This window comes from Pseudomonas sp. 10C3 (assembly GCF_036346185.1).
Lineage (GTDB): Bacteria > Pseudomonadota > Gammaproteobacteria > Pseudomonadales > Pseudomonadaceae > Aquipseudomonas.
Genome location: NZ_JASJVE010000002.1, coordinates 228308 through 284202, shown reverse-complemented (window position 1 = coordinate 284202; position 55895 = coordinate 228308). Strand labels below are relative to the sequence as shown.

The 55895-nt window shown below is 57.1% G+C and carries 61 protein-coding genes (2 of these 61 running past the window's edge); 55 read left to right on the top strand and 6 right to left on the bottom strand.

Going from position 1 to position 55895, the window contains the following annotated elements; genetic code table 11:
* The 45 genes from pseI to QN399_RS02920 form a co-directional block, all read left to right on the top strand.
* Positions 1-277, top strand: partial view of a pseudaminic acid synthase gene (pseI, locus tag QN399_RS03140; RefSeq protein WP_322180054.1) — the 3' end only. The gene continues 776 nt to the left of window position 1, outside the view; only the last 277 of its 1053 coding nucleotides appear in the window; its start codon lies beyond the left edge, outside the window; it ends in the stop codon at positions 275-277.
* A gap of 228 nt (positions 278-505) precedes the next feature.
* Positions 506-1432 carry a ketoacyl-ACP synthase III gene (locus QN399_RS03135; protein WP_322180052.1) on the top strand — a complete coding sequence of 309 codons (927 nt, stop codon included), beginning with the start codon at positions 506-508 and terminating at the stop codon, positions 1430-1432.
* Positions 1433-1513: 81 nt separating this feature from the next.
* Positions 1514-2806 carry a 6-hydroxymethylpterin diphosphokinase MptE-like protein gene (locus QN399_RS03130; protein WP_322215469.1) on the top strand — a complete coding sequence of 431 codons (1293 nt, stop codon included), beginning with the start codon at positions 1514-1516 and terminating at the stop codon, positions 2804-2806.
* Complete coding sequence (locus QN399_RS03125) at positions 2803-3063, top strand: hypothetical protein (protein ID WP_322180048.1); 261 nt, start codon at positions 2803-2805, stop codon at positions 3061-3063. The genes QN399_RS03130 and QN399_RS03125 overlap by 4 nt, the downstream gene beginning before the upstream one ends.
* Positions 3064-3451: 388 nt before the next feature.
* A complete protein-coding gene (locus QN399_RS03120; RefSeq protein ID WP_322180046.1) occupies positions 3452-4609 on the top strand; it encodes a flagellin in 1158 nt (385 codons plus the stop codon).
* 288 nt (positions 4610-4897) lie between these two features.
* On the top strand, positions 4898-5746 hold the full coding sequence (locus QN399_RS03115) for a flagellin domain-containing protein (protein ID WP_322180044.1): 849 nt from the start codon (positions 4898-4900) through the stop codon (positions 5744-5746).
* Positions 5747-5819: 73 nt separating this feature from the next.
* Positions 5820-6170, top strand: coding sequence for a flagellar protein FlaG (locus QN399_RS03110; RefSeq protein WP_322180042.1), 351 nt, complete (start codon positions 5820-5822; stop codon positions 6168-6170).
* Positions 6171-6251: 81 nt separating this feature from the next.
* Positions 6252-7667 (top strand): flagellar filament capping protein FliD, encoded by a 1416-nt coding sequence (fliD, locus tag QN399_RS03105; RefSeq protein ID WP_330200538.1) that lies wholly within the window; start codon positions 6252-6254, stop codon positions 7665-7667.
* A gap of 128 nt (positions 7668-7795) precedes the next feature.
* Positions 7796-8179, top strand: coding sequence for a flagellar export chaperone FliS (gene fliS, locus QN399_RS03100; protein ID WP_322180038.1), 384 nt, complete (start codon positions 7796-7798; stop codon positions 8177-8179).
* Positions 8180-8202: 23 nt separating this feature from the next.
* Positions 8203-8499: a flagellar protein FliT gene (locus QN399_RS03095; RefSeq protein WP_322180036.1), complete on the top strand. Its 297-nt coding sequence runs from the start codon at positions 8203-8205 to the stop codon at positions 8497-8499.
* Positions 8500-8671: 172 nt separating this feature from the next.
* Entirely contained in the window at positions 8672-10147 is a 1476-nt protein-coding gene (gene fleQ / locus QN399_RS03090) for a transcriptional regulator FleQ (protein WP_322180034.1), read from the top strand.
* A 139-nt stretch (positions 10148-10286) separates the two neighbouring features.
* Positions 10287-11483 carry an ATP-binding protein gene (locus QN399_RS03085; protein WP_322180032.1) on the top strand — a complete coding sequence of 399 codons (1197 nt, stop codon included), beginning with the start codon at positions 10287-10289 and terminating at the stop codon, positions 11481-11483.
* A complete protein-coding gene (locus QN399_RS03080; protein WP_322215477.1) occupies positions 11483-12928 on the top strand; it encodes a sigma-54 dependent transcriptional regulator in 1446 nt (481 codons plus the stop codon). Before QN399_RS03085 ends, QN399_RS03080 begins: the two co-directional genes overlap by 1 nt.
* Before the next feature lie 188 nt (positions 12929-13116).
* Positions 13117-13443 (top strand): flagellar hook-basal body complex protein FliE, encoded by a 327-nt coding sequence (gene fliE, locus QN399_RS03075; protein WP_322180027.1) that lies wholly within the window; start codon positions 13117-13119, stop codon positions 13441-13443.
* Positions 13444-13457: 14 nt separating this feature from the next.
* Positions 13458-15242: a flagellar basal-body MS-ring/collar protein FliF gene (fliF, locus tag QN399_RS03070; RefSeq protein ID WP_322180025.1), complete on the top strand. Its 1785-nt coding sequence runs from the start codon at positions 13458-13460 to the stop codon at positions 15240-15242.
* The gene (gene fliG, locus QN399_RS03065; protein WP_322180023.1) at positions 15235-16254 is read left to right on the top strand and encodes a flagellar motor switch protein FliG; all 1020 of its coding nucleotides are present in this window, start codon (positions 15235-15237) and stop codon (positions 16252-16254) included. Before fliF ends, fliG begins: the two co-directional genes overlap by 8 nt.
* Before the next feature lie 10 nt (positions 16255-16264).
* Positions 16265-17101 carry a flagellar assembly protein FliH gene (gene fliH, locus QN399_RS03060; RefSeq protein ID WP_322180020.1) on the top strand — a complete coding sequence of 279 codons (837 nt, stop codon included), beginning with the start codon at positions 16265-16267 and terminating at the stop codon, positions 17099-17101.
* The gene (gene fliI / locus QN399_RS03055) at positions 17091-18449 is read left to right on the top strand and encodes a flagellar protein export ATPase FliI (protein WP_322182752.1); all 1359 of its coding nucleotides are present in this window, start codon (positions 17091-17093) and stop codon (positions 18447-18449) included. The genes fliH and fliI overlap by 11 nt, the downstream gene beginning before the upstream one ends.
* Positions 18450-18455: 6 nt before the next feature.
* Positions 18456-18905 carry a flagellar export protein FliJ gene (fliJ, locus tag QN399_RS03050; protein WP_322180018.1) on the top strand — a complete coding sequence of 150 codons (450 nt, stop codon included), beginning with the start codon at positions 18456-18458 and terminating at the stop codon, positions 18903-18905.
* 91 nt (positions 18906-18996) lie between these two features.
* Positions 18997-19302: an STAS domain-containing protein gene (locus QN399_RS03045; protein ID WP_330200537.1), complete on the top strand. Its 306-nt coding sequence runs from the start codon at positions 18997-18999 to the stop codon at positions 19300-19302.
* Positions 19303-19305: 3 nt separating this feature from the next.
* Positions 19306-21012: a fused response regulator/phosphatase gene (locus QN399_RS03040; protein ID WP_322180014.1), complete on the top strand. Its 1707-nt coding sequence runs from the start codon at positions 19306-19308 to the stop codon at positions 21010-21012.
* A 30-nt stretch (positions 21013-21042) separates the two neighbouring features.
* Entirely contained in the window at positions 21043-21408 is a 366-nt protein-coding gene (locus tag QN399_RS03035) for an Hpt domain-containing protein (RefSeq protein ID WP_330200536.1), read from the top strand.
* Positions 21409-21473: 65 nt separating this feature from the next.
* The gene (locus QN399_RS03030) at positions 21474-22889 is read left to right on the top strand and encodes a flagellar hook-length control protein FliK (RefSeq protein ID WP_330200535.1); all 1416 of its coding nucleotides are present in this window, start codon (positions 21474-21476) and stop codon (positions 22887-22889) included.
* 210 nt (positions 22890-23099) lie between these two features.
* Positions 23100-23594 (top strand): flagellar basal body-associated protein FliL, encoded by a 495-nt coding sequence (fliL, locus tag QN399_RS03025; RefSeq protein WP_219060448.1) that lies wholly within the window; start codon positions 23100-23102, stop codon positions 23592-23594.
* A gap of 9 nt (positions 23595-23603) precedes the next feature.
* Complete coding sequence (gene fliM / locus QN399_RS03020; RefSeq protein WP_322180006.1) at positions 23604-24572, top strand: flagellar motor switch protein FliM; 969 nt, start codon at positions 23604-23606, stop codon at positions 24570-24572.
* 63 nt (positions 24573-24635) lie between these two features.
* On the top strand, positions 24636-25100 hold the full coding sequence (fliN, locus tag QN399_RS03015; RefSeq protein WP_322180004.1) for a flagellar motor switch protein FliN: 465 nt from the start codon (positions 24636-24638) through the stop codon (positions 25098-25100).
* Entirely contained in the window at positions 25101-25544 is a 444-nt protein-coding gene (fliO, locus tag QN399_RS03010; protein WP_322180002.1) for a flagellar biosynthetic protein FliO, read from the top strand.
* Complete coding sequence (gene fliP / locus QN399_RS03005) at positions 25544-26302, top strand: flagellar type III secretion system pore protein FliP (RefSeq protein ID WP_322180000.1); 759 nt, start codon at positions 25544-25546, stop codon at positions 26300-26302. The genes fliO and fliP overlap by 1 nt, the downstream gene beginning before the upstream one ends.
* Positions 26303-26321: 19 nt before the next feature.
* On the top strand, positions 26322-26591 hold the full coding sequence (fliQ, locus tag QN399_RS03000) for a flagellar biosynthesis protein FliQ (RefSeq protein WP_219060453.1): 270 nt from the start codon (positions 26322-26324) through the stop codon (positions 26589-26591).
* A gap of 61 nt (positions 26592-26652) precedes the next feature.
* On the top strand, positions 26653-27381 hold the full coding sequence (fliR, locus tag QN399_RS02995) for a flagellar biosynthetic protein FliR (protein WP_322182750.1): 729 nt from the start codon (positions 26653-26655) through the stop codon (positions 27379-27381).
* Position 27382: 1 nt separating this feature from the next.
* The gene (gene flhB / locus QN399_RS02990) at positions 27383-28519 is read left to right on the top strand and encodes a flagellar biosynthesis protein FlhB (protein WP_322179998.1); all 1137 of its coding nucleotides are present in this window, start codon (positions 27383-27385) and stop codon (positions 28517-28519) included.
* A 112-nt stretch (positions 28520-28631) separates the two neighbouring features.
* Positions 28632-30761 (top strand): flagellar biosynthesis protein FlhA, encoded by a 2130-nt coding sequence (flhA, locus tag QN399_RS02985; protein ID WP_322179996.1) that lies wholly within the window; start codon positions 28632-28634, stop codon positions 30759-30761.
* Positions 30762-30772: 11 nt separating this feature from the next.
* A complete protein-coding gene (flhF, locus tag QN399_RS02980) occupies positions 30773-32095 on the top strand; it encodes a flagellar biosynthesis protein FlhF (protein WP_322179994.1) in 1323 nt (440 codons plus the stop codon).
* Between the two features lie 111 nt (positions 32096-32206).
* Positions 32207-33040, top strand: a complete 834-nt coding sequence (fleN, locus tag QN399_RS02975; protein WP_322179992.1) for a flagellar synthesis regulator FleN — start codon at positions 32207-32209, stop codon at positions 33038-33040.
* A complete protein-coding gene (gene fliA, locus QN399_RS02970; RefSeq protein WP_322179990.1) occupies positions 33037-33777 on the top strand; it encodes an RNA polymerase sigma factor FliA in 741 nt (246 codons plus the stop codon). The genes fleN and fliA overlap by 4 nt, the downstream gene beginning before the upstream one ends.
* Positions 33778-34040: 263 nt before the next feature.
* Positions 34041-34415 (top strand): chemotaxis response regulator CheY, encoded by a 375-nt coding sequence (locus QN399_RS02965; protein ID WP_322179988.1) that lies wholly within the window; start codon positions 34041-34043, stop codon positions 34413-34415.
* A gap of 19 nt (positions 34416-34434) precedes the next feature.
* Positions 34435-35223 (top strand): protein phosphatase CheZ, encoded by a 789-nt coding sequence (locus QN399_RS02960; RefSeq protein WP_322179986.1) that lies wholly within the window; start codon positions 34435-34437, stop codon positions 35221-35223.
* 33 nt (positions 35224-35256) lie between these two features.
* Entirely contained in the window at positions 35257-37473 is a 2217-nt protein-coding gene (locus QN399_RS02955; RefSeq protein ID WP_322215491.1) for a chemotaxis protein CheA, read from the top strand.
* Positions 37474-37524: 51 nt separating this feature from the next.
* Positions 37525-38667 (top strand): chemotaxis response regulator protein-glutamate methylesterase, encoded by a 1143-nt coding sequence (locus QN399_RS02950; RefSeq protein WP_322179982.1) that lies wholly within the window; start codon positions 37525-37527, stop codon positions 38665-38667.
* Positions 38667-39407 carry a flagellar motor protein gene (locus QN399_RS02945; protein WP_322179980.1) on the top strand — a complete coding sequence of 247 codons (741 nt, stop codon included), beginning with the start codon at positions 38667-38669 and terminating at the stop codon, positions 39405-39407. Before QN399_RS02950 ends, QN399_RS02945 begins: the two co-directional genes overlap by 1 nt.
* A 10-nt stretch (positions 39408-39417) precedes the next feature.
* On the top strand, positions 39418-40305 hold the full coding sequence (motD, locus tag QN399_RS02940; protein ID WP_322179978.1) for a flagellar motor protein MotD: 888 nt from the start codon (positions 39418-39420) through the stop codon (positions 40303-40305).
* A gap of 44 nt (positions 40306-40349) precedes the next feature.
* Positions 40350-41138 carry a ParA family protein gene (locus QN399_RS02935; protein ID WP_219060466.1) on the top strand — a complete coding sequence of 263 codons (789 nt, stop codon included), beginning with the start codon at positions 40350-40352 and terminating at the stop codon, positions 41136-41138.
* Positions 41139-41243: 105 nt separating this feature from the next.
* Positions 41244-42062, top strand: a complete 819-nt coding sequence (locus tag QN399_RS02930; protein WP_330200534.1) for a CheW domain-containing protein — start codon at positions 41244-41246, stop codon at positions 42060-42062.
* A gap of 54 nt (positions 42063-42116) precedes the next feature.
* Positions 42117-42596, top strand: a complete 480-nt coding sequence (locus QN399_RS02925) for a chemotaxis protein CheW (RefSeq protein WP_322179973.1) — start codon at positions 42117-42119, stop codon at positions 42594-42596.
* Complete coding sequence (locus tag QN399_RS02920; protein ID WP_322179971.1) at positions 42597-43025, top strand: DUF2802 domain-containing protein; 429 nt, start codon at positions 42597-42599, stop codon at positions 43023-43025.
* Positions 43026-43042: 17 nt separating this feature from the next.
* On the opposite strand, the gene QN399_RS02915 is transcribed toward QN399_RS02920, so the two are convergent.
* The gene (locus QN399_RS02915; protein WP_322215497.1) at positions 43043-43366 is read right to left on the bottom strand and encodes an EscU/YscU/HrcU family type III secretion system export apparatus switch protein; all 324 of its coding nucleotides are present in this window, start codon (positions 43364-43366) and stop codon (positions 43043-43045) included.
* Positions 43366-44943, bottom strand: a complete 1578-nt coding sequence (locus tag QN399_RS02910) for a flagellar hook-length control protein FliK (protein ID WP_330200533.1) — start codon at positions 44941-44943, stop codon at positions 43366-43368. Before QN399_RS02910 ends, QN399_RS02915 begins: the two co-directional genes overlap by 1 nt.
* A gap of 197 nt (positions 44944-45140) precedes the next feature.
* On the opposite strand from QN399_RS02910, the gene ccmA reads away from it, so the two are divergent.
* From ccmA to QN399_RS02860, 10 genes are all read left to right on the top strand, one after another.
* Positions 45141-45776, top strand: a complete 636-nt coding sequence (gene ccmA / locus QN399_RS02905) for a cytochrome c biogenesis heme-transporting ATPase CcmA (protein WP_322179965.1) — start codon at positions 45141-45143, stop codon at positions 45774-45776.
* Complete coding sequence (gene ccmB / locus QN399_RS02900) at positions 45773-46444, top strand: heme exporter protein CcmB (protein ID WP_219060472.1); 672 nt, start codon at positions 45773-45775, stop codon at positions 46442-46444. The genes ccmA and ccmB overlap by 4 nt, the downstream gene beginning before the upstream one ends.
* A 79-nt stretch (positions 46445-46523) precedes the next feature.
* The gene (locus QN399_RS02895; RefSeq protein ID WP_322182748.1) at positions 46524-47309 is read left to right on the top strand and encodes a heme ABC transporter permease; all 786 of its coding nucleotides are present in this window, start codon (positions 46524-46526) and stop codon (positions 47307-47309) included.
* On the top strand, positions 47306-47482 hold the full coding sequence (gene ccmD / locus QN399_RS02890) for a heme exporter protein CcmD (RefSeq protein ID WP_322179963.1): 177 nt from the start codon (positions 47306-47308) through the stop codon (positions 47480-47482). Before QN399_RS02895 ends, ccmD begins: the two co-directional genes overlap by 4 nt.
* Positions 47479-47946, top strand: a complete 468-nt coding sequence (ccmE, locus tag QN399_RS02885) for a cytochrome c maturation protein CcmE (protein ID WP_330200532.1) — start codon at positions 47479-47481, stop codon at positions 47944-47946. The genes ccmD and ccmE overlap by 4 nt, the downstream gene beginning before the upstream one ends.
* A gap of 4 nt (positions 47947-47950) precedes the next feature.
* On the top strand, positions 47951-49924 hold the full coding sequence (locus QN399_RS02880) for a heme lyase CcmF/NrfE family subunit (protein WP_322179960.1): 1974 nt from the start codon (positions 47951-47953) through the stop codon (positions 49922-49924).
* The gene (locus QN399_RS02875; protein ID WP_322179958.1) at positions 49921-50457 is read left to right on the top strand and encodes a DsbE family thiol:disulfide interchange protein; all 537 of its coding nucleotides are present in this window, start codon (positions 49921-49923) and stop codon (positions 50455-50457) included. Before QN399_RS02880 ends, QN399_RS02875 begins: the two co-directional genes overlap by 4 nt.
* Positions 50454-50924, top strand: coding sequence for a cytochrome c-type biogenesis protein (locus tag QN399_RS02870; RefSeq protein WP_322179956.1), 471 nt, complete (start codon positions 50454-50456; stop codon positions 50922-50924). Before QN399_RS02875 ends, QN399_RS02870 begins: the two co-directional genes overlap by 4 nt.
* Positions 50921-52162, top strand: coding sequence for a c-type cytochrome biogenesis protein CcmI (gene ccmI / locus QN399_RS02865; RefSeq protein ID WP_322179954.1), 1242 nt, complete (start codon positions 50921-50923; stop codon positions 52160-52162). The genes QN399_RS02870 and ccmI overlap by 4 nt, the downstream gene beginning before the upstream one ends.
* 12 nt (positions 52163-52174) lie before the next feature.
* Positions 52175-52582, top strand: coding sequence for a hypothetical protein (locus tag QN399_RS02860; protein ID WP_322179952.1), 408 nt, complete (start codon positions 52175-52177; stop codon positions 52580-52582).
* A 56-nt stretch (positions 52583-52638) separates the two neighbouring features.
* Here QN399_RS02860 and QN399_RS02855 read toward each other — a convergent pair whose 3' ends face one another.
* The 4 genes from QN399_RS02855 to QN399_RS02840 form a co-directional block, all read right to left on the bottom strand.
* On the bottom strand, positions 52639-53637 hold the full coding sequence (locus tag QN399_RS02855) for a sulfate ABC transporter substrate-binding protein (protein ID WP_322179950.1): 999 nt from the start codon (positions 53635-53637) through the stop codon (positions 52639-52641).
* Between the two features lie 111 nt (positions 53638-53748).
* Entirely contained in the window at positions 53749-54582 is an 834-nt protein-coding gene (locus tag QN399_RS02850) for an ion transporter (protein WP_322179948.1), read from the bottom strand.
* Positions 54583-54807: 225 nt separating this feature from the next.
* A complete protein-coding gene (locus QN399_RS02845; RefSeq protein ID WP_322179945.1) occupies positions 54808-55416 on the bottom strand; it encodes a TetR/AcrR family transcriptional regulator in 609 nt (202 codons plus the stop codon).
* A 246-nt stretch (positions 55417-55662) separates the two neighbouring features.
* Positions 55663-55895 carry the final stretch of a urate hydroxylase PuuD gene (locus QN399_RS02840; RefSeq protein WP_330200531.1) on the bottom strand. 961 nt of this gene lie beyond the right edge of the window, so 233 of the gene's 1194 nt are visible here — the last part of the coding sequence; the start codon falls outside the window, past its right edge; it ends in the stop codon at positions 55663-55665.

The window sequence follows — 55895 nt, the reverse complement described above, 5'->3', positions numbered from 1 at the left end:
AATGGCTAGCCTGGTCATTGAAACCGAACGTGCCTGGCAGGCCATGGGGCACGTGCATTATGGCGTCACAGAGGCCGAGCGCGCGTCACTGGTCTATCGTCGATCACTGTATGTGACTCAGGATATGGTCGCCGGTGAAGTCTTCAGTGCTGACAACCTGAGAGCAATCCGTCCGGGCTTTGGATTGGCCCCAAAACACCGCGATGCGCTCATCGGGCGACGTGCGGGACAGGCCTTGAAACGGGGTACACCCCTGGACTGGTCATTGGTCGAATAACAGCTTCTGTGGCTGATTCGGCAAAATAGCGTGACCTGCGAGTCATAACGCGCATCTTCACTGTATTGTATTAATAGGGAATGATGGCGCTTGGCTCTTTATTGGCCTGGCGATAGCCACTTATTCCCTTCGCTGTCGCTCCTTGTGGACGACAGGAAATCTCTGTTGGCCAGCGCTCTCGATTGCAGAGAACGGTGATATTCAGCTGTTTATTATTGGGAAGCCATAATGATTGGCATAAAAAGCATAGCGAGTTACGTGCCCGTAGCCGGCGTCGATAACTACGCACAAGGTGCTAAGTTCGCCAAGGATGAAGAGTTCATTCTGGGCAAGATCGGTTCTGCTTTCCTGCCGCGCAAAGACGCCGGGCAAGAAACGTCTGACCTGTGCGTCGAGGCCGTCAATGCCTTGTTCGCCAAGAATCCCGACCTCAAGCGCGAATCCATCGACGTGCTGATCGTCGTCACCCAGAACGGCGACGAAGAGGCCTTGCCCCACACCTCCGCCATCGTTCAGGACAAGCTCGGCCTGTCGACCCATGTGGCCGCGTTCGATATCTCCCTTGGGTGCTCGGGCTACGTCTACGGCCTGTATGCGCTCAAGGGCTTCATGGACGCCGCAGGGCTGAAGAACGGCCTGCTGGTGACCTGCGACCCGTACTCGAAAATTGTCGACCCCGAAGATCGCAATACCACGATGCTGTTTGGCGATGCTGCGACAGCCACGTGGATGGGCGAGGGGGCTGACTGGCAGCTGGGCAAGGCCAAATTTGGCACTGACGGTTCCGGCGCACCGCACCTGAAGGTCAGTAACGGCGTGTTTTTCATGAATGGCCGTCAGGTCTTCAACTTCGCGCTGCTCAAAGTGCCCGCGCACCTGCACGAGTTGCTGGATGAGTCTGGCTTGCATTCGGACGATATCGACGCCTTCTGTATTCACCAGGGCAGTGCTGCGATTGTCGATGCTGTAGCCCGGCGTTTTGAAGGTGATCCGGAGAAGTTTCTCAAGGACATGCTGGAAACCGGTAATACCGTTTCTTCGAGCATTCCTTTGTTGCTGGAAAAACACGTGCTCGACAGCGATTGGAATCGGGTTGCGTTGAGTGGCTTTGGTGTTGGCTTGTCCTGGGGCTCGGCGATCATTCATCGCTCGTGATTGCATAAGCTTCTAAAAATAGCGCTTCAGGTGAGTTAACCTTGAGCGCTATTTTTTTGCGCACGTTTTGAGTGAGGCAGCATGAGCGAGAGCTTTCAGCAAAATGCCGAGGTGCTACAGGCGCGCTGGCCGGAGGTGTTCTCCCGGTTGTTGGCCGAAGATAGCGAATCATTGCAGGTCGAACTGGTGGAAGGGTTGGGTTCAACCCTGAGGATTGCCGGCATTCAGTTGACCAGTCGCCATGACCGCACTGCTGAAGCCCGCCTGCAAGCCGCCACTCTGCCACCTGAGAGTCCGATGCTGCATGTGTACGGTACGGGGCTGGGCGATTTGCAGCAGGTCTTGCTGGAAAATCCCGAGCTACGACGGTTGCAGGTGCACATTCTCAACGGTGGGTTGTTTGCTTTGGTCCTCAGCCTCCTTGACCAAACGCCCTGGCTCAGTGATCCACGGGTCGAACTGAGTTATGCCGCCGATTGCCGCGAGATCCAGTTACCGTTCTTTGCGCTGCCGTCCGAGTTGGAATTAGCGGATGAGTTTAATGCCAGGATTCGTGATCGACTGGTCAGCGAAGTGCACCTGAGCTTCAATAATCGCGAGTTCGATCCGCAATCTCCGCAGATTCTCCAGCGCTTGCAGGACAGCCTCGAGCTGTTGCGCAGTGACCGTGATATCGCTGAGCTGTTCGGCTCGCAGGCGGGGCAGGAAGTCTATGTGATTGGTACGGGGCCGAGCCTGGAGCAGCACTTCGAAAAGCTTCTGGCTATTCGTGAGCAGGTGCAGCGGCCTCTGTTTATCAGTGTCGATACGGCTTACCGGCCGTTAATTGAGCACGGCATCAAACCGGACTTGGTGGTGAGCATCGATAAGGGGATCACGGCTCGGCACTTGCCGCCGTCGGACTCCGACAGTATCCCCTTGGTGTATATGCCAATGAGTGATCCGCAGGTGCTCGTGGCCTGGAAGGGCCTGCGCTATGCCGGCTATTCCGCCAGCCCGATCTATGCCGCGCTGCGCCAGCAAATTGCCAAAGCGCAGTTGTACGTCGGCGGCAGCGTGCTTCATCCGGCGGTAGACTTGGCGGTGAAAATGGGCGCAGCGAGAATCACCTTGTTCGGCGCTGATTTTGCTTTCCCGATGAACAAGACCCACGCGGGCTGGAATGACGGTGATCTAGGGCCTGGCGTTAACCTCGCCAGGCACTGGGTGCTTGATGGTCATGGACAACGAGTCAAGACGCAGCTCAATTTTCGTCGCTATCTGGGCGAGCTGGAACGTTACATTGCCGGGCATCCAGAGGTGCGCTTTCTTAACAGTAGTCGGGCAGGTGCGATGATCGCCGGTACGGCCTTTAACCTGGAGTTTGTGCAATGAGCCCCCGTGCACAGTGTGTCATCGACTGTCGGCAGTGTGCCGGGCTGTTTCGTCTTGGGCGTAATGTCGAGGCGGCCTTGACTATGGTCGATGTGTTCGATCACGCGCAGAGTCTGTTAAGTCGGGGCTCGCCAGCAGCGCAACAACAATGGTTGCAGCTACTGCCGCCGATGCTGGCCTGCCAGGAAGGGCTGGACTGGTTGGGGTTGGCTGACTATCTAGAGTATGAGTTGGTGGCGTTACTCGAGCGCGAATAGTAGTTCGAGCGCGTTCAGGTTGCCCCGCCGACGCTTCTGCATGGATGTGTTCCTTTCTCGACTCCCCGTCACGACCCCGTTCTAGATACGTCACGAATTTTTCTCTTATCCCCGCTCGGAAAATGTGTGAGGAGGAGGCTTTTCGATTTTTTTTTCATCTTTTTTTGCAAAAAAATCCGTAAAAAATTAAACCTTTAAAAATCCACGCTTATAACCAAAATACCCTACAAATGTCGGGTATTTAATAGTTGTAATTCCCAAACAGTCTTAAAAAGCCAGTTAAAGCCACTTGTAATTTTTCCGATAAACATTTTGTAGGTTTTCAGGGCGTGCCGGATGCAGCCCGTTTTTGGAAGCCAGCAATCTTTTTTTTGTGAGGAATTTCACGATGGCTTTAACCGTAAATACCAATGTCGCTTCGTTGTCGGTTCAGCGAAATCTGAACCGCTCTTCCGATGCCGTCAGCACATCAATGGCGCGTTTGTCTTCAGGCTTAAGGATTAACAGCGCCAAGGACGATGCCGCCGGCATGCAAATCGCGAGTCGCCTGACGACCCAGATTAAAGGGATGACGGTTGCGGCCAGAAATGCGGGCAATGCAATTTCCATTGCGCAAACTGCGGAGGGGGCATTGCAGGAATCGACCAACAACCTGCAGCGGATGCGAGAACTGGCGATTCAATCAAAAAACGGCGACAACAGTCAAAAGGAGCGGGATGCACTCAATTCCGAATTCAATCAGTCGGTTCAAGAACTGACCCGTCTTTCGAAGAGCACCACGTTTGGTGGTGGTTTGAAGCTGCTGGATGGCAGCGCCGGGACGATGACGTTTCATGTGGGCGCCAACGTAGGGAGAACCGAGGAGATCAGCCTGTCGCTCTCGGACGATTTCTCTGCCGAATCGTTGTTTGTAGCGGCTAAAAGCGCTGCGGCTGTACCGGGCGACGATAAGACAACCGGCTCCGTAGCGGTTGTGAAGGGCGAGTACACGGCGCTTGCGATTGATGGGAGCGGAAGTCGAAATCTATTGCCTGTCAATGTGACGGAAAAGATGACCGATGATGCTCTACAGAAAAATACAGCACTGGCTGCTGCTGAAGCTGCGCTGGGTGCGATTGATGCGGTTACTGATCCTGCTGCCTACACGGCTCAACAAGCCGTTGTGGCTACCGCAAAAACGGAAGCCGATGGTGCGACGACAGTTTTAAAGGACGCAACCGAACTGGATAAAAAGAGCAAACCGCTCAACGATCAAGCCATTGCCGACAACATCGAGGCAACTATTGTATCCATCGACAAGGCTCTGGAAACCATTGATGCCGCTCGTTCCAATCTGGGCGCCAAGCAAAACCGCTTCGCCAGCACCATTTCCAACCTCAACAACATGGTAAAGAACACCACGGCTGCGCGCGGCCAAATCGAAGACGTCGATTTCGCCTCGGAAACAGCCGAGCTGACCAAGCAGCAAACGCTGCAACAAGCGTCGACGGCCGTCTTGGCTCAAGCCAACCAGCTACCGGCCGCAGTTCTTAAACTTCTGCAATAAAGAATGCCTTCGGGCGCATGTCGAATCCTGGTATCCGGTCAAGGATGCCAGGCCTCAAAACGGTTGGAGATGTCGGGGTGGTGTGAGGTTGTAGGTCGTTGAATAGAGTGAGTGAGATGCTCTGCAGCCCCCGACAGCTGTAGGGATGTCAGAGTAGTGGCAATATTTTTTTAAAAAGCCCTCAAGCTCCTTGCTATCTCGACGATAACTATTACGAAGGTTCTCTAGGCCACACCCGGCGGTTGCCAGGGCCGGAAGCCGCAGTACCCAACCATTGAGGAACTCATCATGACTTTAGGCGTAAACACCAACGTTACATCCCTGGCTGTTCAGAAAAACTTGAACAACGCAGCGAGTTCTCTTTCTCAATCCATGACTCGCCTGTCTTCCGGCCTGAAAATCAACAGCGCTAAAGACGACGCTGCCGGCCTGCAGATTGCTACCCGTATGAGCAGCCAGATTCGTGGTCAGACCGTGGCAGTGAAAAACGCCAACGACGGTATCTCGATGGCTCAGACTGCTGAAGGCGCGCTGCAAGAATCTACCAACATTCTGCAACGTATGCGTGAACTGGCTGTTCAGGCACGTAACGGCACCAACGGTACCGCTGACCAGACCGCAACTAACTCAGAATTCGCTCAGATGTCTGACGAACTGACTCGTATCTCTGCCAGCACCAACTTGAACGGCAAGAACCTGCTCGACGGTTCTGCCGGTACCATGACCCTGCAAGTGGGTTCCAACACCGGTACTGCTAACCACATCGACCTGGTTCTGAGCAGCAAGTTCGACGCCGCCAGCCTTTCCGTAGCCAGCGCTACTGTTGCGCTGACCGGTACCAGCGCCACTGTTGGTACCAACATCGATAACGCAATCACTGCAATTGATGCTGCCATCGCTCAAATCGGCGCAACTCGCGCAAACCTGGGTGCTTCGCAGAACCGTCTGACCAGCACCATTTCCAACTTGCAGAACATCACTGAAAACGTCACGGCTGCACAAGGTCGCGTACAAGATACCGACTTCGCTGCTGAAACTGCTCAGTTGACCAAGAGCCAAACCCTGCAACAAGCTTCGACCGCTGTTTTGGCTCAGGCCAACCAGCTGCCTTCCGCTGTACTGAAACTGCTTCAGTAATTTTGGAATGAGTTTTGGCGGGAGGGTGCGCGTGTCGTGCTCTCCCGCTTTTTTACTTTAGGAGGTGATGGACATGGATATGAGCGTCAAGCTGAACTTGTCTTACCCGGCGGTGACACCGCTGAGCGGTGCTGCTAATAAGTCGGCTGGGACGCCTCTGGTCGATAGCGTGGCAGAAGTGACCGCGAGTAAAGACTCTGATTCGAAAAAGTTGAAAGCGGCAGTGCAGGAGATTGAAAAATTCGTTCAATCGGTCAAGCGCAATCTGGAGTTTTCGATTGACGAAACGTCCGGCAAGGTTGTGGTAAAAGTAATCGCCAGTGAAACGGGTGAGGTGGTCAGGCAGATTCCCTCGGAGGAGGCGCTGAAATTGGCAGATAACTTAAGTAATGCAAGCAGCGTGTTGTTCAACGCAAAAGCTTGATGCTGGCATGAATAGTGTCTGTATGTTCTTTTATTCGTTGTAGTGGTCAAAAGACCGACGAAAAACTGAAAGGAGATGCACATGGCAAGTCCAATTGTCCCCAGTACAGGCCTTGGCTCTGGCCTTGATATCGGTTCTATCGTCACCGCATTGGTCAATGCCGACAAGTCGGCCAAGCAGACGCAGATCAACAGTCAGACGACCCTCGCGACGTCCAAGATTTCTGGAGTGGGTTCGCTGAAAAGCGCTCTGACTGCCTATCAGACGGCGTTGACCAATCTTGGCAGCGCCACAAACCCGGCTTTTTCGGGTTTTGCGGCGACTTCGTCTACCCCGGCAACCCTTGCTGCGACCTCGGACAATACGGCGGTCAATGGCAGTTACAATATTGTTGTTCAGAATCTGGCCACCAGCTCCAAAGTTGCGACTGCCTCTTTCTCTGGAGGGGCTACCAGTGCTATTCCGAGTGGTACTTTGACTATCACTCAAAATACCACTGCGACCAGCTTCACTATCCCGGCGAACTCGACGCTGCAGTCGGTTCGTGATTTGGTCAACACCCAGACAGCCACCAGTGGCGTCAGCGCCAACATCGTGACGGACAGCACGGGGGCCTCGCGTCTGGTATTTGGTTCTACAACCACCGGTGCTGGCTCGGATATCACCACCACCAGTAGCGTTGCGGGGTTGGTTATACCCGCGAATACTGCGCTCAATTCAGCAACTCCTGGTAGTGCTGGCTATATAGGCAGTCAGGCATTGGATGCAAATCTCACCATTGATGGGCTGGCGGTCAAGAGCTCGTCCAACACGGTGAGCAAGGCAATCAGTGGTTTGAGCATGACATTGGTTGCCGCTGGCAGCTCGACGGTGACGGTTGCAACCAATACCGATGGCTTGAAAACCTCGTTGCAGACCTTTGTTGATGCCTACAACACAGTGGTCAAGACCATTACCTCCTTGACTAAGGCCACCGCAGACAGCAAGGGTAATCTCACGGTAGCGGCTGCTATGACCGGTGATTCTCTGCCAAGGACATTGCTGGCGTCTTTGCGTGACCAATTGGTTACGCCTGGTCCTGGCAGTCAGTTGTCGGTGCTTTCACAGTTGGGTATCCAGACGGACCAGAAGGCCGGTACGCTGACCTTTGATAGCACCAAGTTCACGACAGCGATGACCAGCAAGAGTCTGGGCGGGCAGGTTCAGCAGTTGTTCAGCGGTACCACGAGTACCAACGGATTGCTGGCGCGGATGGGTGCGGTCCTTACGCCTTATACTCAGACGGGTGGTATTCTTGATACGCGTTCGAGCAGTTTGACCACGCAGAAGAATGCCCTCACCACCCAGCAGGCCGCACTGGATCTGCGGGTGACCAATATGACCGCCGCGTTGACAGCCAAATACAACGCGATGGACCTTTTGGTGGGGCAGATGAAGGCGACTTCGACCAGTATCACGTCATACTTCACTTCGTTGAGCGCATCGAAGACGGGCTAATTACTGTCTCGGCACCGAAAGCCCGGCTGCGTTTAACGCAGTCGGGCTTTTGGCATCTGGCCTAAAGTTTTGTGACGTTGTGTCGATACCTTGGGTATACGAACTCTTGAGTTTTGATGAGGTAGAACATGAATCCGATGTTAGCTCTTCGGCAGTATCAGAAGATTGGTGCGCAAGCCCAGACTTCCGAAGCCAGTCCCCACCGCCTCGTGCAAATGCTGATGGAAGGCGGTCTGGACCGCATTGCTCAAGCCAGGGGTGCGATGGAGCGTAAGGACATTCCTAACAAGGGCATCCTGATCGGCAAGGCCATTGGCATCGTGGGTGGTCTGCGCGAAGGTCTTGACCTGGAGAAATCGGCAGCTGCTCTGGGGAATCTAGACAATCTCTACGTTTACATGATGAAGCGTCTGGCGGAAGCCAACATCAAGAGCGACCCGAAAATCCTCGACGAAGTCAGCGATTTGCTGCGTACGGTCAAGGATGGCTGGGATGGCATCGCGACCCTATAGCCTGCTGTTTCGAGGAGATCACCATGAGTGCTGTATTGCAGCGTATCGAAGAAACCCGTGAAGCGTTGGTCGGTGCATTGGCTGAGCGTGACTGGGAAGCTATTGGGCAGCTGGATCTAGCTTGCCGCGCTTGTGTTGACGATGTGATCAGCGAGGCTCCGCTAAACGAAACCGAAGTGAGAAGCAATCTTGAACGCCTGTTAGGGGTGTATCGACAGCTGATTGAGGTCGCTACTGATGAGCGCCAAGCAATAGTCGACGAGATGACGCAGATCCGGCAAGCGAAAAACGCGGCAAAGGTTTACCATCTGTTCGGTTGACACTCAGTTGATCGAAAAAAAGAAATTCGCCATAAATTTGACTGTGCGCGGATTTTTGACTTAACTAGTGCGGTTTACTATTTTCTGACGTCTAAATCGCCAAATGGGTCGTAGACGCCAAGCTTGCCCCCATTTCATGGGCATTGAGTTTGACTAGGGAAGTTGCTATTGCATGTGGCGTGAAATCAAGATTTTGCTGATTGATGACGATAGCCTGCGCCGCCGGGATATGGCGGTCATTTTAAATTTTCTTGGCGAAGAAAATTTGTCCTGCTCAAGCCTTGATTGGCAGCAGGTCGTCGGTTCTCTGACCTCTACCCGAGAAGTGCTTTGCGTGCTGGTGGGCGAAGTGAGCGCTCCAGGTACTCTTCAAGGACTGCTTAAGACCATCGCCGCCTGGGATGAGTTCCTTCCCGTCATGTTAATGGGAGAATTTTCTTCCACTGACCTGCCAGAGGACTTGCGCCGTCGTGTGCTCTCGTCTCTGGAAATGCCGCCCAGCTACAGCAAACTGCTCGATTCCCTGCACCGTGCTCAGGTTTATCGTGAAATGTACGATCATGCCCGTGAGCGTGGTCGTCATCGTGAGCCGAACCTGTTTCGCAGTCTGGTGGGTACCAGTCGCGCGATTCAGCATGTTCGGCAAATGATGCAGCAGGTTGCCGACACCGATGCCAGTGTGCTGATCCTCGGTGAGTCCGGTACTGGCAAGGAAGTGGTTGCGCGCAATCTGCACTATCACTCCAAGCGTCGTGATGCGCCGTTCGTACCTGTCAACTGTGGAGCCATACCTGCCGAGTTGCTGGAAAGCGAACTGTTCGGTCATGAGAAGGGCGCGTTTACCGGGGCGATCACCAGTCGTGCCGGGCGCTTTGAGCTGGCCAATGGCGGCACCTTGTTCCTCGACGAAATCGGCGACATGCCGCTGCCTATGCAGGTTAAGCTGTTGCGTGTGCTGCAGGAGCGCACCTTCGAGCGGGTCGGCAGCAACAAAACCCAGAGCGTCGATGTGCGAATCATTGCAGCGACGCACAAGAATCTCGAGCACATGATCGAGATCGGTACGTTCCGTGAAGACCTGTATTACCGTTTGAATGTATTCCCGATCGAGATGGCCCCGCTGCGCGAGCGTGTCGAAGACATTCCGTTGCTGATGAACGAATTGATTTCGCGCATGGAGCACGAAAAACGTGGCTCGATCCGTTTCAACTCGGCGGCCATCATGTCGCTTTGTCGTCACGCCTGGCCGGGCAATGTTCGCGAACTGGCCAATCTGGTCGAGCGCATGGCGATCATGCATCCCTACGGGGTGATCGGCGTCATCGAGTTGCCGAAAAAATTCCGTTACGTTGACGATGAAGACGAGCAACTGGTTGATAGCTTTCGCACTGACCTGGAAGAGCGGGTCGCTATTAATGGACATACGCCCAACTTCGCTTCCGGCGCCTTGTTGCCACCTGAAGGTCTTGACCTCAAGGACTATCTGGGAGGGTTGGAGCAGGGCCTGATTCAGCAGGCATTGGACGATGCAGGCGGCATTGTGGCGCGCGCGGCTGAGCGTCTGCGTATTCGTCGTACAACCCTGGTGGAAAAAATGCGTAAATACGGCATGAGCCGTCGTGATGGGGAAGAACAGGCGGAGGATTGACGCTTCTTCTCTTCTCGAATAATCAAACCCCTGATAAGTCAGGGGTTTTTTTTCGGCACGGGTATTGCTATGTCTCTTGCTACATACCGTTTAATGACGGTTCGCCATGCGAGAGACCACTATGCCCCAGGCTGCCCAGATGTCTTCTGCCCTTTCTTACGAAGCGCAGCCGTCCCTCGAGCCGGAAAGCCGGACGGGGCTTGAGCAGGCGTTCTCGCGGTTCGATCAGATGTCGAGTCAGTTGAGTGACTCCTACAGCTTGCTCGAAGCGCGGGTGACGGAGCTCAAGGGGGAGTTGGCGGTCGTCAGTGCTCAGCGAATGCAGGAATTGGCGGAAAAAGAGCGTCTGGCTAATCGCCTGCAAAACTTGCTCATGCTGTTGCCCGGCGGCGTCATTGTCATGGACGGTCAGGGCGTGGTGCGTGAGGCCAACCCTGCAGCATGCGACCTGTTAGGTGAGCCACTGCTGGGCATGCTTTGGCGACAAGTGATCAGTCGGTGTTTCGCGCCGCGCGAAGATGATGGTCACGAAGTGTCTCTCAAGGATGGACGACGTCTGTCCATCGCAACGCGTTCACTGGACGCGGAGCCGGGTCAGCTAGTGCTGCTTAACGACTTGACCGAAACCCGTCATCTGCAGGGGCAGCTAGCCCGTCACGAGCGTCTATCCTCCCTGGGGAGAATGGTCACCTCGCTGGCTCATCAGATTCGTACGCCGCTGTCCGCAGCCTTGATCTATGCCAGCCATTTGGCTGAGCAGGAGCTGCCGGTGGCGACTCAGCAACGTTTTGCCGGACGCTTGAAAGAGCGTTTGCACGAGCTCGAACATCAGGTGCGCGACATGCTGGTCTTCGCACGTGGCGAGTTGCCGATGACCGATCGTATTGCGCCCGATCTGTTGTTTCAGGCCTTGCAGGCGGCGGCGCAAACCCACGTGCAGGGTCTATCGGTACGTTGGCAGTGCGACAGTCGCGAAGGCGCGTTGCTGTGCAATAGAGACACGCTGGTGGGGGCGCTGCTTAATTTGATTGAAAACGCGGTGCAGGCCAGCGCTGGAAAAACGCGCTTGAAAATCCATCTCTACAGTCGCGATAACACGCTGCGCTTATGCATCAGTGACAACGGCAGCGGGATCGACGCCTCGGCACTGGCGCGCATCGGCGAGCCTTTCTTTACCACCAAGTCCACCGGCACCGGGTTGGGGTTGGCGGTGGTCGGCGCAGTCACCCGTGCACACCAGGGGCAGCTGCAATTTCGTTCTCGTCCGGGTCGCGGCACGTGCGCGATTGTCACTCTGCCTTTGATTCCGGAAGCTTGTGACGCGGGAGTGAACTGATGGCGATCAAGGTGTTGCTGGTCGAGGATGATCCTTCACTGCGCGAGGCGCTGGGTGAGACCTTGATGTTGGCCGGGCACGACTTCCGTGCCGTCGGTTCGGCTGAAGAGGCGCTTGAGGCCGTGGCTGAAGAGTCCTTCGGTCTGGTGGTGAGTGACGTCAACATGCCGGGCATGGATGGTCATCAATTGTTGAGCGTGTTGCGCAGCCGTTATGCGCAATTACCTGTACTGTTGATGACTGCGCACGGCGCGGTCGAGCGTGCGGTAGATGCGATGCGTCAGGGCGCGGCGGATTATCTGGTCAAGCCTTTCGAGCCCAAAGCATTTATGGAGTTGGTAGCGCGGCACGCACTGGGTCGTCCCGGACCTGCTGACAGTGAGGGGCCGGTAGCCTTCGAGCCGGCCAGCGCACAATTGCTGGATTTGGCCGGTCGAGTGGCCAGGAGTGATTCGACGGTGCTGATTTCCGGTGAGTCCGGTACGGGCAAGGAAGTGTTGGCGCGTTTTATTCACCAGCAGTCTACTCGGGCTAACAAGCCGTTTATTGCGATCAATTGCGCGGCGATCCCGGACAACATGCTTGAAGCGACGTTGTTCGGTCATGAGAAAGGATCGTTCACCGGCGCCATCGCGGCGCAGGCGGGCAAGTTTGAGCAGGCAGATGGCGGCACCATTCTGCTGGATGAGATTTCTGAAATGCCCCTCGGTCTGCAAGCCAAATTGCTGCGCGTGCTTCAGGAAAGGGAAGTGGAGCGTGTGGGTGGGCGTAAACCCATCATCTTGGATATTCGTGTGCTGGCAACCACCAACCGCGATCTGGCCGCAGAAGTAGCTGCAGGACGTTTTCGCGAAGATCTTTATTACCGGATTTCGGTGTTTCCGTTGGCTTGGCGACCACTGCGTGAGCGAACTGCCGATATTCTGCCGCTGGCCGAACGGTTGCTGTCCAAACACGTCAATAAAATGAAGCATGCCGCCGTACGATTGTCGGCGGACGCGCAAGCCTGTCTGATCGGCTACCCATGGCCAGGCAATGTTCGCGAGCTGGATAACGCGATTCAGCGGGCATTGATCCTGCAGCAGGGAGGGGTGATTCAGGCTCAGGACTTCTGTTTGTCTGGCCCGGTAGCGGCTTCGCCAGTGCCGGCGTTAGGTGTTCCGACGCAGCCGCAGGTTGTTGCTTCAACACCGATGCCTTCAGTGTCAGTGCCTTCAGCCGATGGTGCGGCATCACATAATCAGGTCGGAGAGTCCGCCGGGGCCTTGGGTGATGACTTGCGGCGTCGTGAGTTTCAGATAATCATCGACACCCTACGCGCTGAGCGCGGCCGTCGCAAAGAAGCGGCGGAACGCTTGGGTATCAGCCCCCGGACCTTGCGTTACAAGCTGGCGCAGATGCGCGATGCGGGGATGGATGTTGAAGCGTCTCTATTCGCTACTTGATGCCGTGTGGTGTATAAGGCGCACCGCATCAAACTATTCGCAGGCTGGCGCGTGTTCCTGCAGACTTCATACCATTTGAATGCAAGTTGCGGCTAAAGGCCATCACTTGGCTGGCACTGTTGTTGCTTTGCCATGTGTAGCCGCTTAACGAGTGTCAAAAATCTGCGGCCTTTAGTGAGAGAGACGTCATGAGCCAAGGTGTTGAATTTAATCGCTTGATGTTGGACATGCGCTCCATGCAAATGGACGCCATGGCTACGCCAAAAGCAATAAGCACCCCGGAAATCGGCGCCAGCAGCTTTGCCGATATGCTTGGCCAGGCCGTCAACAAGGTCAACGATACCCAGCAGGCCTCTAATCAATTGTCGAATGCGTTTGAAATCGGCAAAAGCGGTGTGGACCTCACTGACGTGATGATCTCCTCGCAAAAAGCGAGCGTTTCGTTCCAGGCGTTGACCCAGGTCCGCAATAAACTGGTTCAAGCGTATCAAGACATCATGCAGATGCCGGTTTAAGGACGTATTGAGTCATGGCTGAAGCAGTCACCGATAACGTGCCGGCCAAATCGGGTGCCCCTCAAGGTAAGCCGCCGCTGTTTGGTTTGTCCTTTCTGGAAAATCTCTCCGAGATGACCATGTTGCGTCAGGTTGGCCTTATGGTCGGTCTGGCAGCGAGTGTTGCTATTGGTTTTGCCGTGGTGCTCTGGTCCCAGCAGCCTGATTATCGGCCGCTGTACGGCAGTCTGGCCGGTATGGACGCCAAACAGGTCATGGATACGTTGGCGGCCGCGGACATCCCTTATACCGTCGAACCAAATTCTGGCGCGTTGCTGGTCAAGGCTGATGATTTGCAGCGTGCGCGGATCAAATTGGCGGGCGCGGGTGTAGCGCCAGGCGACGGCAACATCGGCTTCGAAATTCTCGACAAGGACCAGGGCCTGGGTACCAGCCAGTTCATGGAAGCCACGCGCTATCGTCGCGGGCTTGAAGGCGAGCTTGCCCGGACCATCTCCAGCCTCAATAACGTCAAGGGTGCACGTGTGCATCTGGCGATCCCGAAAAGTTCGGTGTTCGTGCGTGACGAGCGTAAACCGAGCGCTTCGGTACTGATCGAATTGTACGCTGGCCGCTCATTGGAGCCGGGTCAGGTCATGGCGATTATCAACCTGGTGGCAACGGCTGTTCCCGAACTGAGCAAGTCGCAGATTACCGTGGTCGACCAGAAGGGCACGCTGTTGTCCGATCAGAGTGAAAACTCCGAATTGACCATGGCTGGCAAGCAGTTTGACTACAGTCGCCGTATGGAAAACATGCTCACTCAGCGTGTACAGAACATCCTGCAACCGATTCTGGGCAATGATCGCTACAAGGCCGAAGTCTCGGCCGATGTGGACTTCAGCGCCGTTGAGTCGACAGCGGAAAGCTTCAACCCCGATCAACCTGCGTTGCGCAGCGAGCAGTCGGTCGACGAACAGCGTTCCTCCGGTGGCGGTCCGCAGGGCGTTCCGGGTGCGTTGAGTAATCAGCCGCCCGGTCCAGCCAGTGCGCCTCAGCAGGCGGGCGCGGGTGCAGCTGCCTCAGGTTCCATACAGCCAGGTCAACCGCTGCTCGACGCAAATGGTCAGCAGATCATGGACCCAGCGACCGGTCAGCCGATGCTGGCACCTTATCCAGCGGACAAGCGTAAGCAGTCGACCAAGAACTTTGAGCTGGACCGTTCCATCAGTCACACCAAGCAGCAGCAGGGTCGGGTGAATCGCTTGTCTGTGGCGGTGGTCGTGGATGATCGGGTCAAAGTCGATCCCAAGACAGGCGAGACCAGCCTTACGCCATGGAATGCCGACGAATTGGCGCGCTTTACCCGGCTGGTGCAGGACGCTGTTGGTTTCAACGCCAGTCGCGGCGACAGCGTCAGTGTGGTAAACGTGCCATTCTCCACCGATCGTGGCGAAGTGATCCCTGATATTCCGTTCTATTCCCATCCGTGGTTCTGGGACATCGTCAAACAAGTGCTGGGTGTGTTGTTCATCCTGGTACTGGTATTTGGTGTTCTGCGGCCGGTACTCAACAACATCACCAGTGGCAAGAACCGGCAGCTGGTTGGCGTCGACGGCGATGCCGAGCTCGGTGGCATGGGTGGTCTGGGTGGTGAACTGTCCAATGACCGCGTCAGCCTTGGCGGTCCGCAAAGTATTTTGCTGCCTAGCCCGAGCGAGGGTTATGACGCACAGTTGAATGCAATCAAGAGCCTGGTGGCTGAAGACCCAGGTCGTGTGGCTCAGGTCGTGAAAGAGTGGATTAACGCAGATGAGTGACAATCGAGCGCTTACCGCCAAGATGACCAAGGTCGACAAGGCTGCAATTCTCTTGCTCTCCCTCGGTGAAACCGATGCCGCTCAGGTGCTTCGGCACATGGGGCCTAAAGAGGTTCAGCGGGTCGGTGTCGCCATGGCGCAAATGCGCAATGTGCACCGTGAGGAAGTCGAGCAGGTGATGAGTGAGTTCGTCGAGATCGTCGGCGACCAGACCAGTCTCGGCGTCGGCTCCGACGGTTATATCCGCAAAATGCTGACCCAGGCCTTGGGCGAAGACAAGGCCAACGGCCTCATCGACCGGATCTTGCTGGGGGGCAATACCAGTGGTCTGGACAGCCTGAAATGGATGGAGCCTCGTGCGGTTGCTGACGTGATCCGCTATGAGCACCCGCAAATTCAGGCCATCGTTGTGGCTTATCTGGACCCGGATCAGGCTGGCGAAGTGCTCGGTCATTTCGATCACAAGGTACGTCTGGATATCATTCTGCGTGTCTCCTCGCTCAACACCGTGCAGCCGGCGGCATTGAAAGAGCTGAACCAGATTCTGGAAAAGCAGTTCTCCGGCAACTCCAATACAGCGCGCACCACCTTGGGCGGCATCAAGCGTGCGGCCGATATCATGAACTTCCTCGACAGCTCCATCGAAGGCCAGTTGATGGACTCGATCCGCGAAGTCGACGGGGACCTGTCCGGTCAGATCGAAGACCTCATGTTCGTTTTCAACAACCTTTCCGATGTCGACGACCGGGGTATCCAGGCGTTGCTGCGCGAAGTGTCTTCTGATGTGCTGGTGTTGGCGCTTAAAGGCTCCGACGAAGCAATCAAGGAGAAAATCTTCAAGAACATGTCCAAACGTGCTGCCGAATTGTTGCGCGACGATCTCGAGGCCAAAGGCCCGGTGCGCGTCAGCGATGTGGAAACCGCGCAGAAAGAAATCCTCACTATTGCTCGCCGTATGGCCGAAGCCGGAGAAATCGTTCTCGGTGGCAAGGGCGGCGAAGAGATGATCTGAGGATCACTACATGTTTAGCTCCAACAAAGAGCCGCCCAGTGATCTGATCCGGGCCAAGGATGTCGGCGGCTTTGATGTCTGGTCGTTGCCTAGTTTCGACCCGCACAGTGAAGCGCTGTTAGAGCCAGAGCCTGAACCGGTTGAGGTCGAGCCGGCGGAGATGGAAGAAGTACCTCTGGACGAAGTCCAGCCGCTGACCCTTGAAGAGCTGGAAGGCATTCGTCAGGAAGCCTACAACGAAGGTTTTGCCACGGGTGAGAAAGAGGGTTTTCACAGCACTCAGCTCAAGGTCCGGCAAGAGGCTGACGTAGCCTTGAGCGCCAAGCTTGCGAGCCTTGAGCAATTGATGGTCCATCTGTTCGAGCCTATCGCCGAGCAGGACACGCAGATTGAAAAATCGCTGGTCGAACTGGTAGGGCACATTACCCGGCAAGTCATTCAGCGCGAGTTGACCACTGACTCTAGTCGTATCGGTCAGGTATTGCGTGACGCTTTGAAGTTGTTGCCTATGGGCGCGCAGAATGTACGCATCTTCATCAACCCTCAGGACTTCGCTCAGGTCAAAGCCCTGCGTGAACGCCATGAAGAAACCTGGCGCATCGTCGAAGACGATACCCTTCAGGCGGGTGGTTGCCGGGTCGAAACCGAGCACAGTCGAATCGATGCGACCATCGAAACTCGAATTTCTCAAGCATTGGCGAAAATGTTCGATCAGTTGCACGATCAGGCTCTGCACCCTGCGCCTGCGGACATGAGCCTCGATCTGGGTACAGTCGTCGACGCCCCGGTCATTGCAGATGACGCAGATGACGCCTCTCCTGAAAAAGCAGGCCCCGATGCGCCTTGACCGGACCAGCTTCGGCAAGCGTCTGGGTTCCTACGTCGACGCCATCGAGCTGGCAGGCCAGCCGGTGGTGGAAGGTCGTTTGTTGCGTATGGTCGGTTTGACCCTGGAAGCCGAAGGCTTGCGGGCTGCGATGGGCAGTCGGTGTCTGGTGATCAACGATGATAGCTATCACCCGATGCAAGTCGAAGCCGAGGTGATGGGGTTTTCCGGGTCCAAGATATTCCTGATGCCGGTGGGCAGTGTTGCCGGTATCGCACCGGGTGCTCGGGTTGTGCCGCTGGCCGATACCGGTCGCTTGCCGATGGGTATGGGAATGCTGGGTCGGGTCCTCGATGGCGCCGGACGCGCGCTCGATGGCAAAGGTGGAATGAAAGCCGAAGACTGGGTGCCAATGGATGGCCCGACGATCAACCCGCTCAAGCGCAATCCGATCAGCCAGCCTCTGGATGTGGGTATTCGCAGTATCAATGGGCTATTGACCGTTGGCCGTGGTCAGCGTCTCGGTCTGTTCGCCGGTACCGGTGTGGGCAAGAGCGTGCTGCTCGGGATGATGACGCGCTTCACCGAAGCCGACATTATCGTGGTTGGCCTGATCGGCGAACGGGGGCGAGAGGTCAAGGAATTCATCGAGCATATCCTCGGCGAAGAGGGGCTGAAACGCTCGGTGGTGGTGGCTTCACCCGCCGATGATGCGCCCTTGATGCGGATGCGGGCGGCCATGTATTGCACGCGCATTGCCGAATACTTTCGCGACAAGGGTAAAAACGTCCTGTTGCTCATGGATTCGTTGACTCGATTTGCTCAGGCTCAGCGGGAAATCGCTTTGGCCATTGGCGAGCCGCCCGCCACCAAGGGGTATCCACCGTCAGTGTTTGCCAAGTTGCCCAAACTGGTGGAGCGCGCCGGTAACGCCGAGGCCGGGGGCGGCTCGATTACTGCGTTCTATACCGTGCTTTCTGAAGGCGACGATCAGCAGGACCCGATTGCCGATGCCGCGCGGGGTGTGCTCGATGGGCATATCGTGTTGTCCCGGCGTCTGGCCGAAGAGGGACATTACCCGGCTATCGATATCGAAGCGTCCATCAGTCGGGTCATGCCTTCGGTGGTCAGTCCTGAACACATGGGGCAGGCTCAGCATTTCAAACAATTGTGGTCGCGCTACCAGCAGAGTCGCGACTTGATCAGCGTTGGTGCTTACGTGGCCGGTGGTGATCGGGAAACCGACATGGCGATCGCCTTGCAGCCGACATTGGTGCGCTACCTGCGCCAAGGGCTCAATGACAACGAGAGCCTGCAGGAGAGTAAGGCGCGCCTCGCCGCAGTGTTCAATCCCGCAGCAGGCGGCTGATAAGCCATGGCCTCAAGTCGAGCGGTACGCCTGGCGCCGGTGGTGGACATGGCCGAAAAGGCAGAGCGCGCAGCGGCTCAGCGCCTGGGGCACTTCCAGGGACAGGTCAGTCTGGCTGAGACCAAGCTGGCCGAACTCGAGCGTTTTCGCCATGAGTATCAGTTGCAGTGGATCGACAAAGGCGGTCGCGGGGTGTCGGGGCAGTGGCTGATAAATTATCAAAGCTTTCTCAATCAGCTGGAAACTGCTGTGGCCCAGCAACAGAAGAGCCTTGCCTGGCATCAGGAAAATCTCGACAAGGCTCGGGGTGCCTGGCAGCAGTGTTATGCGCGGGTCGAGGGTCTGCGCAAGCTGGTTCAGCGCTACATTGATGAAGCGCGGCAGCTTGAAGACAAGCGCGAACAAAAGCTTCTCGACGAACTTTCCCAGCGCTTACCCCGCCACGATCAATTTTAATGCAGGTAATTGAATTCATTCGGGTTGCTGTTGGCGCAGCAGAATGCTAAATCTTTCACACCGTGTCTGTGTTAACCCAAGGAAGCCTCCAATGTCCGTAAACACCGAGTTCTCCCACGACGGGCAAGAACTGACCATTTTCATCGAAGGGCGTTTTGATTTCGCCGCGCATCAAGATTTTCGCGGTGCCTACGAGAACGCTGCCGGCACTCCTCGGCGCTTCGTTGTCGATCTAAAGGGCACGAGTTATCTGGACAGTTCCGCGCTTGGCATGCTGTTACTGCTGCGTGACCATGCCGGCGGTGACGATGCGAAGATCCATCTGATCAACTGCAACGCCGACGTGAACACCATCCTGACCATCTCCAATTTCTCAAAACTGTTTCAGATCGGCTGACGTGTGCTAACCCTGCCCGAAAGCCTGTGCGTGCTTATTGCTGACGACAATGCCAGTGATCGCTTGCTACTCACGACCATCGTCCGTCGCCAGGGCCATACAGTGCTCAGCGCCAGCAATGGCCTGGAAGCGTTGGCGTTGTTTGAAAAAGAGCGTCCGCAGTTGGTGCTGATGGATGCTTTGATGCCGGTGATGGACGGTTTTGAGGCCGCGCGCCGAATCAAACAGGTGGCAGGCGAAGCGCTGGTGCCCATCATTTTTCTCACCTCTCTGAGCGAAAGCGAGGCGTTGGTTCGATGCCTTGACGCAGGGGGCGACGATTTTCTCGCCAAGCCCTACAGCGAGGCGATCCTCACCGCGAAGATCAATGCCATGGAGCGCTTGCGACGGTTGCAGGAAACGGTCTTGGAACAACGTGACCAAATCGCCAGGCATCATGGCTATTTGCTTAATGAACAGCGGGTAGCCAAAGCAGTATTTGATCAGGTGGCGCATTCCGGCTGCCTGAGTGCGCCGAACATTCGCTACCTGCAATCGCCCTATGCCTTATTCAACGGCGATCTATTGTTGGCTGCGTACACGCCTGCCGGCAACATGCACGTTTTATTGGGTGACTTTACCGGCCATGGTTTGCCTGCGGCTGTAGGGGCGATGCCCTTGGCTGAAGTGTTTTACGGCATGACCGCCAAGGGGTACGGCCTGACCCAAACCTTGCGGGAAATGAATGCGAAGCTCAAACGCATTTTGCCCGTGGACATGTTTTGCTGCGCGACTTTGCTGAGCGTGAACTTCAGCTTGCAGCAAGTGGAAGTGTGGAACGGTGGTCTGCCTGATGGTTATCTGCATCACGTTGCCAGTGGGGAGCGAACGCCGCTGGTGTCGCGGCATTTGCCATTGGGTGTGCTCGACCCGGCTCGCTTCGATTACAAGACCGAAGTGCACCCGCTGGCCTTGGGTGACCGGATTTTCCTGTTGTCCGACGGCGTACTCGACACCAGTGACAACGATGATCAATTGTTTGGTGTCGAGCGATTACAGGCGGTGTTCGCCGCCAATCGCCAGCCGGACGAACTGATCAATGAGATTCAGCGTGCCCTGGACGGCTTTCGAGGGCAGGCGCGGGATGATGTAAGCATGGTCGAAATCAGCCTGATCGCCCCGGCCCTGCTGGGGTCTCCGTCGGTGACATATTCGGACAGTGGTGAGTCCAGCCCGCTGGACTGGTCGGCGAGCTTCGAGTATCGCGCCACGACGCTCAAGCGTTTCAATCCTTTGCCTTACTTGTTGCAGCTGCTGATGGAGGTGCATGGTCTGCGCAGTCTGAGCGGGCCGTTGTACAGCGTGCTCTCCGAGCTGTACACCAACGCCCTGGAGCATGGCGTGCTGGGTCTCGACTCGGAACTAAAGCGCGATGCTCTTGGTTTTGCCCAGTACTACCGGGAGCGCAATGAGCACTTGGCGAGTCTTGAAGAGGGTTATGTGCGCCTGCATTTGCAGATTGTGCCGCGCGGGCAGGGTGGTCATTTGACGATACGCGTTGAAGACAGTGGTGCTGGATTCGACGTCGATCGTGTTCTGGCGCTGTCGGCGCAGACTCATGAGTTATCAGGGCGAGGCCTCAACTTGATACGTGAATTGAGTGAGCATTCCTATTGGTCGCAGGACGGACGTACCGCGTGCGTGGAATTTTCCTGGGGGGCTCTGGCATAATCCAATGATTCTTGATCAAGGAGCGAACAAGTGTCAGTGACTCATTTGGATTACCGTGTGCTGGGCGGCTTGCAAGAAGTGATGGAGGCAGAATACCCCATCTTGCTCGACACGTTTCTTAAAGACTCCGAACAGCGCCTGGTGCAGTTGCACCATGCCCTTGCTGCGCAGGCATCTGGTTTGCCGGCGCTGGGCATGGCTGCTCATAGTCTCAAGGGCAGCAGTGGCAACATGGGGGCTACTCGGTTGGCTGAGCTGTGCCGGCAGCTCGAAGAGCGTGCTCAGTGCAATGAGCTGACCGGAGTCGATGAGTTGCTCAGGAAAATCGACGTTGAATTCATCACGGTCCGGCGTTTGTTCAGCGTTGAACGTCAGCGTTTTATCGGTCAAGGCTGAGATAAGCCGAAGCTGGCCCGTCCCTTGCTTGGTGACTTGGCAATTGTGCCCGTACGGAGACTGACATGCCCCTTGCCACTCACCCGCTTCTCCAGGCTGCCGCCGTAGCCAAATCCCAGCCAGCTGTCGCCAGTAGTGCGGCAAAACCTGCTGAGACGGGCAAGGAAGACACTTCCAGCTTTGCTCGAGTGTTTGCCAAACATGCCCAGCCCAAGCCTGTGGTGAGCAATGACACCCGTACAAAAGCGGTCCACGACAAGCCCGATGCAGGTAACGGCAAGCAAGCGGTGAGCGATAAATCTGCCGCTTCCACCTCGGCGGTTGCCGATAGCGGCAAATCCTTGCCTGCCGATAGCGTCAGCGGAAAAGCGGATGCTACGGGTAAGGATATGCCGAAGGATAAGACGACCGACCCGGCGCTAAGCGACGTTGCCCCCGTTGATCCGACCCTGGATCCGGCGGCCTTGCAGGCGCTGGTCGTCCAGCCGGCTGCCGAGTCTGTGGTGCCGGTCGCTCCGGCCGTTGAACCTCAGGTCGTGCCGGTAGCCGTGAGTGCAGCGGTAGCCACGCAGCAGTCGGCTGTTCCTGTTCCTGTTGGCACTGGCACTGGCACTGGTGCTGGTTTCGACCCTGCGACTGACCCTCTGGCAGGGTTGCCTGCCGTGCAAATGGCGCTGGAGCAGAGCGCCAAGGCGTCAGGCTCAGTGCCAGTGCCCACCGCGTCTACCTCTGCTCCGAGTGTCGCGAAAGCATCTCCCGCTCAAGCCGATGCGGACCCCTTGCAGGCCATTGCCAATAACCTGACGGTCATCACGGATCAACCGTCCGCGGGTGGCGCAGGTACTGAGGGGGGCGATAAGGCTTTTAAAGGTCTTATTGAAGACGGTTTGAGCAATGTCAAAGCTCCGGCCAGTGACACTCGGGTCGATGATTTTGCCAATCGCCTAGCCGCCCTGAGTCAGGCAGTACAGCCCAAGGCGGCGGAAGCAGCTTCGCCTTTGTCGTTGGCCCAGCCATTGGCCATGCATCAGAGCGGTTGGAGTGAGGGGGTCGTGGATCGCGTCATGTATATGTCGAGTCAGAACTTGAAGTCAGCAGATATTCAGCTGGAGCCGGCGGAGCTGGGTCGCCTGAATATCCGCGTCAACATGGCACCTGACCAGCAAACCCAGGTTACGTTCATGAGTGCCCATGTCGGTGTGCGCGATGCGCTGGAGGCGCAGATGTCCAAGCTGCGCGATTCGTTTACTCAGCAGGGACTGGGCCAGGTTGACGTCAATGTGTCTGACCAGTCCCGTGGCTGGAATGGGCAGGGGCAGGACCAGCAGCAGGCTAGCCAGGGGCAGCGAAGTGGCGGCGCGAGGAGTGGTGGCACTGATCCAGTCAATGGCCTCGATGACGGGTCCATTCATGATGTGGTGCAGGCTGCCAGTCAGCCTATGCAAATCATCGGCTCCAGCGAAGTGGATTACTACGCTTGATGCTGTAACACGCTATTGGTAGGCGCGGGCTTGCGACCGTGCGTTCAGCCGTGATGGCGGTGTGCCCGACACGCCGCCTCAAGCCCTTCGTGAGTGAGATCGCGCCTACAGAATAACCCCCCTCCGCCGATCCGGTCACACATCTGGCATAACACTTGCTCTGCCTCTGTCACGCATTGGTGAACCCCCGAATAGTGACGGATTATTGGCATGGCGAAGACCGAAGCAGTAAAAGACCCCGCAGCGAAAGGCAAACTCAAGCTCATTATCATTATCGTCGTGGCATTGTTGCTTGCGATCGGCTTGTCGGTTGGCGCCACTTGGTTCTTTTTGCACTCGTCCCAAAGTAAACCTGAGCCAGCCGTAGCGGCCAGCAACGTCAAGGCTCCTGCGATTTTCGAGCCTATGACACCGGCCTTTGTGGTCAATTTCAACCAGAACGGTCGTCAGCGTTATATGCAGGTCAGTATCACCCTGCTGGCACGTAATCAGGGTGATCTGGATGCGCTGAAAGTTCATATGCCGGTTATCCGCAACAACCTGGTCATGCTCTTCTCTGGGCAGACTTTCGACTCTTTGGCAACGCCAATCGGTCAGGAAATGCTGCGTCAGAAGGCCACCGCCAGCGTTCAGGAAGTGGCGCAGAAAGAGGTTGGCAAGGTGGTGGTTGAACAATTGCTTTTTACTAACTTCGTATTGCAGTAGGACCACGACATGGCCGTGCAAGACCTGCTGTCCCAGGATGAGATCGATGCCCTGTTGCACGGTGTCGACGATGGTCTGGTCCAGACCGAAAGCGTTGCCGAACCCGGCAGCGTCAAAAGTTATGACCTGACCAGTCAGGATCGCATCGTCCGAGGGCGGATGCCGACCCTGGAGATGATCAACGAGCGTTTCGCCCGGTATACCCGTATCAGTATGTTCAACATGTTGCGCCGTTCTGCGGATGTGGCGGTGGGCGGTGTGCAGGTCATGAAATTTGGTGAGTACGTGCACTCACTGTACGTACCGACCAGTCTCAATCTGGTCAAGATGAAGCCGTTGCGCGGCACTGCGTTGTTCATTCTGGACGCCAAGCTGGTGTTCAAGCTGGTGGACAACTTTTTCGGTGGTGACGGGCGGCACGCCAAGATCGAGGGTCGTGAGTTCACGCCAACCGAATTGCGCGTGGTGCGCATGGTGCTCGAGCAAGCATTCATCGATTTGAAAGAAGCCTGGCAGGCGATCATGGAAGTGAGCTTCGAGTACATCAACTCTGAAGTGAACCCGGCCATGGCCAACATCGTCGGCCCCAGCGAAGCGGTTGTAGTCTCGACGTTCCATATCGAGCTCGACGGCGGTGGCGGCGACCTGCACGTGACCATGCCTTACTCGATGATTGAGCCGGTACGCGAAATGCTCGATGCCGGTTTCCAGTCCGACCTGGATGACCAGGATGAGCGTTGGAGCAAAGCCTTGCGCGAGGACCTGCTGGATGTCGCTGTGCCACTGAGTGCCGTCGTCGCTCGCCGTCAATTGCGCCTGCGCGACATTCTGCACATGCAGCCGGGTGACGTGATTCCAGTGGAATTGCCTGAAGAGCTGATCATGCGTGCCAATGGCGTGCCGTCGTTCAAGGTCAAGCTGGGCTCCCACAAGGGGCATCTGGCGCTGCAAGTTATCGAACCAATTGAACGTCGCTGACCTTTGCCGTCAGCGTGAATAAATGTGATGTGTTAACGAATCAATGCCCGCCGAGGACAACTGATGGCTGATGAAAACGAAATAACGTCTGCTGAAGATCAGGCATTGGCCGATGAATGGGCAGCCGCGCTGGGTGAATCCGGCGATGCCAGCCAGGATGACATCGACGCTCTGCTTTCAGCCGATACCGGTAACTCCTCTGCCAGTCGCTTGCAAATGGAAGAGTTTGGCAGCGTGCCGAAGAACAATGCGGCCGTGACCCTGGAGGGTCCAAACCTGGATGTGATTCTGGATATTCCGGTATCGATTTCCATGGAAGTGGGCAGTACTGATATCAATATTCGCAACCTGTTACAGCTTAACCAGGGTTCGGTGATCGAACTCGACCGGTTGGCTGGAGAACCGCTGGACGTGCTGGTCAACGGCACGCTGATTGCTCACGGTGAAGTGGTTGTGGTCAACGAAAAGTTCGGCATTCGTCTGACTGACGTTATCAGCCCAAGTGAACGCATCAAGAAGTTGCGTTGAATGAATAGGCTCCTCGGTGTGATGCTCGTCTTGCCTTTAAGCGCGATGGCTGCGGAGCCTGCCGTGCAGGCTGCTGCGCCGCAAGTCAGCAGTGCGCTGGGCGGTGGGGTGGGCGGTCAATTGATGCAATTGGTATTGGGTCTGTTGCTGGTGATTGGCCTGATCTTCGGGTTGGCCTGGCTGCTACGCCGAGCGCAGGGTGCCGGTCCGCGCAACGGCCAACTCATCGAGCTGCTGGGTTCGCGCGCACTGGGTCCGCGAGACCGGCTGGTGCTGGTGCAAGTGGGTAGCGAGCAGATTTTGCTCGGGATTACGCCGGGACGCATCACGCCCTTGCATGTGCTCAAAGAGCCGCTACAAGTGCCCGCCGCTTCGCAGGCAACACCGGAGTTTGCCCAGCGTCTGATGGAGCTGCTGGGCAAGGATTATAAGGATAAGAAGTAATGGGTGCGTTGCGCATAATCTTGACGTTGCTGCTGGTGCTGGCGGCGCCCTTGGTATTCGCGGCTGATCCACTGTCGATACCTGCGATCACATTGTCCAGCGGTGCCAACGGTCAACAGGAATATTCGGTCAGCCTGCAGATCCTGTTGATCATGACGGCGCTGAGTTTCATCCCTGCATTCGTCATGCTGATGACCAGCTTCACCCGGATCATCATCGTTTTTTCGATTTTGCGTCAGGCCCTGGGTTTGCAGCAGACGCCGTCGAACCAGATACTCACCGGCATGGCGCTGTTCTTGACGATGTTCATTATGGCGCCCGTGTTTGACCGGGTGAACCAGGATGCATTGCAGCCCTATCTGAGTGAAAAACTTACCGCGCAGGACGCAGTGCTCAAGGCTGAGGTGCCCATCAAGGACTTTATGCTGGCGCAGACTCGACAGAGCGATCTGGATTTGTTCATGCGACTCTCCAAACGCACCGATATTTCCAGTCCTGATCAGGCGCCGCTGACGATCCTGGTTCCGGCATTCGTGACCTCGGAACTTAAAACCGCGTTCCAGATCGGGTTCATGATCTTCATCCCGTTCCTGATTATCGATCTGGTGGTTGCCAGTGTATTGATGGCGATGGGCATGATGATGCTGTCGCCGCTGATTATCTCTCTGCCGTTCAAGATCATGCTGTTTGTACTGGTGGACGGTTGGGCCCTGATCATCGGCACCCTGGCGAGCAGCTTTGGCGGGGTCTCGCCATGACTGGCGGGGAGCGTGCGCAATGACGCCTGAAGTCGCTGTCGACCTGTTTCGCGAGGCGTTATGGTTGACCACGATGATGGTCGCCATACTGGTGGTGCCCAGTCTGATCGTGGGGTTGTTGGTCGCCATGTTTCAGGCTGCGACGCAGATTAACGAGCAGACGTTGAGCTTTCTGCCCCGTCTATTGGTGATGCTGATCACCCTGATCGTCGTGGGGCCCTGGCTGGTTCGGGTGTTCATGGAGTACATCCTGTCGCTGTACGGCAGTATTCCGCAGTTGATCGGTTAGCAACGTGCCCTCCGTGCTTGCCCTGACTGACGCGCAGATCGGGACGTGGGTAGCGAGTTTCATGCTGCCGTTGTTCCGGGTCGCGGCGGTCCTGATGACCATGCCGATCTTTGGCACGACGCTGGTGCCAAAGCGTGTGCGTCTGTATTTCTCGGTGGCGATTACCGTCGTGATTGCCCCCGGTCTTCCGCCGATTCCCGAGGTCCATGCGCTGGATTTGAGCGCGCTACTGCTGATTGGTGAGCAGATCATCATCGGTGCAATGCTGGGCTTGTCCCTGCAATTGTTTTTTCAGGCGTTCGTTATCGCCGGGCAGATTGTTGCGACGCAAATGGGCATGAGCTTCGCGTCGATGGTTGACCCGACCAACGGTGTATCAGTGGCGGTGGTCGGGCAGTTTTTTACCATGCTGGTGACCTTGCTGTTTCTGTCCATGAATGGCCATTTGGTGGTCTTCGAAGTACTGGTGGAGAGCTTTACCACGTTGCCTGTCGGCAGTGGGCTGGATCTCACGCACATTTGGGAACTGGTTGGTCGTATGGGCTGGGTATTGGGCGCCGGCTTGCTGCTGGTCTTGCCGGCCGTTACTGCGTTGCTGGTGGTGAACGTTGCATTTGGGGTCATGACGCGTGCTGCGCCGCAGTTGAATATCTTCTCAATTGGCTTTCCGCTTACGTTGGTGCTGGGCATGGTGATTCTGTGGATCACTCTCGGCGATATTCTCAATCAGTATCAACCGCTGGCGGTGGAAGCCTTGCAGTTGCTACGCAGTCTGGTCAGGGCCCGCTGAGATGGCTGAGAACGAGAATGGCCAGGACAAAACAGAAGACCCCACGTCCAAACGGCTCAAGGAATCGCGTGACAAGGGTGAGACGGCCCGCTCCAAAGAACTGAATACACTGGTCATCATGATGGCGGGTGCAGGCGGATTGCTGGCGTTTGGTGGCCAGCTGGCGGAAATGATGCTCGGGTTGATGCGGGTCAATTTCACGCTTTCGCGTGAAGTGATCATGGATGACCATTATATGGGCCTGTATTTTCTCAACGCCGGCAAAGCGGCGCTGGTTGCCATCCAGCCGCTGATGCTGATCATGGTTCTGGCGGCGCTCATCGGCCCCATCTCGCTGGGAGGCTGGCTGTTTTCTACTGACACGATGGTGCCCAAGTTCAGTCGAATGAATCCGCTTTCCGGGATCAAGCGCATGTTTTCCGTTCAGGCATTGGTCGAGCTGGTCAAAGCGTTTGCCAAGTTTTTCATCATCCTGATGGTGGCGTTGGTGGTGCTGTCCAAGGACCGGGGGGATCTGGTCTCCATCGCCCATGAGCCATTGGAGTTGGCGATCGTCCACAGTGTGCAGGTGGTGGGCTGGAGTGCGTTATGGATGGCGTGTGGGTTGATCATTATCGCTGCGGTGGATGTACCGTTTCAGCTCTGGGAAAGCCATAAAAAGCTGTTGATGACGAAGCAGGAGGTGCGTGACGAGCACCGAGACAGTGATGGGCGGCCAGAGGTCAAACAGCGGATTCGTCAGTTGCAGCGTGAAATGTCCCAGCGACGAATGATGGCGAAGATCCCTGATGCCGACGTGATCATCACCAACCCGACGCACTTTGCCGTGGCGCTCAAATATGATCCAGAGCAAGGTGGGGCACCGATGTTGCTGGCCAAGGGCAGTGATTTTCTGGCGTTGAAGATTCGGGAAATCGGCGCCGAGCACAACATACTCCTCCTTGAATCACCGGCTTTGGCGCGTTCGATTTATTACTCCACCGATCTGGATCAGGAAATTCCTGCTGGCCTGTACCTCGCAGTAGCGCAGGTATTGGCATACGTCTATCAAATCCGCCAGCATCGCGCAGGCAAGGGCAAGCGCCCGGACCCATTGGGCGATATGCCTATCCCGGGCGATTTGCGACGTGATTCATGAGCCTGCGTACAAGTTTGCGCAACAAACCCATAGTTGGAAAGCTTCTTGCACTGACCTTGCTACGTCGCTTGATGGCGTCAAAAGTTTGATTTAGCAGGCAGGAAAAGAATTGGTGGATCGCTCTCAATTAATCAACGCTGCACGCAGCAACCTGCTGGGCCTGGGTCGTGGGCAGCTGGGTGTACCGTTGCTGCTGTTGGTCATGTTGGCAATGATGATGTTGCCGATGCCGCCATTCCTGCTCGATGTGTTTTTCACGTTCAACATCGCGCTGTCGATCGTCGTCCTGCTGGTTTGCGTGTACGCCCTGCGGCCACTGGACTTCTCTGTATTCCCCACCATTTTGCTGGTTGCCACGTTGTTGCGGCTGGCGCTGAACGTGGCGTCGACCCGGGTGGTCATGCTTCACGGTCAAGACGGTCACGCTGCCGCCGGTAAGGTGATCCAGGCCTTTGGTGAGGTGGTGATCGGCGGTAATTACGTGGTGGGTATCGTAGTTTTCGCGATTTTGATGATCATCAACTTTGTTGTTGTGACCAAGGGTGCCGGGCGGATTTCCGAAGTAAGTGCCCGCTTTACCCTCGACGCGATGCCCGGCAAGCAGATGGCTATCGACGCAGACCTCAACGCAGGCCTGATCGATCAGCCCCAGGCAAAACATCGTCGACTGGAAGTCGCCCAGGAAGCCGAGTTCTACGGTTCGATGGACGGCGCCAGTAAATTCGTGCGCGGCGATGCGATTGCCGGGCTGCTGATTTTGTTCATCAACCTGATTGGCGGCGTGGCTGTCGGTATTTTCCAGCACAACATGTCCTTTGCCGATGCCGGCAAGGTTTACGCGCTGTTGACCATTGGTGACGGTTTGGTGGCGCAATTGCCATCACTGCTGCTGTCCACCGCCGCGGCAATCATGGTGACCCGTGCGTCCGGCTCGGAAGAGATGGGCAAACAGATCAATCGGCAGATGTTCGCCTCGCCCAAGGCGCTGGCGGTGGCCGCGGGCTTGATGATAGTCATGGGGTTAGTGCCGGGCATGCCCCACTTGTCCTTTATCAGTCTGGGGCTGGTGGCCGCTGGAGTTGCTTATCTGCTTTGGAAAAAGCAGAGCATGGTCAAGGTCAATGCGTTGCAAGAGGTCCAGCGCCAGCAGGATCTCTTGCCTTCGCCAACGCGAGCTCAGGACTCGAAAGAACTGGGTTGGGATGATGTCACAGCCATCGACATGATCGGCCTGGAAGTAGGCTACCGCTTGATTCCGTTGGTGGATCGCAATCAAGGCGGTCAGCTCCTGGCACGGATCAAGGGCGTGCGTAAAAAGCTTTCCCAAGAGTTGGGCTTTTTGATGCCGACCGTGCATATCCGCGACAACCTTGATCTGGCGCCCAGCGCCTATCGTCTGACACTGATGGGCGTCACCCTGGCTGAGGCCGAGATTTACCCTGATCGCGAACTGGCGATCAATCCGGGTCAGGTCTTTGGTACGCTCAACGGGATCACCGCCAAGGACCCAGCGTTCGGTCTGGAGGCAGTGTGGATCGAAGTCAGCCTGCGCAGTCAGGCGCAATCGCTCGGTTACACCGTGGTGGATGCCAGCACAGTGGTGGCGACTCACCTCAATCAGATTCTGTACAAGCATTCTCATGAGCTGATTGGCCATGAAGAAGTGCAGCAATTGATGCAGTTATTGGCCAAAAGCTCGCCCAAACTGGCCGAAGAGCTGGTACCAGGTGTTCTTTCGCTCTCGGCATTGCTCAAGGTGTTGCAGGCGTTGCTGGCTGAACACGTCCCTGTCAGGGATATCCGCAGCATTGCCGAAGCCATCGCTAACGCTGCACCTCGGAGTCAAGATACTGCCGCGCTGGTCGCAGCGGTGCGCGTCGGACTGTGTCGCGCTATCGTCCAAAGCATTGTAGGGGCTGAGCCGGAGCTGCCTGTCATTACCCTTGAGCCAAGATTGGAACAAATATTGCTAAATAGTCTTCAGAAGGCTGGTCAGGGTCAGGAAGAGGGCGTTCTTCTCGAGCCGAGCATGGCTGAAAAGCTCCAGCGTTCGTTGATTGATGCTGCTCAGCGCCAGGAAATGCAGGGGCAGCCAGTGATTTTGTTAGTCGCAGGCCCGGTTCGCGCCATGCTGTCACGATTTGGACGGTTGGCTGTACCGAACATGCATGTTCTGGCGTATCAGGAAATTCCTGACAATAAGCAAGTCACAATCGTCGCGACTGTCGGGCCCAACGGCTGAGGTAGTGAGTCATGCAAGTTAAGCGTTTTTTCGCCGCCGACATGCGTCAAGCCATGAAATTGGTCCGTGATGAATTGGGCGCTGATGCCGCCATCATTGGCAACCGGCGGATTGCCGGTGGTGTAGAGCTGACTGCTGCCCTGGATTACAAACTTTCCGCGCTGGCACCGCGTGTGCCGAACATTGAACTCGAAGACGAACTGCGCAAAACCCAATCTCGCATCGTCTCTGCTCAGGCTGAACTCGGCACCCGTGGCGATAGCGATTCATCGATCAATCGCCAGCTTTATTCCGGCCTGCCGTTGACCGCTGGCGACTCGCACATTGAGCCGACCTTCAGCGAGCCGCCGCGTCCAGCCGCTCCGGCCACTGCCGTTGAGCCCGTCGCTGGGCAGCATGCTTATGAGTCCATGCGTTTTGAGTTGAACGGTCTGCGCGAACTGCTCGAAGTGCAACTCGGTTCGTTGGCCTGGAATCAACTGCAAGGCAGCCGTCCGCAGCAAGCCAACCTGTGGCGTCGCCTGCAACGCATTGGTCTGTCGGGTCCGTTGTCGCGGGACCTGTTGGCGATGATCACCGATATTGAAGAACCCCGTCAGGCGTGGCGCATGTTACTGGCCCACTTGGCGCGGATGATCGTGACGCCCGACGTCGAACCTCTGGAGGAGGGCGGCGTGATCGCCATGGTCGGTCCGGCAGGGATGGGCAAGACCACGACGCTGGCGAAACTGGCAGCACGGTATGTCTTGAAATATGGTCCACAAAATATTGCACTGGTGAGCATGGATAGCTATCGGATTGGCGCCCAGGAACAGCTGAAAACCCTGGGCCGTATTCTCAATGTGCCGGTCACTCATATCGACCCGGGCCAGTCGCTTGGTCAGGCGTTGGAGCCATTGGTACGCAAGCGCGTGGTCTTGATCGACACCGCCGGCCTGCAGGCAAGCGATCCAGCACTGCGCCTGCAACTGGAAAGCCTCGCAGGTCGTGGTATCAAGGCGCGTAATTATCTGGTGCTGGCAACAACCAGCCAGAAACAGGTTCTGACCGCGGCATACCACAGCTACAAACGTTGCGGTCTAGCCGGCTGCATTCTCACCAAACTGGATGAAACCGCCAGCTTGGGTGAAGTGTTAAGCCTGGCAATCAGTCATGAATTACCGGTGGCCTATCTGACGGATGGGCCACGGATACCGGATGATTTGCACTTGCCGCGCCGGCACCAATTGGTGAGTCGAGCGGTCAGTGTGCAAATGCAGGAAGAGCCGAGCGAGGAAGCTATGGCGGATATGTTCGCGGATCTTTATCACAGCCCGAACAAAAGGGTTGGGTAAAGCAAGACACTGGAATGTACCTACATCATGGTCTGCCTTGCTTTGTTCTCTCAACGAACTTGCAGTCAGTAATGTGGCCTCGGTCTAAGCAACACAAGGTAAAGAAATAACATGGGCAGCATGCATCCCGTACAGGTTATCGCGGTGACCGGTGGCAAAGGTGGCGTCGGCAAGACCAACGTGTCAGTGAACTTATCACTGGCTCTGGCTGAGCTCGGTCGGCGCGTCATGCTGCTGGATGCCGACCTGGGTCTGGCTAATGTCGATGTGTTACTCGGCTTGACCCCCAAACGCACCCTCGCCGACGTTATCGAAGGACGCTGCGAGCTTCGCGATGTGCTGCTTCAGGGGCCGGGCGGGATTCGTATCGTGCCGGCTGCGTCCGGCACCCAAAGCATGGTTCACCTGACGGCAGCACAACATGCCGGTCTGATCCAGGCCTTCAGCGACATCGGCGATAACCTCGATGTACTGGTGATCGACACGGCTGCGGGCATTGGTGAATCGGTCGTCAGCTTCGTGCGCGCGGCCCAGGAAGTATTGCTGGTGGTGTGTGATGAGCCGACCTCGATCACCGATGCTTACGCGCTGATCAAACTGCTCAACCGCGATTACGGGATGAACCGCTTCCGGGTGCTTGCCAACATGGCACAAAGCCCTCAGGAAGGCCGCAATCTGTTCGCCAAGTTGACCAAGGTCACTGACCGCTTCCTGGATGTCGCCCTACAATACGTCGGCGCCGTGCCTTATGACGAATGCGTACGTAAAGCCGTGCAGAAGCAGCGCGCCGTATATGAAGCGTTCCCGCGTTCCAAGTGCTCCCTGGCGTTCAAAGCTATCGCACAGAAAGTTGACACTTGGCCGTTGCCGGCCAACCCGCGCGGGCATCTGGAATTTTTCGTTGAGCGGCTCGTACATCCAGCGAGTGCAGGACCGGTGCTATGACAGCCAGCGGCTATCGCATGTACAGCAAGGTGTCAAAAGACTCCCAGTACGAGCTGATCGAGCGTTATGCGCCGCTGGTTAAACGCATTGCTTATCACCTGCTGGCGCGGTTGCCAGCCAGTGTGCAGGTCGAAGACCTGATCCAGGCTGGCATGATTGGTTTGTTGGAAGTCTCGACTAAATACGACGCCACCAAGGGTGCGAGTTTCGAGACCTATGCCGGGATTCGTATTCGTGGCGCCATGCTCGATGAGGTGCGCAAGGGTGATTGGGCCCCGCGTTCTGTGCATCGCAATACACGCATGGTCAGTGACGCAATTCGGGCAATTGAAGCTAAAACCGGTCGTGACGCTAAAGATCACGAGGTTGCGGCCGAACTCCAATTGAGTCTCGATGATTATTACGGGATTTTGAATGACACCTTGGGCAGTCGGCTATTCAGTTTCGACGATCTGTTGCAGGACGGCGAACATGAAGGGCTGCACGAGGATGGCGCAAGCGCTCACCTTGAGCCGTCGCGCGATCTGGAAGATGAACGCTTCCAGGCTGCGTTAGCAGATGCGATAGCCAATTTGCCAGAGCGCGAGCGACTGGTATTGGCGCTGTACTACGACGAGGAGCTGAACCTTAAGGAAATTGGTGAGGTATTGGGGGTCAGCGAGTCGCGGGTCAGCCAGTTACACAGCCAGTGCGCAGCTCGTTTGCGAGGGCGTTTGGGGGAATGGCGAGCGCGTTGACAGGCAGTGCGTGGCCCTTGGTGGTTTCGCGCTATCTGCAGGCTGGCTGTGCAAAGCGTTGCGTGCGAAGAAAATAGGACTAGGCAGGAGCCGGTCAGTCAGGGTCCTGTAAGACCTGCTGTGCCCGTTTCCCGACCTGTTGATTTACCAAGCTCGTCGTCGTTTTCGTGCAGCCGTTGTGTGCTGCGCCGGTTTTTGATTGAACAGCGTATTCAGGTGCTGAATGCGTTAAAGACTGCTTGGAGGTCGAATTGAACAAGAACATGAAAATCCTCATCGTTGATGACTTCTCAACGATGCGGCGGATCATAAAAAACCTGTTGCGTGACTTGGGGTTTACCAATACGGCTGAGGCGGATGACGGGGTTACCGCGCTGCCGATGCTGCAAAGCGGGAGCTTCGATTTTTTGGTGACTGACTGGAACATGCCTGGCATGTCCGGCATCGATCTGTTACGCCATGTGCGTGCAGATGAACGCCTCAAGCATCTACCGGTGTTGATGGTAACGGCTGAAGCCAAGCGTGATCAGATCATCGAAGCTGCTCAGGCCGGTGTGAACGGTTACGTGGTCAAGCCCTTCACGGCTCAAGTGCTGAAAGAAAAGATCGAAAAGATCTTCGAGCGCGTCAATAGCTGATGTTTGCCGCGAGGGCTCTATGGAGCACACAGATTCGTCATCGGGCGACTTTGAGTCGACCCTGAAAAAACACGCACACGAGTTGGTCGATAGCCTTGAAAAGGGCCGGTTCGGCGACGCTGCGCAACTGATCAATGAGCTTAATAAGGCCCGCGACAGCGGCCTGTATCAGGAAGTCGGCAAACTTACTCGCGAACTGCACAGTGCCATCGTCAATTTTCAGATTGACCCGAACACGCCGCAAGCCGAGGAAGTCTCGCAGATCAATGATGCTACCGAGCGGCTGTCCTATGTGGTCAGGCTGACCGAGGCAGCGGCCAACCGCACGATGGATCTGGTGGAGCTCAGTACACCGCTGGTGGGTGGGCTTGGCACTGAGGCTGCTGCTTTGAGTGTCGATTGGGGACGCTTCATGCGTCGCGAAATCGGCGCCGAAGAATTTCGTGAGCTGGCTCGGCGTGTCGATGGTTTTTTGACGCGCAGCGAAAAGGAAACCCGGGAAGTGTCGGGCCACCTCAACGATATTTTGCTGGCTCAGGATTATCAGGACCTTACCGGTCAGGTCATCAAGCGCGTGACCCAGTTGGTCACGGAAGTCGAAAGCAACCTGCTCAAACTGGTACTGATGGCCAGTCAGGTCGATCGTTTTGCCGGGATCGAACATGACCATCAATCGATACGCGTAGAAAAAGAACAAGAAAAACATCTGTCTCAGGGTGAAGGTCCGCAGATTCATGCCGATAAGCGTGATGACGTTGTGTCCGGACAGGATGATGTTGACGATCTGCTATCCAGCCTGGGCTTCTAGGTCGGTTGATGGTTAATTTTAGGGAGCACCCCAATGAGCTTCGGCGCCGATGAAGAAATCCTTCAGGATTTTCTGGTAGAGGCCGGCGAGATTCTCGAGCTATTGTCCGAGCAGCTGGTCGAGCTGGAAAGCCGACCTGATGATGCGGACTTGCTTAATGCAATTTTTCGCGGTTTTCACACTGTAAAAGGGGGCGCCGGCTTCCTCCAGCTCCATGAGCTGGTGGAGTGCTGCCACATCGCCGAGAACGTCTTCGACATCCTGCGCAAGGGTGAGCGTCGCGTCGACTCGGAGTTGATGGACGTGGTCCTTGAAGCATTGGATGCGGTCAACGGTATGTTCACTGAAGTGCGTGAGCGCACTACCGTGACCCCGGCCACGCCCGAATTGCTGGCTGCATTAGCACGTTTGGCAGCGCCAGCGTCTGCCGATGAGATCGCTGCGGCAGCGCCCGCCAGCGTCGAAGAGCCTCCTGCTGAGGCCGCAGGCGACATCACCGATAACGAATTCGAGCAGTTGCTCGATTCGCTCAACGCCGTCAAGGCGCAAGCGGCCGCTTCAGCTGCGGCCCCCGCAGCAGTAGTTGCGATGCCTGCTATTGACCCCAATGCCAGCGACGAGATCAGTGATGCTGAATTTGAATCGCTGCTCGATCAGTTGCACGGGAAAGGCCAGTTCGCCGCCGATGCCGTGCCTGTTCAGGCTGCGCCTGTGGCGACCGCGTCAGCGAGCAATGAGATCACCGACGACGAGTTCGAAGCACTGCTCGATCAGTTGCACGGAAAAGGCTCGTTCGTAGCCGATGCTCTGGAGTCTGGGGTACTGGCTCCAGTGGCCGTCGCCAAGGCGCCTGTCAGTGCTGCGGGCGGCGATCAAATCTCCGATCACGAATTCGAAGCGTTGCTTGATGAGCTGCATGGCAAAGGCAAGTTTGAGCCTGAAGCCGTTGTGGCAGCTGTTGCCCCTGCACCTGTCGTAGCTAAAGCCGCAGTGGTGAAGGCGCCTGCGCCGGCCAAGGCTGTTGCTGCAGCCCCGGCTCCGGCCAAAGCGCCCGTACCGGAGAAGCACGCGGCGTCTGAAGCTGAAACCACGGTGCGGGTCGACACCGCACGCCTCGACGAAATCATGAACATGGTCGGCGAGTTGGTGTTGGTGCGGAACCGCCTGGTTCGTCTGGGTCTCAACAGTGGCGACGAAGCCATGTCCAAGGCGGTGTCGAACCTTGACGTGGTCACGGCTGATCTGCAGACCGCGGTGATGAAAACCCGCATGCAGCCGATCAAGAAAGTCTTTGGCCGCTTCCCACGACTGGTTCGCGACCTTGCACGCCAGCTGAAGAAAGAGATCAATCTGGAGCTGGTCGGCGAAGAAACCGACCTGGACAAGAACCTGGTCGAGGCCTTGGCCGACCCGCTGGTCCACTTGGTGCGCAACGCTGTCGACCACGGCATCGAAACCCCGGAAGAACGCGAAGCATCCGGGAAAGCCCGATGCGGTCGGGTAATTCTGGCGGCTGAGCAGGAGGGTGACCATATCCTGTTGTCGATTTCCGATGACGGCAAGGGCATGGACGCCAACGTGTTACGTGCCATCGCCGTGAAACGCGGGGTGATGGACAAGGACGCTGCGGATCGCTTGAGCGAAACCGATTGCTACAACCTGATCTTCGCGCCGGGCTTCTCGACCAAAACCGAGATTTCCGACGTATCTGGGCGCGGCGTGGGCATGGACGTGGTGAAAACCAAAATTGCCCAACTCAATGGCTCGATCAATATTTACTCGACCAAGGGCCAGGGTTCGAAGATCGTCATCAAGGTGCCGTTGACCCTGGCGATCATGCCGACCCTGATGGTGATGCTTGGCAATCAGGCTTTTGCCTTCCCGCTGGTCAACGTAAACGAGATTTTCCACCTCGACCTGTCGCGGACCAACGTTGTCGACGGCCAGGAAGTGGTCATCGTGCGCGACAAGGCTTTGCCTCTGTTCTATCTCAAGCGTTGGCTGGTGGCCAAGGCCGCTCACGAGGAGCAGCACGAAGGTCATGTGGTGATCCTGTCGGTCGGCACCCAGCGTATCGGTTTTGTCGTCGATCAGTTGGTGGGTCAGGAGGAAGTCGTCATCAAGCCGCTGGGCAAAATGCTGCAGGGAACACCGGGTATGTCAGGCGCCACCATTACCGGTGACGGTCGAATTGCCTTGATTCTCGATGTACCAAGCATGCTCAAGCGTTACGCTGCACGGCGTATTTGATTCTGGGGCTGCGGGCCGCTTTTGGTGCCCGCAGCACCTAACGGAGTGTTTATGGCAGTCAAGGTCCTGGTGGTGGATGATTCAGGTTTCTTCCGCCGCCGCGTCTCGGAAATTCTTTCTGCGGACCCGAATATCCAGATAGTCGGCACGGCGACTAACGGCAAAGAAGCCATCGAGCAAGCGCTGGCGCTGAAACCCGATGTGATTACCATGGATTACGAGATGCCAATGATGGATGGCATCACAGCAGTGCGTCACATCATGCAGCGCATTCCGACACCGGTCTTGATGTTCTCCTCGCTGACCCATGAAGGCGCCCGGGTTACGCTGGATGCGCTGGATGCGGGTGCGGTCGATTTCTTGCCCAAAAACTTCGAAGACATCTCGCGCAACCCCGAAAAGGTCAAACAGCTGCTGTGCGAAAAAATTCACACTATTTCGCGCAGCAACCGTCGTTTCACTGGCTACAGCACTCCGACTCCGGCGCCGCAGGTGGCTGTGTCATCGGGCGCAACTTCCAGTAGCGCTTTGAGTGTCGGGTCGACGACTCCCCGCGCTGTACCCGTACGCTCGCCGACAAACGCTTCCTCGGCGCACGTGCCAGCGCATGCGTCGCCTGCTCCAAAGCGCAAAGCCTACAAGCTGGTGGCAATCGGTACATCAACGGGTGGCCCGGTGGCATTGCAGCGCGTGTTAACGCAACTGCCCGCCAGCTTCCCTGCACCTATCGTCCTGATTCAGCACATGCCGGCAGCGTTTACCAAGGCGTTCGCCGAGCGTCTGGACAAGCTGTGTCAGATCAGTGTCAAAGAAGCCGAAGACGGTGATATTTTGCGTCCGGGTCTGGCATTGCTGGCCCCTGGCGGCAAGCAAATGATGATCGATGGTCGCGGCGCGGTGAAGATCCTGCCCGGTGACGAGCGCTTGAATTACAAACCCTGTGTGGATATTACCTTCGGTTCTGCGGCCAAATCCTACGGTGACAAGGTGTTGGCGGTGGTACTCACCGGTATGGGGGCCGATGGTCGCGAGGGTGCTCGCCTGCTCAAGCAGGGTGGTAGCCATATCTGGGCGCAGGATGAGGCAAGCTGTGTGATTTACGGCATGCCTATGGCGATCGTCAAAGCCGACCTGGCGGATGCGGTGTACAGCCTGGACGAGATTGGCAAGCATTTGGTCGAGGCCTGTCTCTGATGGATGTGCTGAGCCTGATTGGGATCATCCTGGCGTTTGTCGCCATTATTGGCGGCAATTTCCTGGAGGGCGGACACCTGAGCGCCTTGCTCAATGGTCCGGCAGCCTTGATCGTACTGGGTGGAACTCTGGCGGCTTCGCTGCTGCAGTCTCCCATGAGTTCTTTTATGCGAGCCCTGCAGATTGTTGGCTGGATTCTGTTCCCGCCACGCATCGATCTGTCGGGTGGGATTGACCGTGTCGTCAACTGGAGCCTGATTGCACGCAAGGAAGGGCTGCTCGGGCTTGAAGCCATCGCCGACGGGGAACCCGATACCTATTCGCGCAAAGGCTTGCAGTTGTTGGTCGACGGTGCTGAACCCGAAGCGATTCGGAGCATTCTGGAAGTGGACTTCATGACCCAGGAAGCACGCGATACTCAGGCGGCCAAGGTTTTCGAGAGCATGGGTGGCTACGCGCCGACCATCGGCATCATCGGCGCGGTTATGGGCTTGATTCATGTGATGGGCAACCTCGCCGAGCCAAGTCAGTTGGGCAGCGGGATTGCCGTGGCATTCGTCGCGACTATCTACGGGGTGGCTTCAGCCAACCTGATTTTGCTGCCGATCGCGAGCAAGCTCAAAGCGATTGCCCTGCGTCAGTCGCGTTATCGCGAAATGTTGCTCGAAGGCATTTTGTCTATCGCCGAGGGCGAGAACCCGCGCTCAATCGAATTGAAACTGCAAGGTTTCATGGAGTGATGCAATAGTCATGGCCCGCCGTCGCCGTCCCGAAGAGCATGAAAATCACGAACGTTGGCTGGTGTCTTACGCGGACTTCATCACCTTGTTGTTTGCTTTTTTTGTGGTGATGTATTCGATTTCATCGCTCAACGAGGGTAAGTACAAAGTTCTGTCGGAGGCCTTGAATGGTGTATTCAGCGATGCCGAGCGCAGTCTCAAACCGATTCCTATCGGTAACGAGCGCCCCCTGACGGTCAGACCGGCGGAACCATTGATTCGGGACAGCGAGGAGGTCGATGCGGGTTTGTCGCCAAGCTCGATTGACCCGCTGCAGGCGATTTCGAACGATGTGCGCAGTGGCTTTGGCGATTTGATCAAGTCCAATCAGTTGACGGTTCGCGGCAATGAACTGTGGATTGAGATCGAGCTCAACTCCAGTCTGTTGTTCGGTAGCGGCGATGCCATGCCCAGTGACATGGCATTCAATATCATAGAGAAGGTCGCGAAGATTTTGCATCCCTTCGACAACCCGGTGCACGTTGAAGGTTTCACCGATGACCAGCCGATCCGCACGGCGCAGTACCCGACCAACTGGGAGTTGTCGTCGGCGCGGGCGGCAAGCATCGTGCGCATGCTGGCGATGGATGGGGTTAACCCGGCTCGCATGGCATCGGTGGGTTACGGCGAGTTTCAGCCGGTGGCTTCAAATACCACGGCCGAGGGGCGCGCCCATAACCGGCGCGTGGTGCTGGTGATTTCGCGCAATCTCGAGGTACGCCGCAGTCTTACTGGCTCCGGCACTGCCAATGCAAAACCGGATGCCGCGTTGAAGCGTGCTGGCACACAAACTGCACCGACCCACCGTACGCAGCCGGTAAGTGGGAACGCCGTCAATTCCCCGTCACCCGCCTTATAGTCAATTCTCGGTATGGCAAGCGTCATGTCGGGAGGAAAAGCACAATGAGAGTCTGGGCAGTAGCCAATCAAAAAGGTGGCGTCGGTAAGACCACCTCTTCCATCGCTTTAGCTGGCTTGCTGGCAGAGGCGGGCAAGCGCGTGGTCGTTGTCGATCTCGACCCTCATGGTTCCATGACCAGTTACTTCGGGCACAACCCCGACACGCTGGAGCACAGCGCTTATGACCTGTTTCTGCACAAGGGTGTCGTGCCCGATGGTCTGCCCGGTCAGTTGCTGTTGCCGACCAGCGATGAGCGCATTTCCCTGCTGCCATCGAGTACAGCGCTGGCGGTGCTGGAGCGTCAGTCGCCGGGGCAAAGTGGCCTGGGGCTGGTGATTGCAAAAAGTCTGGCGCAGCTTTGGCAGGATTTTGATTACGCCATCATCGACAGTCCACCGTTACTCGGCGTGTTGATGGTCAATGCTTTGGCGGCCAGTCAGCAGTTAGTCATTCCAGTGCAAACCGAATTTCTGGCGGTCAAGGGCCTTGAACGCATGGTCAGCACGCTGGCGATGATCAATCGTTCGCGCAAACAGGCGCTGCCTTACACCATTGTTCCAACCTTGTTCGACCGCCGCACGCAGGCGTCCATGAGTACCTTGAGGGTGCTGCGCGACAACTACCCGGAAAACATCTGGAAGGCGTACGTGCCAGTGGACACCCGTTTGCGCGATGCCAGCCGGGCCGGGCTGACGCCCTCGCAGTTCGACAACAAAAGTCGTGGCGTGGTGGCCTATCGGGCGCTGCTCAAAGACCTGCTTTCCCAGCAACTTGTTGCTCAGGTCGCTTGAGGTGTTGGTGCGTGACTCTCGGACACATTCAAGTCGGGCGCCAGCGCAGCCGATAACAATAAACAGTGAATGTTATTTCTACGGTACTTGTTTATGGGCACCCTTATGAGCCGCCCTGTCGATATAGCAACACGGCCACAATTGGCGCTGCAGTCTTATCTGGATGCCTTGCTGCAGGAAGCGACTGAAGAGCTGACGCTCAGCTCCAGTTTTGACGAATTCCAGGCGGCGGTACTTGAAGAGCAGGCGCGCGATGCAGTAGTTCGCGTGGCGCTCAATTCGCCAGTGGTTGCGGTTGCCACGCCTGCGCCGGTTGCCGTTATCGCTGATGTTGCACTGCCGGAACCTGTTTTAGAGGCGGTTGAGACTCCGGTTGTGACCTTGGTTGAGCCTGTGGTCGAGGTGCATCTTGCGGCCGGTCATCGCACGCCGCCGCCATCGTCTGCTGACGGTAGGCCGGCATGGGCTGCCGAGCCGTTCGAATGCCTGTTATTCGATGTCGCCGGGCTGACCCTGGCCGTGCCGTTGGTGTGTCTGGGCTCGATTTATTCGCTGGAAGGGCAGGAGTTGACGCCGCTGTTCGGTCAGCCGAACTGGTTTCTTGGCATTCTGCCCAGCCAGAGCGGGAACCTGAAGGTGCTCGATACCGCACGCTGGGTCATGCCGGACCGTTACCGCGACGATTTACGTCAGGGCCTGCAATACGTTATCTCGGTTCAAGGCTATGAGTGGGGGCTGGCGGTGCATCAGGTCAGCCGCTCGTTACGCCTGGACCCGAACGAAATCAAATGGCGCACCCACCGAGGCCAGCGTCCCTGGCTGGCGGGCACAGTGATCGAGCATATGTGCGCGCTGTTGGATGTTTCCGAATTGGCCGAGCTGATAGCCAGTGGCGCGGTCAAGCAAATGCACACCATCAAATAATCATAGGGCGGTGCAAAGCACCGTCTGCACAGCACACACTTGAGGGGTTAGGGTATGAATAGGTCGTCAGCACAGGGTTCCGAAGATCCTATCCTGCAGTGGGTTACCTTCCGTCTGGACAACGAGTCTTACGGCATCAACGTGATGCAGGTTCAGGAAGTGCTGCGCTACACCGAAATCGCCCCTGTGCCAGGCGCGCCAAGCTATGTGCTGGGGATCATTAACCTGCGCGGCAACGTTGTGACTGTGATCGACACCCGTCAGCGTTTCGGCCTGGCTCCGGTAGAAGTCAGCGACAACACCCGCGTCGTGATCATCGAAGCCGACAAGCAAGTGGTCGGGATTCTGGTCGATAGCGTGGCTGAAGTGGTTTATCTGCGTCAGTCCGAAGTCGAAACTGCGCCGAACGTAGGCAATGATGAGTCAGCCAAGTTCATTCAGGGCGTGTGTAACAAAAACGGTGAATTACTGATCCTCGTCGAGCTGGACAAGATGATGTCCGAAGAAGAGTGGTCGGATCTGGAGAACATCTGATTGATCTTAGAGGCTGCTGTCATTTTTCTGGGCCTTCTCTGGGCATTGTCACTGGTGCTGTTCCTTGCGTACAGCAAGCGCCAGCGGCTATTGGTTGCGCAGCAGGCCGAGGATGACGTGTTGCGCGATCAGCGGGTCAAGGAGTTGGCCAGGCGCCTGGATGACTACCAGAGCGGCACCATTCGCATGGGTGAAGACCTGCACGAACTGCGCGCGGTGGTTGGGCCCTTGCCTGACAAATTGATTCAGCTCGAACAGCGCGACCCCTCCAGCCTGTCGTTTGCCCAGGCAGCACGACTGGTCGGCATGGGTGCGAGTGCCGATGAACTGACCCAGTCTTGCGGTCTGACTCAGGCAGAAGCTCGGCTGATGAGCAAAATGCACCAGTCGCCTGGGCGTAGATTGGGCATGGAAGAGTCCGACAACTAAACCGTGCTGCGTCGTTTTCAGGCGGTCGGCGTTATATCTCTTTCCATAGGCGGTGCATCTGGATCCTGCCCTTCGGGGAATTTGCCTTTGAGGTGCCAGGCGAACGCGATGATTTCGGCGATGGTGCGGTACAGGGCCTCGGGAATGCTGTCACCCAGTTCCATGCGAGCCAGCAATTTGACTAGCTCGGCATTCTCATAGATAGGCACGTCATATTCCCGGGCGATGGTCAGGATAGCCTCGGCCAACTGGTCATTGCCTTTGGCGGTAAGCGTAGGCGCGTGTTGCCCGTCGTAGCTGAGGGCGATTGCCTGGCGCGGGGTATGTTCGGATTGAGTCATCAGGCGGTCTCGTCGATCCAGCGTTGTTCCAGGGCGGTGCGCGGCCCTTGTGGTGGTGTGCCGTGACGGCAGGCCAGTTCGCCAACAGTCAGACCAGATGCGATCAAGCGGTCGCGCAGGTGGTCCAGTTCCTGGGTAATCAGGTTCGCGCTTTCAGCGCGTTCGGCCCACAACTGACTGGACAAGCTGCCTCTGATCAATTGCGCCTGGACCTGCAATGGTCCCAGTGGCTCAAGATCAAACGCCAGTTCAACTCGCCACAGTTTTTCCTTGGCAGGCTTGACCGTATTGTCATCCTTGTCGGCTGGCTGGTCCTTGTCCGGCGTTTCCTCGCGCTGCAATTTGACCTGCAATGGCACGATGTCCTGCAGGTTGCGCATCGGTATTTCCAACTGCCATGTGGTCAATTGAGTTCCGTCGGCGGTCGTGCGGGTCTGTTCCAGGCCTGACAGTTGATGGCTTTGCAGGCGCGACACTGCTGCGGCGGCAAGTTTAAGCAGGGTCTCCAGGTCTTCGCCATGTTCGCCATTCATAGTGCGCGAGGGCAGAGGGAAGCTACTGGGTTGCGCGCGAGGACTGACCAGGCCTAACGTTCCCAAGGCGCTGCGGATCATGCTGGGCATGACGCGGGCCAGGGTGTTTGCGGCTGCGGCTGCGTCATAATTGCTGTTGCCGGGCAGGCCGGGAAGAATTTGCGCGATCAGGCGCATCAGGTTGGCCTTCAAGTCCGGGGCTGCGGCGGGGTTCTGACCACTGAGTAATTTGGCTTCAAGGAACAGTCCGCTGCCGTTCAGCGCCTGTGCGAGCGTTTTTGGGTCTGCGAGTTGACGGATATCCGGCAGGTCGTCCAACAGGGTCTCGATGCTGGCGCGCAGGTTGGGTGGCAGATCGCCGTCTTGCTGGACGGTCTGCAGCGCTTTGATCAGCCCGTCCAGTGAACCCTGGCGGCTTTGCTGAACGCTCAGTTGTTGCGCAACCGCCAACTGGTCGAGCCGACCACTCAGCGGCACGAAGTTCAGCGCCTGCGCTCCCTGGACTTGCGCACTGAGCAGGCTGCCGACGGTCAACGGCTTTGGGCTGTCCACGGTCAGGCTGGCACCGGCCAGCAGGGTGTTGAGCAGGCTGATCACGTTCCGGTACAACGCCGGTTGACCCGCGCTTTGCGCGAGCGCCTGGCTGCTCATTACGGTGCCCTGTAACAACGTACCCACCGGTAATTGTTTGGTGTCGATACTCGTCAGGGTGGCGACGGCGGCGCTCAATCTTTGCTGCACAGTGATTGCCAGACTGCTCGGCGTTGGCTGGGTGACGATCAGGTTGGCGCCGGCGGGTAGAGGTCGCTGGCTGATGGCTTCTACCAATGCCTGGCGGCCACCGTCCAGCGTCAGCCGCATTAGCACTTGAAACGCCTGATCGACCGGTTTCAGGTTCACGACTTCGGCCTTGACTGACTCGCCAGCGGCCACCAAACCGTCCACAGGTTGTATCAATTTGAGAATTTCATTCGGTGTAACGCCCGCTTTCACCAGAGCGGCGGTCGGGGCAAGCGGTGCAAGGCTGCTGATGTCGCCTGTCATGGGTTACAACCTGTCGAAATTGCCCTCTTGGTATCAGGACATGACATGTATAATGCCGCCCCGTCTACGGTGGCGCGCATAAGAACGTCTGCGATCCACGGTTTCAGGCTGGATGTTCATTTAATCGTCATCAGTATAACGGCTGCTGTTTAGCCGACTTGAACCGCTCAGCTCTTGATCAAAAGAAAAGGTCAGCCATGCCCAGCCCTCTTCTAGAAGCCGTGGCGCTTGCTTGCGAGCGTGACTGGCGGATGCTCTTCGAGAATCTCGAATTGCGTCTTGCCGCCGGTGACATGCTGCAAATCAGTGGCCCGAACGGCAGCGGCAAGACCAGTCTGCTGCGGTTGTTGGCCGGGTTGATGCAGCCCACCTCAGGTGAAGTCCGGCTCAACGGCCAACCTCTGGCGCAGCAACGAACCGAGCTGGCACGCAATCTGCTCTGGATAGGTCATGCCGCAGGCATCAAGGACCTGTTGACCCCGGAAGAGAACCTGACCTGGCTCTGTGCCTTGCACCGCCCTGTCGAGCGCGATGCGATCATGCAGGCGCTGGAGTCAGTTGGCCTGCGCGGCTTTGAGGATGTGCCGTGTCACACCTTATCGGCCGGACAGCAGCGACGAGTGGCATTGGCGCGTCTGTATCTGGCAGGGCCGCCTTTGTGGATTCTGGATGAGCCCTTTACAGCTCTAGACAAGCAAGGTGTGGCCCAACTTGAAGAACATTTGACCAAACATTGCGAGCAAGGTGGCATGGTAGTTCTGACCACCCATCACACGCTGACCCGGATTCCTGCCGGCTATCGGGACCTTGATCTGGGGCATTGGGCTGTATGAGTCACGTTTTTACCCTGTTGGTCGCCCGTGAAGCGCGTCTATTATTTCGTCGCCCGGCGGAATTAGCCAACCCGCTGGTGTTTTTTGCAATTGTGATCGCCATGTTTCCGCTGGCCGTCGGCCCGGAGACTCAATTGTTGCAAACCTTGTCACCGGGATTGGTCTGGGTGGCGGCGTTATTGTCAGTCCTGCTCTCGCTTGACGGGCTGTTTCGCAGTGATTTTGAAGACGGTTCTCTGGAGCAGTGGGTCCTTTCGTCGCACCCCCTGGCTCTTCTAGTTCTGGCCAAGGTACTGGCACACTGGGCGTTTTCCGGGTTGGCGCTGGTATTGTTGGCACCGTTGCTGGCGCTGATGTTGGGTTTGCCCGGTGAATGTGTCCCTGTGTTGCTGATTTCGCTGCTGCTGGGCACACCGGTATTGAGCCTGCTGGGTGCGGTGGGCGCGGCGTTGACGGTAGGCTTGAAACGCGGTGGACTGTTGTTGGCGTTGTTGATTTTACCCCTGTACATCCCGGTATTGATCCTTGGCAGTGGCGCGTTGCAAGCGAGCCTGCAAGGGATGCCGGCAACGGGTTATCTGCTCTGGCTTGGCAGCCTGACCGCCTTGGCAGTGACCCTGACACCTTTTGCAATAGCGGCTGGGCTGAAGATCAGCGTCGGCGAATAATTGAGGTTCTGATCACGCCCGCATACGACGGCTGGCGATCAGTAAAGACCCTGGATGCACCGTGATGAAAGGCAACGTGATGAAAGCGAGCATCAGTTGGGCCTGGTTCCACAAACTGGGCTCACCTAAATGGTTTTATGGCATCAGCGGGCGAATGCTGCCTTGGCTGAGCATCGCCGCCGTATTACTGATCGGCATCGGCCTGGTGTGGGGGTTGGCCTTTGCGCCGCCCGATTATCAGCAGGGCAATAGCTTTCGCATCATCTATATCCACGTCCCGGCAGCCATGCTCGCTCAGTCTTGCTACGTAATGCTCGCGGTCTGTGGTGTGGTCGGGCTCGTCTGGAAGATGAAAATTGCCGATGTCGCGCTGCAATGCGCCGCGCCCATTGGCGCCTGGATGACCGCCGTGGCACTGGTCACCGGCGCTATTTGGGGTAAACCGACATGGGGTTCGTGGTGGGTCTGGGATGCGCGACTAACGTCGATGTTAATCCTGCTGTTTCTGTACTTCGGTCTTATTGCATTGGGCCAGGCAATCAGTAACCGTGACAGCTCGGCCAAGGCCTGTGCGGTACTGGCGATTGTGGGCGTGATCAACATCCCGATCATCAAGTATTCGGTGGAGTGGTGGAACACTCTGCATCAGGGCGCGACCTTCAGCCTCACCGAGAAACCTGCGATGCCGGCCGAGATGTGGCTGCCGTTGCTGTTCATGGTGTTGGGTTTCTACTGTTTCTTTGGCGCGGTGCTGTTGCTGCGTATGCGCCTTGAAGTGCTCAAGCGCGAAGCGCGCAGCAGTTGGGTCAAGGCCGAAGTTCTGAAAAGCCTCGGTCAAGTCCCGGTCAAAGGAGCCCCGCTGTGAGTTTTGCCTCCTTCAGTGATTTTCTCGCCATGGGTCACCATGGTTTATATGTGTGGTCGGCCTATGGCATCAGCCTGTTGGTCATGGCCCTCAACGTGGCGTGGCCGGTGCTGGCGCGTCGGCGTTACCTGCAACAAGAGGCGCGACGTTTGCGCTGGGAGAATAAGAAGTGAATCCGCTGCGTAAAAAACGTCTGTTGATCATCGTCGCGATTCTGGCGGGGGTCGGCATTGCCGCGACCCTGGCTTTGAACGCGTTGCAGCAGAACATCAACTTGTTCTACACCCCGAGTCAGATCGCTAATGGCGAAGCGCCGCATGACACGCGCATTCGCGCAGGTGGCATGGTCGAGAAAGGATCGTTGCAACGCTCCGGCGATTCACTGGACGTCAGGTTCATCGTCACCGACTTCAACAAGTCGGTGACCATCACGTATCGCGGCATTCTTCCGGACTTGTTCCGTGAAGGGCAGGGTATCGTCGCGCTGGGGAAAATCAACGCCGATGGCGTGGTTGTCGCCGATGAAGTACTCGCCAAACACGATGAAAAATACATGCCGCCGGAAGTGACCAAAGCGCTGAAAGACAGCGGCCAGTCGGCGCCCATGACGTCCACCACACCATCCAAACAGGGCTGAAACCATGATTCCCGAACTCGGCCATCTGGCCATGATTCTGGCGCTGTGCTTTGCCATCGTGCAGGCAGTCGTGCCGTTGATCGGTGCCTGGCGCGGCGATCGTCTTTGGATGAGCCTGGCCCAACCGGCCGCTTGGGGGCAGTTCGCTTTCCTCGTATTCTCCTTCGCCTGCCTGACCTACTCGTTCATGACCGATGATTTCTCAGTCGGTTATGTGGCCAATAACTCTAACAGCGCCTTGCCCTGGTATTTCAAGTTCAGCGCGGTGTGGGGTGCTCACGAAGGTTCGTTGCTGCTGTGGGCCTTGATCCTCGGCGGCTGGACCTTCGCCGTGTCGATCTTCTCCCGGCAATTGCCGCAAGTGATGCTGGCGCGTGTACTGGCGGTGATGGGCATGATCAGCGTCGGCTTCCTGCTGTTCCTGATCCTCACGTCCAACCCGTTCTCGCGCATCCTGCCGCAAATACCGGCCGACGGCCGCGATCTCAACCCGTTGCTGCAAGACATCGGTCTGATCGTGCATCCGCCGATGCTGTACATGGGCTATGTCGGTTTCTCGGTGGCCTTTGCCTTCGCCATCGCCGCCTTGCTTGGCGGACGTCTTGACGCCGCCTGGGCGCGTTGGTCGCGACCATGGACCATCGTCGCCTGGGCCTTCCTCGGCATCGGTATCACCCTCGGTTCCTGGTGGGCTTATTATGAACTTGGCTGGGGCGGCTGGTGGTTCTGGGACCCGGTGGAAAACGCTTCCTTCATGCCATGGCTGGTGGGTACTGCGTTGATCCACTCTCTGGCGGTCACGGAAAAACGTGGCGTGTTCAAAAGCTGGACCGTGTTGTTGGCGATTGCTGCGTTCTCGCTGAGCCTGCTGGGCACTTTCCTCGTGCGTTCCGGGGTGCTGACCTCGGTGCATGCGTTTGCGTCCGACCCGGCCCGTGGCGTGTTCATCCTGATCTTCTTGCTGACAGTCGTCGGCGGCTCGCTGACGCTGTTCGCCTTCCGCGCACCGGTGGTCAAAAGCCACGTGGGTTTCGCCCTGTGGTCGCGTGAAACCCTGTTGCTCGGCAACAACCTGGTGCTGGTGGTTGCTGCGTCGATGATTCTGCTGGGCACCCTGTACCCGCTGGTACTCGATGCACTGACCGGTGCCAAAATGTCGGTCGGCCCTCCGTACTTCAACGCGTTGTTCGTGCCGTTGATGGCCCTGCTGATGGTCGTGATGGCAGTCGGCATGGTGGTGCGCTGGAAGGACACGCCGGTTAAATGGCTGGTGAGCATGCTTGCACCGGTGCTGGTCGGCAGTGCCATATTGGCCATCGTTGCCTGCTTCGTACTCGGTGATTTCCAATGGGCAGTGCTGGCGACCTTCATGCTTGCGGCCTGGGTATTGCTGGCTGGCGTGCGCGACCTGCTGGACAAGACGCGGCACAAAGGCTTGATCAAAGGTGCTCGCAGCTTGACCCGTAGCTATTGGGGCATGCAAGTGGCCCACATCGGTATTGCCATCTGCGCACTGGGCGTGGTTCTGTCCAGCCAGAATAGTGCCGAGCGCGACCTGCGCATGGCGCCGGGCGAATCGATGGAGCTGGGTGGCTATATGTTTGTTTTTGAGGGTGCCAAGCATGTTCAGGGCCCGAACTATACCTCCGACAAGGGCACCATCCGTGTGCTTGAAAACGGCAAGGAAGTCACCGTCTTGCACCCGGAAAAGCGTCTGTACACCGTGCAGCAGTCGATGATGACGGAAGCAGGCATCGACGCCGGTTTCAGCCGTGATCTATACGTTGCCCTTGGCGAGTCGCTGGGCGATGGTGCCTGGGCGGTACGGGTTCACGTCAAGCCGTTTGTGCGCTGGATCTGGTTCGGTGGCCTGTTCACCGGCTTTGGCGGGCTGTTGGCCGCTGCTGACAGGCGTTACAGGGTCAAGGTCAAAAGCAAAGTGCGCGACGCGTTGGGCCTGTCTGGAGCTGCGGTATGAAGCGCTGGATTCTGCTGGTGCCGCTTGCGCTGTTTTTGGGTATGGCGGCGTTTCTCTACCGGGGTCTGTACCTTGACCCGGCCGAACTGCCTTCAGCGATGATTGGTAAACCTTTTCCTGCGTTCTCGCTGCCGGATGTGCAGAGCGGCAAAATCATCACCCAGGCTGACTTGCTGGGCAAACCTGCCTTGGTCAACGTCTGGGGCACCTGGTGCATTTCCTGCCGTGTTGAACACCCCGTGTTGAACAAGCTGGCGGGGCAGGGCGTGGTGATTTACGGCGTCAACTACAAGGATGTGAACGCCGACGCATTGAAGTGGCTGAAGGAGTTTCACAATCCTTATCAGATAAACATTCGCGATGACGCTGGCAGTCTTGGTTTGAACCTGGGCGTGTATGGCGCACCGGAAACCTTCCTGATCGACAGCAAGGGCGTGATTCGCCACAAGTACGTCGGCGTGATCGACGAGACCGTCTGGCGTGAAAAGTTGGCTGGGTTGTATCAAGGCTTGGTCGATGAGGCCAAACCATGAAGCGTTGGTTAGTCGCAGCTGTTTTAAGTGTCGGGCTCGCTAATGTGGCGCAGGCCGCCATTGACGCCTACGAGTTTCGTGATGAAGCCGAACGCGCCCGTTATAGCGAATTGACCAAAGAGCTGCGTTGCCCTAAATGCCAGAATCAGGACATCGCCGACTCCAACGCGCCGATTGCCGCTGACCTGCGTAAAGAGATCTACCGCATGCTTGGCGAAGGCCAGAGCAATCAGCAGATCATCGACTTCATGGTCGATCGCTACGGTGACTTTGTACGCTACAAGCCGGCGCTCAATTCAAGCACCTGGCTGCTCTGGTTCGGTCCCGGGATCTTGCTGATTGGCGGCGTGCTGGTGATGGGTGTGATCGTGATGCGCCGGCGCGGCAAGCGTGCCGAAGGTGCGGACGTTCTTTCTGACGAGGAGCGTCAGCGCCTCGACCAACTGTTGGATAAAAAACACGAATGATTGATTTCTGGCTAGCTGCCGGCCTGCTGTTGCTGGTGGCCCTGAGTTTCTTGTTGATCCCTGTTCTGCGCGGCGGTCGTCGTGCGCAAAGCGAAGAGGATCGTACCGCGCTCAACGTTGCCCTGTATCAGGAACGCCTGGCCGAGCTACAAGATCAGCAGGAGGAGGGCGTGCTCTCTTCTGTGCAGATGGACAGTGGCCGTGCCGAGGCCGCCCGTGAGTTGCTGGCGGATACCGAAGGCGCCGACATCCCACGCACCTCACGCCTGGGTAAGCCCTTGCCGTTGCTGGCTGCGTTGCTGGTACCGGTATTGGGTTTGGCGCTGTATCTGCATTTCGGTGCCAGCGACAAGGTCGAACTGACTCGCGAGTTTGCCCAGGCGCCGACATCACTGGATCAAATGTCCAATCGTTTGGAGCGCGCGGTAAAAGCCCAGCCGGATTCGGCCGAAGGCATGTACTTCCTCGCCCGCACCTACATGGCTCAGGAGCGTCCAGCCGATGCAGCGAACATGTTCGAACGTGCCGTGGGGTTGGCCGGACGTCAGCCGGAACTGCTCGGACAGTGGGCTCAGGCGCTGTATTTTGCGGGCAACAAGCAATGGTCGGCGCAGATTCAGGCCCTGACCGATGAAGCACTCAAAGCTGATCCTAACGAAGTCACCAGCCTGGGGCTGTTGGGGATCGAGGCATTTGAAGGCGAGCGTTATCAGCAATCTATCGATTACTGGAAGCGTCTGTTGGCTGTACTGCCTGCCGAAGACCCTTCCCGTTCTGCGCTCGAAGGCGGTATCTCACGTGCCGGTGACAGGTTGGTGGCGAGCGGCGGCAAAGTCGCCGTGACACCGACAGTTGCTGCAAAACCAGCGGGTTCCCCAGCGGCCGACAACAAGGTCGCCGGGTTACTCAAGGTTCGTGTCGATCTGACGGCAGCAGTCAAAGCCAGCGTCCAGCCGGGTGATAGCGTGTTCATTTTTGCTCGCGCGACCTCAGGCCCACCGATGCCGCTGGCCGTCAAACGCCTGACCGTGGCGGACCTGCCGGCCGAAGTCGAATTGGCTGATGCCGATGCAATGATGCCGCAACTGAAACTGTCGAACTTTCCGGAAGTCCAACTGGTTGCACGGGTGTCCCGTGCCGGTCAGGCGACCAAGGGTGAGTGGATCGGTCGCAGCAAACCACTGGCCAGCAGCACCACGGCCCAGCAAGCATTGACCATCGACAGTCCAGATCAGTAGAGAGAATGTCCCATGACCGCTGTCGCACGTATCACCTTATTGAGTCTGGTCCTTGGCTTGAGTGCGTGTGCCGTCCAGCACCCCACGGGACCGCAAAGCAGCGAGTCGATTCCGACACTGCCCAGCAAACCGCAATCCGGCAAACCGCACACTGCGCCGCAGACGTCTCCCCAGCGTCCGGCGCCCGCCACTGGCCCCAAAACCTCTGCCCACTTCGCTCCACCGCCGGGTGGTAACTGCCACTGGGATGCGCGCCTCGGTGTGTACGTACTGGATGACGAGGCGGACACCTTCTACCGTCAGCGCACTTACTACCGCTGGAATAACGGCTGGAGTTGGTCGACCGGGCGTAACGGGCCATGGCAGGTGACAGATGCCAATGGCGTGCCGCCGGGGCTGGGGCGTCAGTACGGTCATTGAGTAGGCGTAAAAAAACGGCGACCCCAGGGTCGCCGTTTTTGTTTATGCGCCAGGGCTTATTTCACCGTGTAAATCTGGTCGAAAATACCACCGTCACTGAAGTGGGTTTTTTGCACGGTGCGCCAGTCGCCGAAGGTTTTCTCTACCGAGAGGAAGTCGACTTTAGGGAAGCGGTCGTTGTATTTGGCCAATATGGTCGGATCACGTGGGCGCAGGTAGTTGGTGGCTGCGATTTCCTGGCCTTCAGGGGACCAGAGGTATTTCAGGTATTCCTCTGCAAGGGCACGGCTGCCTTTCTTGTCGACGACTTTATCGACCACGGTCACGGGTGGCTCGGCTTCGGCCGAAACGCTTGGATAAACCACTTCGAACTGATCCCGACCAAATTCCCGGGCGATCATTTCGGCTTCGTTTTCGAAGGTCACCAGCACATCACCAATCTGGTTGGTCATGAAGGTGGTCGTGGCACCACGACCGCCTGTGTCGAGTACAGGCACATTGCTGAATAACTGGCCGACGAACTTTTTCGCGGCCGCTTCATCACCGCCATTCTTCAGCGTATAACCCCATGCCGACAGGTAAGTGTAGCGACCATTACCCGAGGTTTTCGGGTTGGGTACGATCACCTGAACACCGTCCTTGACCAGATCAGGCCAGTCTTTCAGGGCTTTAGGGTTGCCCTTGCGCACGATGAAAACCGTGGCTGAGGTGAACGGCGCGCTGTTGTTTGGCAGGCGAGAGACCCAGTCTTTCGGCACCAGACCACCGTTGTCGGCCAGCGCATTGATGTCGGTGGCCATGTTCATGGTGATGACGTCAGCCGGCAGACCATCGATTACGGAGCGGGCCTGTTTGCTTGAGCCACCGAAGGACATTTGCAGGGCGACGTTTTCATTGTGTTCGGCTTGCCAGTGTTTCTGGAACGCGCTGTTGTAGTCTTTGTAGAAGTCGCGCATCACATCATAGGAAACGTTGAGCAGGGTCGGGGCGGCTTGGGCCACGCTGCCGAAGGCCAGGCCTGCGGCCAGAAGTGAGGCGCCAAAGAATTTGTTCACTGCGCATTCCTTATTGGAGGTGTGGGTGAGGCTGCTGATAGGGCGAGTGGCTCATTGCTGGCGACTATAGCCGGGTGGCTATAGTCATTTAAATACTCAAAAGCAATTTGCTTATGCTTTGTTCTCATTTTTCGGAAACAAGGCATTGCCACACCGCGCGCAAAACGCCGCACTGGGCTGGTGGTCGTTCTTGGCGCAGACCGGACACGTGTGCTCCAGTTGTTCTCCACGCATGGCGTTGGCCAGTTCGGCGGTGAAGATCCCGGTGGGCACCGCGATGATGGAGTAACCGGTGATCATCACCAGCGACGACAACATTTGCCCCAGCGGTGTCTTCGGCACAATGTCGCCGAAGCCTACTGTCGTCAGCGTGACGATGGCCCAGTAGATCCCGATGGGGATACTGGTGAACCCATGTTCAGGGCCTTCGATCACATACATCAGGGTGCCGAAAACGATGACCAGGGTAGTGACGGTGGCCAGGAATACGATGATCTTTTGCTTGCTGCCGCGTAGCGCCGCGAGCAGGTAGTTGGCCTGCTTGAGGTAATGACCGAGCTTGAGCACCCGGAAGATTCGCAACATCCGAATGATACGAATGATCAGCAGGTATTGAGCGTCGCTGTAATACAACGCGAGAACGCCGGGCACAATCGCCAGCAGGTCGACCAGGCCATAGAAACTGAAGGCGTAGCGCATCGGTTTAGGCGAGCAGTACAGGCGCAGGACATACTCGATGGTGAACACCAGAGTGAACCCCCATTCGATAGTCGCCAGCAGGTTGGCGTAGTCGTGATGAATGCTTTCGATGCTATCGATAATCACCACGACCAGGCTGCTCAGAATGATCAGCAGCAAGGTCTTGTCGAAGCGTCTGCCCGCGACCGTATCGGTCTGAAAGATGATGATGCGTAGCTGTTCCCGCCAGCCGGTGTTGCTGTCCATGGGCTATTTCCGAATTGAGTATGCGTAGAGCCTAGGAGCTTTCCGGTCACCAGTGCAACTGATGATCCAGCGCTGACTGATGTAACAGGCAAGCGCTGGCTTGAACTAACAGAGCCAGCGGGGGTAAAAGGTGGGGTCAAGGTGGGCAGGGCATGCACACAGTATCGCCTGCGCGGTGTCGAAGGCGGAGCGGGATCTCTTACAGGTTATGTATCAGCCGCAGTGTCACTTATCGGGCTCACACCCTTTGAGCACCAACCGGATGATGGTCTGCGCGGCGGCTTCGTAGTCGCTGTCGTCGAGTTTGGCTTTGCCGGTGACGGTGGATATTTGCCAGTCAAAGTCGGCGTAGGTCTGGGTCGCGGCCCAGAGGGTGAACATCAAATGGTGCGGGTCGAGCGGTGCAATCTGACCGCTGTCGATCCAGGACTGAATGCAGTCGATGTTGTGTCGGGCCTGGCTGTTGAGCTGTTCGACTTGCTCGGCAGTCAAGTGCGGTGCGCCGTGCATGATCTCGCTAGCGAACACCTTCGAGGCGAACGGCAAGTCGCGGGATATGCGGATTTTCGAGCGAATGTAGCCACTCAGCACCTCAGCCGGTACGCCGTCGCGATTGAACGGCGTCGATGCCTGGAGGATCGGCTCAATGATGCTTTCGAGCACCTCGCGGTAGAGGTTGTCCTTGGATTTGAAGTAGTAGTAGACGTTAGGTTTTGGCAGCCCGGCCTTGGCCGCGATATCGCTGGTCTTGCTGGCTGCGAAACCCTTGTCGGCGAACTCTTCACTGGCTGCGCGCAGGATCAGTTCTTTGTTACGCTCGCGAATGCTGCTCATGAACCAGAGTTTTCCTTGCCTGTGCCAGCGGTTGCGCATGGTAGCACCGGTTTTGCGGCAGGCTCAAGATTGCCCGGGACGGGCGTCCAGCGCGTCACCGGTCTATAGCAAAAAAGCCTGAGTGTTCAGGCTTTTTTCAGGGGATTGACTCGCCCTGAATAAGGTTTACACCTTCTGGCTTCTTATCAGGAAGGTGCAATGGATACGGGCACAAGTCGCGCGGCTCAAGTGCCTTGGATTAATCGATCAGTTGGTCTGCGCACCCTTGTCGATCCATGCGCCGATCAGATCACGTTCCTGTTGGGTCATCTGGGTGATATTGCCCAGCGGCATGATCTGCGAAATCACGGCCTGGGCCTGGATGCGCGGTGCCAGTTGCTGGATTTGTTGCGGGGTATCGAACATCACGCCAGCGGGCGCTGTGCTGAACAGTGGGCTGGTCGGCTTGGCCGAATGGCACACGGCGCAGCGTTCTTGAA

What these genes read in the sequence shown, in the direction of transcription:
- QN399_RS03135 (WP_322180052.1), top strand. Translation starts at nt 506, where the DNA reads ATGATTGGCATAAAAAGCATAGCGAGTTACGTGCCCGTAGCCGGCGTC.
- QN399_RS03130 (WP_322215469.1), top strand. Translation starts at nt 1,514, where the DNA reads ATGAGCGAGAGCTTTCAGCAAAATGCCGAGGTGCTACAGGCGCGCTGG.
- QN399_RS03125 (WP_322180048.1), top strand. Translation starts at nt 2,803, where the DNA reads ATGAGCCCCCGTGCACAGTGTGTCATCGACTGTCGGCAGTGTGCCGGG.
- QN399_RS03120 (WP_322180046.1), top strand. Translation starts at nt 3,452, where the DNA reads ATGGCTTTAACCGTAAATACCAATGTCGCTTCGTTGTCGGTTCAGCGA.
- QN399_RS03115 (WP_322180044.1), top strand. Translation starts at nt 4,898, where the DNA reads ATGACTTTAGGCGTAAACACCAACGTTACATCCCTGGCTGTTCAGAAA.
- QN399_RS03110 (WP_322180042.1), top strand. Translation starts at nt 5,820, where the DNA reads ATGGATATGAGCGTCAAGCTGAACTTGTCTTACCCGGCGGTGACACCG.
- fliD (WP_330200538.1), top strand. Translation starts at nt 6,252, where the DNA reads ATGGCAAGTCCAATTGTCCCCAGTACAGGCCTTGGCTCTGGCCTTGAT.
- fliS (WP_322180038.1), top strand. Translation starts at nt 7,796, where the DNA reads ATGAATCCGATGTTAGCTCTTCGGCAGTATCAGAAGATTGGTGCGCAA.
- QN399_RS03095 (WP_322180036.1), top strand. Translation starts at nt 8,203, where the DNA reads ATGAGTGCTGTATTGCAGCGTATCGAAGAAACCCGTGAAGCGTTGGTC.
- fleQ (WP_322180034.1), top strand. Translation starts at nt 8,672, where the DNA reads ATGTGGCGTGAAATCAAGATTTTGCTGATTGATGACGATAGCCTGCGC.
- QN399_RS03085 (WP_322180032.1), top strand. Translation starts at nt 10,287, where the DNA reads ATGTCTTCTGCCCTTTCTTACGAAGCGCAGCCGTCCCTCGAGCCGGAA.
- QN399_RS03080 (WP_322215477.1), top strand. Translation starts at nt 11,483, where the DNA reads ATGGCGATCAAGGTGTTGCTGGTCGAGGATGATCCTTCACTGCGCGAG.
- fliE (WP_322180027.1), top strand. Translation starts at nt 13,117, where the DNA reads ATGAGCCAAGGTGTTGAATTTAATCGCTTGATGTTGGACATGCGCTCC.
- fliF (WP_322180025.1), top strand. Translation starts at nt 13,458, where the DNA reads ATGGCTGAAGCAGTCACCGATAACGTGCCGGCCAAATCGGGTGCCCCT.
- fliG (WP_322180023.1), top strand. Translation starts at nt 15,235, where the DNA reads ATGAGTGACAATCGAGCGCTTACCGCCAAGATGACCAAGGTCGACAAG.
- fliH (WP_322180020.1), top strand. Translation starts at nt 16,265, where the DNA reads ATGTTTAGCTCCAACAAAGAGCCGCCCAGTGATCTGATCCGGGCCAAG.
- fliI (WP_322182752.1), top strand. Translation starts at nt 17,091, where the DNA reads ATGCGCCTTGACCGGACCAGCTTCGGCAAGCGTCTGGGTTCCTACGTC.
- fliJ (WP_322180018.1), top strand. Translation starts at nt 18,456, where the DNA reads ATGGCCTCAAGTCGAGCGGTACGCCTGGCGCCGGTGGTGGACATGGCC.
- QN399_RS03045 (WP_330200537.1), top strand. Translation starts at nt 18,997, where the DNA reads ATGTCCGTAAACACCGAGTTCTCCCACGACGGGCAAGAACTGACCATT.
- QN399_RS03030 (WP_330200535.1), top strand. Translation starts at nt 21,474, where the DNA reads ATGCCCCTTGCCACTCACCCGCTTCTCCAGGCTGCCGCCGTAGCCAAA.
- fliL (WP_219060448.1), top strand. Translation starts at nt 23,100, where the DNA reads ATGGCGAAGACCGAAGCAGTAAAAGACCCCGCAGCGAAAGGCAAACTC.
- fliM (WP_322180006.1), top strand. Translation starts at nt 23,604, where the DNA reads ATGGCCGTGCAAGACCTGCTGTCCCAGGATGAGATCGATGCCCTGTTG.
- fliN (WP_322180004.1), top strand. Translation starts at nt 24,636, where the DNA reads ATGGCTGATGAAAACGAAATAACGTCTGCTGAAGATCAGGCATTGGCC.
- fliO (WP_322180002.1), top strand. Translation starts at nt 25,101, where the DNA reads ATGAATAGGCTCCTCGGTGTGATGCTCGTCTTGCCTTTAAGCGCGATG.
- fliP (WP_322180000.1), top strand. Translation starts at nt 25,544, where the DNA reads ATGGGTGCGTTGCGCATAATCTTGACGTTGCTGCTGGTGCTGGCGGCG.
- fliQ (WP_219060453.1), top strand. Translation starts at nt 26,322, where the DNA reads ATGACGCCTGAAGTCGCTGTCGACCTGTTTCGCGAGGCGTTATGGTTG.
- fliR (WP_322182750.1), top strand. Translation starts at nt 26,653, where the DNA reads ATGCTGCCGTTGTTCCGGGTCGCGGCGGTCCTGATGACCATGCCGATC.
- flhB (WP_322179998.1), top strand. Translation starts at nt 27,383, where the DNA reads ATGGCTGAGAACGAGAATGGCCAGGACAAAACAGAAGACCCCACGTCC.
- flhF (WP_322179994.1), top strand. Translation starts at nt 30,773, where the DNA reads ATGCAAGTTAAGCGTTTTTTCGCCGCCGACATGCGTCAAGCCATGAAA.
- fleN (WP_322179992.1), top strand. Translation starts at nt 32,207, where the DNA reads ATGGGCAGCATGCATCCCGTACAGGTTATCGCGGTGACCGGTGGCAAA.
- fliA (WP_322179990.1), top strand. Translation starts at nt 33,037, where the DNA reads ATGACAGCCAGCGGCTATCGCATGTACAGCAAGGTGTCAAAAGACTCC.
- QN399_RS02965 (WP_322179988.1), top strand. Translation starts at nt 34,041, where the DNA reads ATGAAAATCCTCATCGTTGATGACTTCTCAACGATGCGGCGGATCATA.
- QN399_RS02960 (WP_322179986.1), top strand. Translation starts at nt 34,435, where the DNA reads ATGGAGCACACAGATTCGTCATCGGGCGACTTTGAGTCGACCCTGAAA.
- QN399_RS02955 (WP_322215491.1), top strand. Translation starts at nt 35,257, where the DNA reads ATGAGCTTCGGCGCCGATGAAGAAATCCTTCAGGATTTTCTGGTAGAG.
- QN399_RS02950 (WP_322179982.1), top strand. Translation starts at nt 37,525, where the DNA reads ATGGCAGTCAAGGTCCTGGTGGTGGATGATTCAGGTTTCTTCCGCCGC.
- QN399_RS02945 (WP_322179980.1), top strand. Translation starts at nt 38,667, where the DNA reads ATGGATGTGCTGAGCCTGATTGGGATCATCCTGGCGTTTGTCGCCATT.
- motD (WP_322179978.1), top strand. Translation starts at nt 39,418, where the DNA reads ATGGCCCGCCGTCGCCGTCCCGAAGAGCATGAAAATCACGAACGTTGG.
- QN399_RS02935 (WP_219060466.1), top strand. Translation starts at nt 40,350, where the DNA reads ATGAGAGTCTGGGCAGTAGCCAATCAAAAAGGTGGCGTCGGTAAGACC.
- QN399_RS02930 (WP_330200534.1), top strand. Translation starts at nt 41,244, where the DNA reads ATGAGCCGCCCTGTCGATATAGCAACACGGCCACAATTGGCGCTGCAG.
- QN399_RS02925 (WP_322179973.1), top strand. Translation starts at nt 42,117, where the DNA reads ATGAATAGGTCGTCAGCACAGGGTTCCGAAGATCCTATCCTGCAGTGG.
- QN399_RS02915 (WP_322215497.1), bottom strand. Translation starts at nt 43,366, where the DNA reads ATGACTCAATCCGAACATACCCCGCGCCAGGCAATCGCCCTCAGCTAC.
- QN399_RS02910 (WP_330200533.1), bottom strand. Translation starts at nt 44,943, where the DNA reads ATGACAGGCGACATCAGCAGCCTTGCACCGCTTGCCCCGACCGCCGCT.
- ccmA (WP_322179965.1), top strand. Translation starts at nt 45,141, where the DNA reads ATGCCCAGCCCTCTTCTAGAAGCCGTGGCGCTTGCTTGCGAGCGTGAC.
- ccmB (WP_219060472.1), top strand. Translation starts at nt 45,773, where the DNA reads ATGAGTCACGTTTTTACCCTGTTGGTCGCCCGTGAAGCGCGTCTATTA.
- QN399_RS02895 (WP_322182748.1), top strand. Translation starts at nt 46,524, where the DNA reads ATGAAAGCGAGCATCAGTTGGGCCTGGTTCCACAAACTGGGCTCACCT.
- QN399_RS02880 (WP_322179960.1), top strand. Translation starts at nt 47,951, where the DNA reads ATGATTCCCGAACTCGGCCATCTGGCCATGATTCTGGCGCTGTGCTTT.
- QN399_RS02875 (WP_322179958.1), top strand. Translation starts at nt 49,921, where the DNA reads ATGAAGCGCTGGATTCTGCTGGTGCCGCTTGCGCTGTTTTTGGGTATG.
- QN399_RS02870 (WP_322179956.1), top strand. Translation starts at nt 50,454, where the DNA reads ATGAAGCGTTGGTTAGTCGCAGCTGTTTTAAGTGTCGGGCTCGCTAAT.
- ccmI (WP_322179954.1), top strand. Translation starts at nt 50,921, where the DNA reads ATGATTGATTTCTGGCTAGCTGCCGGCCTGCTGTTGCTGGTGGCCCTG.
- QN399_RS02860 (WP_322179952.1), top strand. Translation starts at nt 52,175, where the DNA reads ATGACCGCTGTCGCACGTATCACCTTATTGAGTCTGGTCCTTGGCTTG.
- QN399_RS02850 (WP_322179948.1), bottom strand. Translation starts at nt 54,582, where the DNA reads ATGGACAGCAACACCGGCTGGCGGGAACAGCTACGCATCATCATCTTT.
- QN399_RS02845 (WP_322179945.1), bottom strand. Translation starts at nt 55,416, where the DNA reads ATGAGCAGCATTCGCGAGCGTAACAAAGAACTGATCCTGCGCGCAGCC.